46 protein-coding genes and 1 tRNA gene (1 of these 47 running past the window's edge) are annotated in these 57,671 nt (G+C 55.8%); 28 read left to right on the forward strand and 19 right to left on the reverse strand.

All coding sequences use genetic code 11. From position 1 onward, the window contains the following. Nucleotides 1-102 precede the first annotated feature (102 nt). Nucleotides 103-411 carry a type II toxin-antitoxin system VapB family antitoxin gene (locus HMPREF2804_RS00430; protein ID WP_004006550.1) on the forward strand — a complete coding sequence of 103 codons (309 nt, stop codon included), beginning with the start codon at nucleotides 103-105 and terminating at the stop codon, nucleotides 409-411. Between the two features lie 120 nt (nucleotides 412-531). Here the strand turns inward: HMPREF2804_RS00430 and HMPREF2804_RS00435 are convergent, their stop codons facing one another. Next, entirely contained in the window at nucleotides 532-1,218 is a 687-nt protein-coding gene (locus HMPREF2804_RS00435; protein WP_048754552.1) for a TetR/AcrR family transcriptional regulator, read from the reverse strand. 142 nt (nucleotides 1,219-1,360) lie between these two features. After that, a complete protein-coding gene (locus HMPREF2804_RS00440) occupies nucleotides 1,361-2,254 on the reverse strand; it encodes an alpha/beta hydrolase (protein WP_048754553.1) in 894 nt (297 codons plus the stop codon). 199 nt (nucleotides 2,255-2,453) lie between these two features. On the opposite strand from HMPREF2804_RS00440, the gene HMPREF2804_RS00445 reads away from it, so the two are divergent. From HMPREF2804_RS00445 to HMPREF2804_RS00480, 8 genes are all read left to right on the forward strand, one after another. Further along, entirely contained in the window at nucleotides 2,454-3,179 is a 726-nt protein-coding gene (locus HMPREF2804_RS00445; protein ID WP_013398444.1) for a queuosine precursor transporter, read from the forward strand. Between the two features lie 366 nt (nucleotides 3,180-3,545). Beyond that, entirely contained in the window at nucleotides 3,546-5,000 is a 1,455-nt protein-coding gene (locus HMPREF2804_RS00450) for an amino acid permease (RefSeq protein ID WP_070626847.1), read from the forward strand. A gap of 177 nt (nucleotides 5,001-5,177) precedes the next feature. After that, nucleotides 5,178-6,722: an amino acid permease gene (locus tag HMPREF2804_RS00455; protein ID WP_070626848.1), complete on the forward strand. Its 1,545-nt coding sequence runs from the start codon at nucleotides 5,178-5,180 to the stop codon at nucleotides 6,720-6,722. A 495-nt stretch (nucleotides 6,723-7,217) separates the two neighbouring features. Further along, complete coding sequence (locus tag HMPREF2804_RS00460) at nucleotides 7,218-7,718, forward strand: acyl-CoA thioesterase (protein WP_070626856.1); 501 nt, start codon at nucleotides 7,218-7,220, stop codon at nucleotides 7,716-7,718. Between the two features lie 257 nt (nucleotides 7,719-7,975). Next, nucleotides 7,976-9,169, forward strand: coding sequence for an MFS transporter (locus tag HMPREF2804_RS00465; RefSeq protein ID WP_070626858.1), 1,194 nt, complete (start codon nucleotides 7,976-7,978; stop codon nucleotides 9,167-9,169). Nucleotides 9,170-9,571: 402 nt separating this feature from the next. Continuing rightward, a complete protein-coding gene (locus HMPREF2804_RS00470; RefSeq protein ID WP_070626860.1) occupies nucleotides 9,572-10,132 on the forward strand; it encodes a DUF6318 family protein in 561 nt (186 codons plus the stop codon). A 414-nt stretch (nucleotides 10,133-10,546) separates the two neighbouring features. Beyond that, nucleotides 10,547-11,383: a hypothetical protein gene (locus tag HMPREF2804_RS00475; protein WP_070449671.1), complete on the forward strand. Its 837-nt coding sequence runs from the start codon at nucleotides 10,547-10,549 to the stop codon at nucleotides 11,381-11,383. A gap of 287 nt (nucleotides 11,384-11,670) precedes the next feature. Beyond that, nucleotides 11,671-12,381 carry a hypothetical protein gene (locus HMPREF2804_RS00480; RefSeq protein WP_070626862.1) on the forward strand — a complete coding sequence of 237 codons (711 nt, stop codon included), beginning with the start codon at nucleotides 11,671-11,673 and terminating at the stop codon, nucleotides 12,379-12,381. A 146-nt stretch (nucleotides 12,382-12,527) separates the two neighbouring features. Here HMPREF2804_RS00480 and HMPREF2804_RS00485 read toward each other — a convergent pair whose 3' ends face one another. The 4 genes from HMPREF2804_RS00485 to HMPREF2804_RS00500 all read right to left on the reverse strand — a co-directional run bounded on the left by HMPREF2804_RS00485 (nucleotide 12,528) and on the right by HMPREF2804_RS00500 (nucleotide 16,978). After that, nucleotides 12,528-13,028 carry an SRPBCC family protein gene (locus HMPREF2804_RS00485; protein ID WP_070626864.1) on the reverse strand — a complete coding sequence of 167 codons (501 nt, stop codon included), beginning with the start codon at nucleotides 13,026-13,028 and terminating at the stop codon, nucleotides 12,528-12,530. A 25-nt stretch (nucleotides 13,029-13,053) separates the two neighbouring features. After that, nucleotides 13,054-14,355: a tRNA guanosine(34) transglycosylase Tgt gene (tgt, locus tag HMPREF2804_RS00490; RefSeq protein WP_048754561.1), complete on the reverse strand. Its 1,302-nt coding sequence runs from the start codon at nucleotides 14,353-14,355 to the stop codon at nucleotides 13,054-13,056. Between the two features lie 189 nt (nucleotides 14,356-14,544). Beyond that, nucleotides 14,545-15,807 (reverse strand): glycoside hydrolase family 76 protein, encoded by a 1,263-nt coding sequence (locus tag HMPREF2804_RS00495; protein WP_070626866.1) that lies wholly within the window; start codon nucleotides 15,805-15,807, stop codon nucleotides 14,545-14,547. Between the two features lie 76 nt (nucleotides 15,808-15,883). Next, nucleotides 15,884-16,978, reverse strand: a complete 1,095-nt coding sequence (locus tag HMPREF2804_RS00500; protein ID WP_070449661.1) for a pseudouridine synthase — start codon at nucleotides 16,976-16,978, stop codon at nucleotides 15,884-15,886. Nucleotides 16,979-17,346: 368 nt separating this feature from the next. On the opposite strand from HMPREF2804_RS00500, the gene HMPREF2804_RS00505 reads away from it, so the two are divergent. Beyond that, nucleotides 17,347-17,973 carry a TetR/AcrR family transcriptional regulator gene (locus HMPREF2804_RS00505; RefSeq protein ID WP_070554675.1) on the forward strand — a complete coding sequence of 209 codons (627 nt, stop codon included), beginning with the start codon at nucleotides 17,347-17,349 and terminating at the stop codon, nucleotides 17,971-17,973. Nucleotides 17,974-18,070: 97 nt separating this feature from the next. Here the strand turns inward: HMPREF2804_RS00505 and HMPREF2804_RS00510 are convergent, their stop codons facing one another. Beyond that, nucleotides 18,071-23,662 carry an Lhr family helicase gene (locus HMPREF2804_RS00510; RefSeq protein WP_070626867.1) on the reverse strand — a complete coding sequence of 1,864 codons (5,592 nt, stop codon included), beginning with the start codon at nucleotides 23,660-23,662 and terminating at the stop codon, nucleotides 18,071-18,073. A 190-nt stretch (nucleotides 23,663-23,852) separates the two neighbouring features. On the opposite strand from HMPREF2804_RS00510, the gene HMPREF2804_RS00515 reads away from it, so the two are divergent. The 3 genes from HMPREF2804_RS00515 to HMPREF2804_RS00525 all read left to right on the forward strand — a co-directional run bounded on the left by HMPREF2804_RS00515 (nucleotide 23,853) and on the right by HMPREF2804_RS00525 (nucleotide 26,185). After that, the gene (locus tag HMPREF2804_RS00515; RefSeq protein WP_070626869.1) at nucleotides 23,853-24,437 is read left to right on the forward strand and encodes a malonic semialdehyde reductase; all 585 of its coding nucleotides are present in this window, start codon (nucleotides 23,853-23,855) and stop codon (nucleotides 24,435-24,437) included. A gap of 323 nt (nucleotides 24,438-24,760) precedes the next feature. Further along, entirely contained in the window at nucleotides 24,761-25,345 is a 585-nt protein-coding gene (locus HMPREF2804_RS00520) for a malonic semialdehyde reductase (protein WP_070626871.1), read from the forward strand. Between the two features lie 183 nt (nucleotides 25,346-25,528). Beyond that, nucleotides 25,529-26,185 carry a malonic semialdehyde reductase gene (locus HMPREF2804_RS00525; RefSeq protein ID WP_239664711.1) on the forward strand — a complete coding sequence of 219 codons (657 nt, stop codon included), beginning with the start codon at nucleotides 25,529-25,531 and terminating at the stop codon, nucleotides 26,183-26,185. A gap of 291 nt (nucleotides 26,186-26,476) precedes the next feature. Here HMPREF2804_RS00525 and HMPREF2804_RS00530 read toward each other — a convergent pair whose 3' ends face one another. The 5 genes from HMPREF2804_RS00530 to HMPREF2804_RS00550 form a co-directional block, all read right to left on the reverse strand. Continuing rightward, nucleotides 26,477-27,358, reverse strand: a complete 882-nt coding sequence (locus HMPREF2804_RS00530) for a DUF4232 domain-containing protein (RefSeq protein ID WP_013398462.1) — start codon at nucleotides 27,356-27,358, stop codon at nucleotides 26,477-26,479. A gap of 1 nt (nucleotide 27,359) precedes the next feature. Further along, nucleotides 27,360-27,680 carry a 2Fe-2S iron-sulfur cluster-binding protein gene (locus HMPREF2804_RS00535; protein ID WP_004006570.1) on the reverse strand — a complete coding sequence of 107 codons (321 nt, stop codon included), beginning with the start codon at nucleotides 27,678-27,680 and terminating at the stop codon, nucleotides 27,360-27,362. A 216-nt stretch (nucleotides 27,681-27,896) separates the two neighbouring features. Continuing rightward, complete coding sequence (locus HMPREF2804_RS00540) at nucleotides 27,897-29,081, reverse strand: cell wall biosynthesis glycosyltransferase (protein ID WP_070626872.1); 1,185 nt, start codon at nucleotides 29,079-29,081, stop codon at nucleotides 27,897-27,899. Between the two features lie 21 nt (nucleotides 29,082-29,102). Then, nucleotides 29,103-30,437: a hypothetical protein gene (locus tag HMPREF2804_RS00545; protein ID WP_070626873.1), complete on the reverse strand. Its 1,335-nt coding sequence runs from the start codon at nucleotides 30,435-30,437 to the stop codon at nucleotides 29,103-29,105. A 506-nt stretch (nucleotides 30,438-30,943) separates the two neighbouring features. Then, nucleotides 30,944-31,016: transfer RNA gene (locus tag HMPREF2804_RS00550), tRNA-Arg, on the reverse strand. A 482-nt stretch (nucleotides 31,017-31,498) separates the two neighbouring features. Between HMPREF2804_RS00550 and HMPREF2804_RS00555 the strand changes: the two genes are divergently transcribed. The 3 genes from HMPREF2804_RS00555 (at nucleotide 31,499) to HMPREF2804_RS00565 (ending at nucleotide 35,895) form a co-directional block, all read left to right on the forward strand. Further along, entirely contained in the window at nucleotides 31,499-33,349 is a 1,851-nt protein-coding gene (locus tag HMPREF2804_RS00555; protein WP_048754571.1) for a phosphoenolpyruvate carboxykinase (GTP), read from the forward strand. A gap of 360 nt (nucleotides 33,350-33,709) precedes the next feature. Further along, on the forward strand, nucleotides 33,710-34,222 hold the full coding sequence (locus tag HMPREF2804_RS00560; RefSeq protein ID WP_004006574.1) for an RrF2 family transcriptional regulator: 513 nt from the start codon (nucleotides 33,710-33,712) through the stop codon (nucleotides 34,220-34,222). Between the two features lie 503 nt (nucleotides 34,223-34,725). Next, nucleotides 34,726-35,895, forward strand: a complete 1,170-nt coding sequence (locus tag HMPREF2804_RS00565) for an FAD-binding oxidoreductase (protein ID WP_070626875.1) — start codon at nucleotides 34,726-34,728, stop codon at nucleotides 35,893-35,895. Between the two features lie 776 nt (nucleotides 35,896-36,671). Here the strand turns inward: HMPREF2804_RS00565 and HMPREF2804_RS00570 are convergent. After that, nucleotides 36,672-38,075 carry a phosphomannomutase/phosphoglucomutase gene (locus tag HMPREF2804_RS00570; protein ID WP_070626877.1) on the reverse strand — a complete coding sequence of 468 codons (1,404 nt, stop codon included), beginning with the start codon at nucleotides 38,073-38,075 and terminating at the stop codon, nucleotides 36,672-36,674. Nucleotides 38,076-38,225: 150 nt separating this feature from the next. Here HMPREF2804_RS00570 and manA point away from each other — a divergent pair, with 150 nt between their 5' ends. Beyond that, nucleotides 38,226-39,407, forward strand: a complete 1,182-nt coding sequence (manA, locus tag HMPREF2804_RS00575) for a mannose-6-phosphate isomerase, class I (protein ID WP_070626879.1) — start codon at nucleotides 38,226-38,228, stop codon at nucleotides 39,405-39,407. A gap of 113 nt (nucleotides 39,408-39,520) precedes the next feature. Here the strand turns inward: manA and HMPREF2804_RS00580 are convergent, their stop codons facing one another. Genes HMPREF2804_RS00580 through HMPREF2804_RS00590 form a run of 3 tightly spaced genes read right to left on the reverse strand, consistent with a single transcriptional unit; the run spans nucleotide 39,521 to nucleotide 42,448 of the window. Then, nucleotides 39,521-40,624: a DNA cytosine methyltransferase gene (locus HMPREF2804_RS00580; RefSeq protein ID WP_070626880.1), complete on the reverse strand. Its 1,104-nt coding sequence runs from the start codon at nucleotides 40,622-40,624 to the stop codon at nucleotides 39,521-39,523. Then, the gene (locus HMPREF2804_RS00585) at nucleotides 40,624-41,379 is read right to left on the reverse strand and encodes an MAE_28990/MAE_18760 family HEPN-like nuclease (protein WP_083308317.1); all 756 of its coding nucleotides are present in this window, start codon (nucleotides 41,377-41,379) and stop codon (nucleotides 40,624-40,626) included. The genes HMPREF2804_RS00580 and HMPREF2804_RS00585 overlap by 1 nt, the downstream gene beginning before the upstream one ends. Next, nucleotides 41,366-42,448, reverse strand: a complete 1,083-nt coding sequence (locus tag HMPREF2804_RS00590) for a DUF262 domain-containing protein (protein WP_070626882.1) — start codon at nucleotides 42,446-42,448, stop codon at nucleotides 41,366-41,368. The genes HMPREF2804_RS00585 and HMPREF2804_RS00590 overlap by 14 nt, the downstream gene beginning before the upstream one ends. Before the next feature lie 456 nt (nucleotides 42,449-42,904). Between HMPREF2804_RS00590 and HMPREF2804_RS00595 the strand changes: the two genes are divergently transcribed. The 3 genes from HMPREF2804_RS00595 (at nucleotide 42,905) to HMPREF2804_RS00605 (ending at nucleotide 47,159) form a co-directional block, all read left to right on the forward strand. Then, entirely contained in the window at nucleotides 42,905-45,364 is a 2,460-nt protein-coding gene (locus tag HMPREF2804_RS00595; protein WP_070626884.1) for an RNA ligase, read from the forward strand. A gap of 152 nt (nucleotides 45,365-45,516) precedes the next feature. Next, the gene (locus tag HMPREF2804_RS00600; RefSeq protein ID WP_004006581.1) at nucleotides 45,517-45,786 is read left to right on the forward strand and encodes an ACT domain-containing protein; all 270 of its coding nucleotides are present in this window, start codon (nucleotides 45,517-45,519) and stop codon (nucleotides 45,784-45,786) included. Between the two features lie 17 nt (nucleotides 45,787-45,803). After that, nucleotides 45,804-47,159: a PFL family protein gene (locus HMPREF2804_RS00605; protein WP_070626886.1), complete on the forward strand. Its 1,356-nt coding sequence runs from the start codon at nucleotides 45,804-45,806 to the stop codon at nucleotides 47,157-47,159. Nucleotides 47,160-47,276: 117 nt separating this feature from the next. Here HMPREF2804_RS00605 and HMPREF2804_RS00610 read toward each other — a convergent pair whose 3' ends face one another. Beyond that, entirely contained in the window at nucleotides 47,277-48,416 is a 1,140-nt protein-coding gene (locus HMPREF2804_RS00610; RefSeq protein ID WP_070626888.1) for a DNA polymerase III subunit delta', read from the reverse strand. Then, the gene (tmk, locus tag HMPREF2804_RS00615) at nucleotides 48,413-49,174 is read right to left on the reverse strand and encodes a dTMP kinase (protein WP_239664713.1); all 762 of its coding nucleotides are present in this window, start codon (nucleotides 49,172-49,174) and stop codon (nucleotides 48,413-48,415) included. The genes HMPREF2804_RS00610 and tmk overlap by 4 nt, the downstream gene beginning before the upstream one ends. Nucleotides 49,175-49,306: 132 nt before the next feature. Here tmk and HMPREF2804_RS00620 point away from each other — a divergent pair, with 132 nt between their 5' ends. The 5 genes from HMPREF2804_RS00620 to HMPREF2804_RS00640 all read left to right on the forward strand — a co-directional run bounded on the left by HMPREF2804_RS00620 (nucleotide 49,307) and on the right by HMPREF2804_RS00640 (nucleotide 53,838). Next, the gene (locus tag HMPREF2804_RS00620) at nucleotides 49,307-50,500 is read left to right on the forward strand and encodes a trans-sulfuration enzyme family protein (RefSeq protein WP_070449628.1); all 1,194 of its coding nucleotides are present in this window, start codon (nucleotides 49,307-49,309) and stop codon (nucleotides 50,498-50,500) included. A gap of 7 nt (nucleotides 50,501-50,507) precedes the next feature. Continuing rightward, nucleotides 50,508-50,843 carry a DUF2516 family protein gene (locus HMPREF2804_RS00625; RefSeq protein WP_004006586.1) on the forward strand — a complete coding sequence of 112 codons (336 nt, stop codon included), beginning with the start codon at nucleotides 50,508-50,510 and terminating at the stop codon, nucleotides 50,841-50,843. 201 nt (nucleotides 50,844-51,044) lie between these two features. Next, on the forward strand, nucleotides 51,045-51,782 hold the full coding sequence (locus HMPREF2804_RS00630) for a phosphoglyceromutase (protein ID WP_004006587.1): 738 nt from the start codon (nucleotides 51,045-51,047) through the stop codon (nucleotides 51,780-51,782). A gap of 170 nt (nucleotides 51,783-51,952) precedes the next feature. Beyond that, nucleotides 51,953-53,110, forward strand: coding sequence for a sensor histidine kinase (locus HMPREF2804_RS00635; RefSeq protein ID WP_070626893.1), 1,158 nt, complete (start codon nucleotides 51,953-51,955; stop codon nucleotides 53,108-53,110). Nucleotides 53,111-53,151: 41 nt separating this feature from the next. Beyond that, nucleotides 53,152-53,838: a response regulator transcription factor gene (locus HMPREF2804_RS00640; RefSeq protein WP_070626895.1), complete on the forward strand. Its 687-nt coding sequence runs from the start codon at nucleotides 53,152-53,154 to the stop codon at nucleotides 53,836-53,838. An 87-nt stretch (nucleotides 53,839-53,925) separates the two neighbouring features. On the opposite strand, the gene HMPREF2804_RS00645 is transcribed toward HMPREF2804_RS00640, so the two are convergent. Then, on the reverse strand, nucleotides 53,926-54,630 hold the full coding sequence (locus HMPREF2804_RS00645; RefSeq protein WP_070626897.1) for a hypothetical protein: 705 nt from the start codon (nucleotides 54,628-54,630) through the stop codon (nucleotides 53,926-53,928). A gap of 276 nt (nucleotides 54,631-54,906) precedes the next feature. On the opposite strand from HMPREF2804_RS00645, the gene ispD reads away from it, so the two are divergent. From ispD to cysS, 3 genes are all read left to right on the forward strand, one after another. Then, a complete protein-coding gene (ispD, locus tag HMPREF2804_RS00650; RefSeq protein WP_083308318.1) occupies nucleotides 54,907-55,677 on the forward strand; it encodes a 2-C-methyl-D-erythritol 4-phosphate cytidylyltransferase in 771 nt (256 codons plus the stop codon). Nucleotides 55,678-55,712: 35 nt separating this feature from the next. Then, nucleotides 55,713-56,237 (forward strand): 2-C-methyl-D-erythritol 2,4-cyclodiphosphate synthase, encoded by a 525-nt coding sequence (ispF, locus tag HMPREF2804_RS00655; protein ID WP_070626899.1) that lies wholly within the window; start codon nucleotides 55,713-55,715, stop codon nucleotides 56,235-56,237. An 82-nt stretch (nucleotides 56,238-56,319) separates the two neighbouring features. Beyond that, nucleotides 56,320-57,671 carry the 5' portion of a cysteine--tRNA ligase gene (gene cysS / locus HMPREF2804_RS00660; protein ID WP_070626900.1) on the forward strand. Its footprint extends 79 nt past the window's final position, so only the first 1,352 of its 1,431 coding nucleotides appear in the window; its start codon is at nucleotides 56,320-56,322; its stop codon lies off the right edge, out of view.

Genomic DNA, 57,671 nt, shown 5'->3' on the forward strand with positions numbered 1-57,671 from the left:
AATTTACCCCGTTCACGGGGTAGAGGAAGTCAATGTGGCGTTGTGCCGTGTGTTGTGGGCGTGGCTTTTCGGCCTGGGGGAGCGGCATTTTAGAATGTAGATATGATTTTCAAGAAGGTTGGTTCTTCGCGCCCGTATCCTGAGCATCATTTGTCGCATGCTGATTGGGGTAATGTGCCTCCGCAGCAGGTGCGTCTTGATGCGCTGATTACGACGCAGAAGACGCTTGACCTTGAGACGCTGCTTGCGGAGGATTCCACGTTTTATGGGGATTTGTTTCCGCATGTGGTGAAGTGGCGTGATGATTTGTATCTGGAGGATGGGGTGCATCGGGCGTTGCGTAATGCTTTGCATCGGCGTGCGGTGATGTATGCGCGGGTGCTTGATTTGGATCAGGTTCCGGGTTTTTAGCCGGATGCGCGTTCGCTCCTCGTAGCCAACTTGTGGAGATGAAGAAAGCCCCTGACGTAGCGGTCAGGGGTCTTCGAGTTTAATGCTGGTTCGTTTTCTGCCGGACGGGGGCGAGTGTCTTTAGGATGCGACGGTCAGGTTGGTCGTTTTCTCGCTTTTGTTTGCTTGAGTTTCTTCGATTTTGAGGGGATTTCCGTCCGCATCAAACCGGGCGCCCAGCCCCATCTGGATGAACCTGATGGTGCTTTGAATCTGGCGTTCGCGGGTTTGTGCGTCGGGGGCGTCTTCGGCGCGTCCGGCGCTTGAGGAGAGCGAACCGTGTACGAGCATCGCAAGTTCGCGAATGTCGTTTTCGGGGATGTATTTTTCGGTGATGGCGTCGGAGAGGATGTTTGCCAAAACCATTTGCAGTTCGCTTACGTGTTTGCCGAGGCGCGCGTAGGATTCGGGTGAGAGCATGGAGCGCATGGCGGGTCCGGGGGGAAGGTGCCTGCGGGCGAGGTCTTCGATCTGCAAGCGAATATAGACGGCGAGCTGATCGATGGGGTTAGTGACTCCGGTGATCCCTTCATCAAGTTCGTGCAGGAACCGTTCGGTTTCGTCAAGGGCGTAGGCAACCAGGAGTTCGCCCATGTCAGCGAAGTAATTGTAGACTGCTGTGCGCCCAATACCGGCGTTTTTGGCGACGTCGGTCATGGTGAGTCCGGGGAGTCCTCGGGAGTAGAGGAGCTTCCCGAAAGATTCGAGGATGGCACGTTTGGTGTTTTCGCGCTGAGCGGCGTTTGTTGCGGCAGAAATACGAGGCATAGTGACACTTTACCGCAGAACGTCAATAAATTGCGACTGTGGCACAAAAAATTACCGAAAAACTTGAGATATTTCTCAACGAGCGCATCACGCCCTGACTAGGAATGAAAATACTGTGCTCGGAAAATTTAGAAGCCCCGGCTTAGAGGTAGCCCAGCCGTGTGGCGGCACGCAAATCGTCCCGAATCAAAGAGGTCAGCGGATACCCACGATGCCCCTGCTTTGGCAGAATACGCAGCATAGTGCGTGCCTGCCGTCCCCGGTAAAACTCTTCACCCTCATGAGCTGCACGCTGCGCTGACCAGATCTGGCCCGCAGAAGCCGGTGCTTTGCCGTCGCGGTCTCCCACATGCCAGCTGAGCAGCATCCCGTTTAGGGAGCGGCTGGGCCCACGGAAACGCTGCGGAATACCGTCGGAACCGCCTCCGCCGATCATAGATGCGCCCCCGCCCAGCAGCCAGTCGTTGGAATGCGACAGCAGTTCGTAGGTAATAAATTCCGCCCCGCCCGAATACCCGGCAAGCCAAATGCGCGTGCGATCGTATCCGTATCGTTCGGCGAGGTCGGCGGCAAGGGCACGAAAAACACGACCGTTCCTGCGGGCACGCACCCACCAAGTGGTTGTGGGGTCATTGAAAACGGGTGCTTCAAGGGTCCCTGGTGCCAGCACGGGCACGCACAGCATGCGGTGTTCGCGGGCAATATCGGCGAGGTCGCGTCGCAAACTGGAGGTGCGGCTGAGCAGCCTGCTGTTGGAACGAAGCAGGTAATCGCCGTCGAAGAAGAAAAGAATTCCGGGCGGTTCGGCCTGGACAGCCTCAAGATGGTGCACGTTATCGACCCGATAGTGCAGGGTTCGTCCGTAGGCACGATAGGGGAGGTACCCGATGAGTTCGCTGGAGGAAACGAGCAGGGGTTCCAGAACTGAACCGGCGCGGCGGGCACCGCGCATCGCCGCCGAAATGCTTCGGGGCAAACGCGGGATGTGCGCGGTTGTGCGGCGCACGGATGAGCGAGCAGGTTCTTGGTGACCCATATTTCTAGTTTAAGAGGCGGCAGCCTGCACCGTAAAAAGGCTCGTGATGCGAATAAAGCGGCGAAACTACGTTTTATCACCTCAAGAGCCTTTTTAGGTTCTCACTCAAACGGAGTTACTGGGTAAAATAGTGAGTGCTCGGGTGGCAGACGAGCATAATCTCAAAACAACATTCACATCAAACCTTTCAGGGAGAACTATGTCTACACCCGCTAAGGCACCGCAGGATATTACTACCCCGCCGTGGGCGAAGCGCCGCAGCTATTTTGATCTGCTGCTGGGCGCATCCTGCGTGATTCTGATTATTTCGAATATTGCGGCTACGAAAGGTATCGAATTCGGGCCGCTCCCATTTGAGCTTCCGCCGTTCACGAACGGCAACTTTATCCCCAGTGATGGTGGTTTCTTCTTGTACCCGCTGGCCTATGTACTCGGCGATGTGCTCTCTGAGGTGTACGGGTTTAAGCGCGCTCGCCGGGCTATTATCGCCTCGTTTGTGGCGGCGGCGTTCGCTGCCGGATGCTTCCTGCTGACTGTTGCCCTGCCGCCCGCCAGCTACTATGAGAATCAAGAGGCGTTCGCCATTATTCTCGGTCCCGTATGGCAGATTTTTGCCGGGTCGCTGCTGGGGTATTTGACGGGTCAGCTTCTGAACGCATGGGTGATGGTTGCCATGAAGAAGGCCACCTCCGGGCGGTTTATGTGGGCGCGTATGATCGCTTCAACCCTCGTGGGCGAGCTGGCGGATACCATTATTTTCTGTGCGATTGCTTCGCCTATTCTGGGGATTACTAGCTTGGATCAATTCATCAGCTACACCTTGGTCGGGTATGTGTATAAGTGCCTGGTTGAGATTGTGCTCATGCCTATCAGTTACCCGGTGATTGGCTGGTTCAAACGGCACGAGATCGAGTACGACGGTTAGGTTAATACCCCACATCGCCGTGAAAAATTGATGATGTGGCGAGAAGCAGATGGGTTGTCTGCTTCTCGCCATTAATATTTGTGGCGCTGTATCCTTGTGCGGTGGGTGGCGCATCTTATGCACAAATTTGCATTACATCGTGGAACACCCAAAAATAACCAAACTCTGAGAATCATAGGGAAAATCTGTTTCGCCACGCACAAACCCATGCAAAAAGTTGCATAGATGATGCTCGACGCGGGATAGTTATTCGATACGCCTTTGCCACATTTGCTGCAGACCGGGTACCGAGCCGCGCTCGGTTTCGACGCGACATACGAGGGCAGGCGCCCAACCGATGAACGAAAAAATGGAAAGCACCACCTGATGAGTAAAGCACAGGACGCCTCAGCACCTAAGACGGCACCGGCAGAAAACGGCGAACTGAAACGTTCCCTCTCGCACGGTCAAATGACTATGATTGCGATGGGTCTCGCCCTGGGGACCGGCCTCTTTCTGGGCTCTGGTTCCGCCATCAAAATTGCGGGACCCGGTGCTATCATCGCCTACGCTGTTGGCTCCATGATCGCCGCTATTATCGCGGCATGTGCGGGCGAAATGGCGGTTCGCCACCCCGTTCCCGGCGGTTTCGGCACTATCGCAACCAGATACCTCAGCCCCTACGCCGGGTATATTGGCCGTTGGGCGTATTGGGCAACTACCGTGCCGCTGACCGGCGCCGAACTCGTGGCGGTTGGCAAATATTTCTCGTATTGGTTCCCCGCAATTCCGCTGTGGGTGACGGTGGCAGCCTCCGGCATCCTGATTCTCATCCTGAACCTAGTGAGCGTTAAATCCTTCGGCGCCCTCGAATTTTTCCTCTCTTCCATTAAAGTAATTGCGGTTATCGTCTTTATTGTGCTGGGGCTGCTTCTTGTGTTCGTTGGCCTGCCCGGACACACTGCGGTGGGTACCGCAAACCTCGTGAACGACGGCGGGCTGCTTCCTAACGGACTCGGCGCCGTCTGGGTTTCGATGGCAATTGTGATGTTCTCTTTCGGCGGTGTTGAGATGCTTTCCATCTCTGCCGCAGAGGCGCAGAACCCGGCGCGTTCGGTGCGTACCAGTGTCAAGGCCATGATCTGGCGGCTCTCCAGTTTCTACGTGCTCTCGATGCTGATTATTCTGTGCCTGATGCCCTGGCAGCAGGCGGCGCAGACCGGCAAAGACCTCAGCCAATCGCCCTTCGTGATGGTGTTCTCTGAACTGGGCATTCCTTATGCGGCAGATATTACCAACTTCGTGATTCTGATCGCCGCGCTTTCGGGCGCGAACGCCTCGCTGTATGCGGCAACCCGTCTGCTCCACGCGCTTGCGGGCGATAAAATGGCACCCACGTTTGCGGGCACCACGAACCATAACGGTGTGCCCGTCACCGCGCTTCTGCTCTCTTTCCTGGGTGTGGTGGTCGCATCTGTTATGGCGGTGGCAGAAATCAGTAATATTTTCGAGCTGCTAATGGCCCTGGTCACCCTGTGCATTCTGGTGGTATGGATCATGATTCTGCTGACCTACCAGGCATATAAGAAGCATCAGGGGAACTCCTCAGGGTTCACCGTCTGGGGTGGGCGCATTACGGCGGGTGTGGGGCTTGCCGGGGTGCTTGCCACACTGGTCGCTCTTTTCATGCTTCCCGATTCGAGCGCCGTAGTATCCGTGCAGGTGGGCGTGGTGTTCTTCGCCATTATCTCCGTTTTCTACGTGGTGTTGGCGAAAAAACGTGGCGGTTTCCCGCGTGCCGATCTTGACGCGCTTGCCGAACAACAGAAGGAAGACGCATAGTCTGTTGCTATACCGCAAGCAGATAGTATTTTGACGAGAAGATAGCGCTATCTTCTCGTCAAAATACTATCTGCTCGCGGTTAATACGGGCGATGTACTACCCTAGAAACACACTCATTCTTTGACATTTTCACAACATCACAGTCCAGGCACTCAGAACCCGAAGAAGGCTTAAACATGACCGACGGCCACACCCCTCAACCTGCTAAGAGGCATAGAAGCGGCGCTGCGCATCCAGCTGGCGGAGCACCACGCAATAAATCCGCCCGCGCCGAACTCAAACGTTCCCTCTCGCACGGACAGATGACCATGATCGTTATGGGCTCGGCGCTTGGCACCGGCCTATTCCTGGGGTCCGGGCGGGCAATCGCTATGGCCGGGCCAGCCGTTATTCTTGCGTATGCTATCGGCTCGGCGCTCGCCTCCGTCATAGGCGCGGCCACTGGTGAGATGGCGGTGCGTTATCCGGTGCGAGGCGGTTTCGGCGCTATCGCCACCAGGTACCTTGGTCCCTATGCCGGGTTTCTCACACGCTTAGCCTATTGGACCGCAACCGTGGTCATTACCGGCGTGGAACTGGTTTCCGTGGCCACCTACCTGAATTACTGGTGGCCGCAGCTGCCTCTGTGGGCGGGCATCGCGGTATTCGGTGTCGCAATTATTATTCTGAACATCACGAGCGTGAAATCTTTCGGCGCGCTCGAATTTTTCCTCTCGTCCATCAAAGTTATTTCGGTGATCGCTTTTATTCTGGTGGGTCTGTGTTTGGTATTCTTCGGACTGCCCTCACATGCGGCGGTCGGCACCGCTAATCTTGTCAACGACGGCGGGTTCATGCCTCACGGGTTCGGCGCGGTCTGGCTTTCACTGGCGGTCGTGATGTTCTCCTTCGGCGGTATTGAGATGATCTCTATCTCCGCCGCAGAAGCCAAGGATCCCGCCCGATCGGTGCGTTCCAGTGCGAAGGCTATGATGATTCGTTTGGCAACGTTCTATGTGCTGGCGCTGTTTATTGTGGTGTCGATTATTCCGTGGCGTTCGGCGGGCGAGCTGGGCGAGAAGGTTGAAACCTCCCCGTTCGTTCTGGTTTTCGATCAACTAGGCATTACGGGCGCGGCTCATTTCGTGAACTTCGTGGTGCTTATTGCGGCGTTGTCCTCGGCCAACGCTAACCTGTATGCCGGTGCCCGCCTGATGCACTCGCTGGCGACCGACCGTATGGCGCCCCGTGCGTTGGCTGCGGTGAACGCCTCCGGAGTGCCTTCGCGTGCCGTATGGGTTTCCACCAGCGGCGTTGTTATCGCTATTCTACTGGCGCTGTTCAGCCCGCAAGAAGCATTCCTCTCCATGATCTTCCTGATTATGGTGTGTGCGCTCACCGTGTGGGTGCTGATTCTGCTCGCGTACATTGTGTACCGGCGGGTTGAGGGCAAAAGCTCGGCATTCCGCCTGTGGGGCGGGCGCATGACGGCAGGCGTGGGCATTATGGTGCTTTTCGCCGTGTGGGTTGCCCTGTTTATGGTGCGTGGTTCGCTCATTCCCGCGATTGTGGGCGTGGGGTACTTCCTGGTTCTGACGATTGTGTACTTTGCGCGTGTGAAACACACACTCACGGTTGATGAGGATGCGTTTGCCGAGGCACAGCAGGCTTCCACTGAGCACGCCACGGCCTTAGAGGAGGAAGAGGAGGCGTTGAAAACCGCCTCCGAATTCGGTCGCTAGAGCGTTTTGCTGATGCTGCGCATGCTGGGTTTCGTCGCTGAAGTGTGAGGTGATGAGTGCTCTGCCGTAGCCATCACCATAATAATTTGCAGGGGGAACTTCAAGTAATGATGATTTTATCTATCATGTAGCACTTGAAGGTTTTGTGGGTATTCTCAAAAGACCGCGAAATTCACAAAAAGTTTTTCTGTAACAAACCCGCAATAATGCATCATAGGCTTACAAGAGGGTCTATAGTTATTGGTGAACCGTATGATCTTGTATGCGTTCAAATGTCTGTGTGTTGGGTGTTCCCCGGAGGCGGTGATGCTTCCGGGGAACATCATATTTAAGGCTATTTAAGATGTCTTGGTGGTATTAGATAGCGTTCTAGCGAGATTTTCTTGCCGCATACTGTATGAAGTCAGGATGACTGTATGTTGGTGAAGATATGACCATAAAACTTTACCCATATACGTATTTATGCATAAAAATGCACAAGGTAGAGTTAAGAGCATGAACGCACATCAATCCACTGCGAACCCAGCAACTTCGATAACCGGCGAATCCGGTCTGACCGTGCAGGTGCCGCCGCGCTGGGGTGATATGGATGCCTACGGGCACGTCAATAACGTTGCAATACTGAGCCTTCTCGAAGAGGCACGCATCGCCGTCTTCGGGCCGCCGCCGTCTTCGGGGCAGAAACCGCAGAATTTGCCCGCGCCGCCCATACCGCTTTTTGAAACTATGCCCGATGGAGTGCAGGCCCTTATCGCCGAACACGGGGTGCGTTATCTGGGGCAGCTTCCCTATACGGGTGATCCGCTGGAGGTAAATGTGCGCGTCGAAAAGGTGAGTGCCGCCTCAGTGCGAGTGGGCTATAGTATCTATTCCCCGGTGGATCATGCTGAATGCGTGCGCGCCTTTACCGTGCTGGCTTTTTGGGATGCACCTGCCGCCCGCCTCGCGCGCCTCACCCCCGAACAGCGGGAGCTTTTGGCGCAGTATATGCCGTAGCACTTTGACCGCGAGCAGATAGTATTTTGACGAAAAGATAACCGAGCTCCATCTGCTCGCGGTATGTGCGGCTGGGGGAGCGAAGTCCGGTAGTCTCTGGTCGCCCTATTGTATACAATGTGATTTAGAAAACATATCCTGCGGTTTGCTGCGAGGGTGCAAGGCAAATGCCACGTGAGGAGGTGCGTATCGTGCAGCAGATAGTGTTCGGCGGCGCAGAGGCATAGGCAACTATCCCTCTGAACCGAAACGAAAGCATGAAAAAACTAACTCAATACTTCAAAACTCCCCTTCTGCTCATCACCCTGATCGATGGATTCGCGGACGCATCCTTCGGGCTGATCCTCATTGTTTATATCTCGCGCATTGCCGAGCCCTGGTGGCTCACCGTCATGGCTGTCGGCGGGTTCTTCACCGGCATACTCTTCGGTCCTTTCACAGGTTGGGTTGCCGATCGTTTTTCGGGGCGGGCCTGCTGGTCTGGCTCCCTGGCCGTATCCTCGCTCTGCGTGGCAGTCATCGCGTTTTTCCCGCATCCGGTCACCATCGTTGCCATGAGCGTGCTCAATGGAGCCGCCGGAAATCTCACTAACGCCGCCGAATTCAAACTACTGCCGAAGGCGCCGGGTATGACCCCGTCGAGCGCATCCGCCTCTATTGTGGGAATCGGTTCATTCTGCTCGATCGTAGCCCCACCTGTGGGCGCCTTCTTCGCCACCTGGAACATGACCGCCACTATAGTAGGCTCTTCGGCGCTCTTGCTGACTGCGGCAGTCATCGCCTGGTTTAACGTGCCAGCACGGCGCGGTCATGAACTTTCCGATGCGATTAAACGCGATAGTTTGAAAGATATTTTCCTAGGATTCTCGGCTATTTCCAGCGCTCGCGCCCTCGTGATTTTCTTACCTGTGATGGCGGTCGTGGTTGCTTCCACCACGATGGAAGGCATCGCCGGGGTGTTCTACCTGCAATCCATCACGAACACTGCATTCGAGTATTCGCTCGTGTTGGCGATGTGGGCTGTCGGGGCGCTCATCGCTAGCGTTTTCTATGGGCGCGGATGGTACAAGCCGCAGCTGGTGAATGCGATTTTGTGGGGCGGATTCTTTATCGGTGTCGCGATTCTGCTGGAAGGGCTGGTGGCGAATCCTTGGATTGTGGGAGCTGGGTTTCTGGTAGGCGGGTTCTTCAACTCGATCCACAATATGGGTATTCGTGACATGGTGTATATGCAGGTGCCCGAGCATCGTCAGGGGCAGTGCTGGGCTCTTATCGGCTCGCTGTTTAGTTCGATGGTGCTTGTGGGTGACCTACTCGGTACGCCGGGAATACTGGGGGATGCGCGCACTATTGTCATGATCGGCGGCGCGACGGCAACCGGTGCGGCGGTGGTGAACCTGCTGCTGTATGCGCTGGCGCGTAACCGCACAGGGCACATCCATCGCGCTTAGATGCGGCTAGAAGAGGAGCTGGTAGGCAGAGAGCGTTTAGGGTGAGGGCGAGCATAAGAAGTTATTAAAGTCATAGTGCAGAGCCTGAGGTAATCCGACCATATAGTATGTGACCGGTGTACTCTGCACATGTCTCTAGTTTTCGCCGAATACACCATAGAGAGGGGCTAAGCAATGTCATCTTTAGTTGTTAATCGTCGGACCGCACTCCTGTTCCTTGGTTCTGGTACTGGGGCTATCTTGATGAGTGCATGTGGTGGGAATGCGTCAAATACCGAAAGCTCTGCTTCGCCTCTCGCAAGCTCTTCATCTGCGAGCTCCACGTCGTCATCAGAAACTCCATCAAGCGCTTCGCCCAGCGCTAGCCCAAGCAGGCGGAATAGTTTCCAGCGAGGATTTAACGTGGAGCTTAATAATGCGGATATGGAGTATACGGGCGAGGGTTATATGTATTCCACGCGCGAAAAGCAGGGATATGGGTGGTCGCATCCTAAAAGGCCTCAAGAAATGAGTGAGAACTCTGAACTTGGGCTGTACTATAGCTGGGCATATGCATCGGCTGGAATAAGTTATGCCATGAAAACGGGTGACGATACGTATATTAAGCAGTCTGGAATGACTGAGGGTGATCAGAAGCTTTTTAAAAGTATTGCTCTTTTGGAAGAAACGCGTGAGGGTAAGTATTGGGAGGAGTCAGGTAACTTCGTGTATAGGCTAGAATCCGATCACCCCGAGAAAAAGGGTGAAGAATATTCTTGGCCTTATCAATTACAAATGTTTCATGGAGACTTCTACGTGCGTAACGGAGAAGTGCATGAAATTCCTGAGAATACCGATGGTTGGGGAAAGATCGTTTACTCCACTGGGGCTCTTAAAGCGAGGTATCTTGATGGTGCCTGGCAGATGGAAGGGTTCTTTGAAGGTATCGCTACCAATGTTGTTGGAAAACCCTTTGATAAATAGTCGGTTATTTATTTGAGAAAGATGCTGTTTCACGCAGTAGCTTTTCTCTGGCTTGAGACCGCAGAAAAAGGTTCTTGGTGTGAACACAACACTAGATATTCCGCATTGTTCACACTAAGAACCTTTTTAGTATATATGAATAATATTTTATAGTTTTCTCAAAGCATAAAAGAATAGCAGGGTATGCAGATTTTGAGAATAGTATATGGCTTAGTGCGAACGCTAGAATATCCAGAAAGCACTTAGAGAACCATGTGTACGGCTCGTGAAAGAAAATAAGGCTAATTATATTTCATATCACTATAAAAACTTTAATGATAGTGTTCCTCATATGCACTCTGTATCAAAAGACGGAAAGCATTATATTCATCACACACTATGAAAAACTATCGTTATAAAAATTGAGGAGTACTTATGTCTACGAAAAAGATGCGTACTGCTGCCCTAACTGCGCTCGCAGTTCCCGCCCTGATTGGATCGGTCATGGCAGCCCCCGCCCAGGCAGAGGTGCAATCGGGAACTAACCTGACCTATACCTCACCCCAAAATGTGAGTTCGCAGTACCACGTTTACGCCGATAATATCGACTGGTCACAGCCCGTGGGTGTGGTGTTTTACTTCGATGGCGACTATAACCAGGATGACGTAGATAGCTCTTTCTTCTACAACCCTAAAGGTGACACCATGCAAGGTATGGCGAATGCAGCTCAGAAACACAACAAGGTTTTTGTCTCTGTGGATACGCCCGATGAATTCGACCCAAATAAAGCAAATGATTACGCCACTTGGTGGGAAAACGCTGATGGGAACGGCGACTACTTCCGCAGCTTTGCCCAGGAGTTTATCGCCGATTCAGATATAGATGAGTCGCAAGTGTGGCTTATGGGATACTCCGGCGGCGCCGAATTCATCACCTATGAGCTTGATGCCGATCAGCAGGGAACCTGGCGTTCCGGTGGTGGTTCCATCATGGTTGGCGGCGGCGGCGGAAAGAATGGGCGCATGGAGACTCAGGCGCCGCAGAACATTAAATCGCAGCCCATGTTCTGGTGGGTAAACGAAAAAGATACTCGCGGCGCTACTACACCGGAATGGTGGGACGCTCTCAACACGGCTACAGCCGGTCACGACTGGTATGCGAGGGAAGGGTTTAACACCCAGCCGATGAAAATCGACAAGAAAGAGACGACCTTTAATAACGCTCATACAGATTATGACCTTCCGGGCATCCTCGATCAGCTGTTGTCATAGTCAGAGGGATAACTCTCCGAACCTCTCTGGATAATTGCCCGGGGTACGCCATTAAAAGGCTCTTGATACGAATGGAGCGGGATTTTCAACGCTTTATTCGCATCAAGAGCCTTTTTACGTGGAATAAATCATGATGCTGATGCAAGAAGGCATGAAGCCGAAGGATGGAACGGCAAGCGCGGCATAGCAGGGCCGCTGCGGGGAAGTGGCGCAACCTTCATGAAGATCTTGAGAATTCCTGCACGGTTGTACAATAAAACTATGTCCCCACTGTTGAGGAGATCTCTATGAAAACTCGTTCTTTCGTGACTCTTGGTGCCGCCTGCCTGCTGGCGCTGACCGCATGCTCGGGCGGCGGCGATACGAACGCGCAGAACACTGCCAGCGCCTCCTCCCCGCATCAAAACAGCTCTGCGAGCCGCAGCGCATCGGCAACCCCGAGTACAAGCGTGAAACCTGTTATGCCTGAGCGCACTCCGGTGGTCAATGATGACTCCACCCTGCAGCCTTCCGCAAGTGCAAGCAGCGCCCCGAACCCCTCGAATTCCGCCCAGGTGTGGACTTCCCCGGGAGCGGTCAAGACGGGTACGGTCACCACCGCATCGGCTGACCCGAACGCGGGTAATCCCACGAATGTGCGCCGTGCAGGGGAGAGCTGCGGATCAATTCATCAGCAGGGTCACCTGCGGGGCAGCAACGCACAGTTACGTGTGGTTGATGGCGTGGTGGATTGCGATTATGCCATGTCGATCATGACCCAGTACATCAACAGCACCCCCACGCCCGATAACCAGACCCAGCACTGGGTTATGCGCATTCAGGATGCCACCTGCTACTGGCGTCCGTTCTTGGACTATACCCCTGATCGCGGTGCACCCGAGTGCGTTGTGGAAGGGCATAATATCAAGATCACGGCGCGTCTGGACGACCCAGAAGCTGCCATGCGTGCCTATAAAGAACTTGACCCAAAGAACCCGGAATATCAGTCCAAAGATTAATACTTCGCCAATATTCATAAAATACGGGTGGGGATCGGACAGTTTCTTATAACAGAACTGTCCGCTCCCCACCCGTATTGTGCGTGGTCATTTGATGACCGGTTACGGTGTTTTTCCTGCTGCAAAAGTCTCAAGACCGCTTGAGCCTATGCCGTATCCTCTTTGAGTAGAGCATCCAACCGCGCGAAAGTAGACCGCCAGCTGGCGCGTACCTCCTCGTGTACCGAGACCGGCATGGGGCCGATCTCCACGGTGATGCGCGTACCCTCACCCACGCCATCGGGAGTAATAACCGTCTCGGGAAAAAAGCGGAACCGCTGATAGACAACCACGCCTCCGGGGTTCCCTAAATGGTCCGGAAGCTGTTCGGCATATTCGAGCTCCTTGAGCGGATCAATAGCGAGAAACCGACTCTGCAGAACGCATGATACCGAGGCATCAAGCTCGTTAATCATCGATAGCCGCTGCATGCCGCCGACATAAGGTTCCAGCACAATATCTTCGGCACGGGTACGCCACCCCGTCGGACCATACCAACGATGCAGCAGATTCGGGTTCAGAAACGCCCCGAAAACCTGCTCGACGGGGGCGGCAATCTCATGGTCGAAGATGAGAAGTTCTTCGTCGGGAACCTTAGTGATGCTCATCGTACACTCCGTGACGGTCGTTGATTTAGGGCTTTTTACCAGAGTAATAGTTACCGAGGAATTCGTCACGGTACTCAAAGTAGGTGCCGTCGGCGATCGCGGCACGCGCATCATCGACCATGCGCACAATAAACCGCTCATTATGAATGGAAGCGAGGGTTGCCGCCAGCCGCTCATCCGCTTTGAACAGGTGCCGCAGATAGGCACGCGTATAGTGTGCGCACGTATAGCAGTCGCACCCCTCATAGATGGGCGAGAAATCTGCCTTGAACCGGGCATTCGTCACGTTAAAACGCCCGGTGGGGGAGTAGAGCGCCGCGTTACGCGCCACGCGGGTGGGCGAGACGCAGTCGAAGGTATCCACGCCGTTTTCCAGTCCCACAAAAATATCGTCCGGTTCCGAAATACCCAGCAGGTGGCGGGGCTTAGCCTCCGGGAGTTCTTCGGCGCACCAGCGCACAATGGTGCCCAGGTTCTCCTTTTCGAGGGCACCCCCGATACCGAACCCGTCGAACGGCATATCACCTAAATCGCGGCAGGCTTTGCGGCGTAAATCCTCATACTGCGCGCCCTGAATCACCCCAAAAAGCGCCTGGTAGGGTTTGCCCGTGCGCTCATCCGTGAGCCGTTCATGCTCCGCAATGCAGCGCAGCGCCCACAGGCGGGTGCGTTCCAGCGCCTCTTCCTGGTACCCGCGGGAATTGTACAGAGTTGTCAGCTCGTCGAAGGCAAACATGATATCTGCCCCGATCTGATGCTGCACCTGCATTGAAACTTCGGGAGTGAAACGGTGAATAGACCCGTTGATATGGGACTTAAAATTCACGCCGTCATCATCAATATGCGCCAGGCGCTCCTTGCCGTGAGCCACATCGTCGTCGCCAATCGGGCGCCCGTCGGCACCCTTCGCATCGGCAACGGTTCCCATGTCAATCACCTTTTTGAACCCCGAACCCAGGCTCATCACCTGGAACCCGCCGGAGTCGGTGAAGGTTGGCCCGTCCCAGTTCATAAACCGCCCCAGCCCGCCAGCGGCATCTAGAATCTCGGGACCAGGCTGCAGATACAGATGGTAGGCGTTCGCCAAAAGCGCCTGCGCCCCGAGTTCCTTCATCGCTTCGGGAAGCACCGCTTTGACGGTCGCCTTCGTACCCACGGGCGTAAAGGCGGGAGTCTCAATATCGCCGTGCGGGGTGCGGATCACACCTGTGCGCCCCAAAAACTGCCCGCCATTAGCCTCAACACGCTCGGCAGACGGGGATGCGGTCTCGGCAAGGCGGCTCGTGACGGTAAAACCGAAGTCGGGGTGGGGAAACTCGTTGTTCATCTGTGCCTTTGAAATATACGGGTACGACCAGGGGAAATGCGTCTATTCCGGGGAGGATGCGCACGGCTATTATACAGGCGCGGCACGCCAGAGCATCTGCAGACCTGCGCCGCCTCACCTTGTGTGTAAGGGGCATTGCGAGACGACCCTGATAAGCGGCGCACCCCCCACCAAGACCTGGAAAAGACCTTAGTCCTCCGCGCTCAGACGGGCGGCGGCCTCCAAAGTCATCCACGCCTGAAGCTGACCGGATAGTTCCACGGGCTTACCTGCGGCGAGCGCATCGCGCGCGGATACGGTGAACTTCGGCGAGAAAATGGCGACCGCCCGGTCACGAATTTCGTTCGGATCAATACCCGGTTCATTCAGCGGCAGGGTGGGGTCGAATTCGCGGCGCCCCTCCCACACAGCGCGGGCGCTGCCGTATACAAGGGCGCTCGCCAGGGATCGTGCCTCCGTGCTGAGCATGGTGGACATTGCGGCCTGTGCCAGGTAACGTACCAGAATACCGGTGAAGAGCGCACCATCGCCGTTGTCGCCGGAGTGAAGTACGAGGTGGTGCGAACCGTCCGAGAACTCGAAATCTTCGCTGAGGTTTTTGACGATTCCGACGATCAAGCGTTCGGCGCGCAGCAGGTATTCTTCACGGCGGTCGTCTGAAATCTCCGAGGACTCCGCAAGCGCCAGAAGCACCGCTAGGGTTGTGCCCTGATTGTAGGTGTAGATATTGCGTTCTACGTCGAGGGGAACATCGCGGCGACCGGTAATGTCATCAACCATCACATCCTGCGGGCGCAGGTTAGCACCGTCGAGGTAGAGCATACGGTCGCCGTCCCAGAGAACGTCGTTGAGCCAGGACATAAGATTCTGCGCGGTTTTTATCTGCCCGATACGCGCAAAAGCAAGGGCCGCAGGAGCGGTTGCCGGGGTATTGCAGAAGTCTCGTTTGCCTTTGGACCAGCTCATGCCGCCACAGGAATGAAGGCCGGTGTTAAGCCTTTCAAAGAGTACCGATCCTGCATCCTGCGCCGTAACGTCCGAGGCGCCGGTTATTGTTTTACTAAGCCTATTGAGCCGCCCCACGGCGAGCGCCAACCATGCCATATCGTCATAGAAGTCGTTTGCAAATCCCAGGTTGCGGGTATGGATGCCGCGTACCACGCTCCTGGCGGTGGCGAGCATGTTCTGGGCTTGTTCGGTGTCGCCTTCACGGACGGCACGTTCGCCCGCATCTATAATGCAGTCGAGTAAGTGCGCCTGCCACCAGTAATGCCATTCGGCAAACCGTGCTCCTAGACCACGCGATTCGGGCATCTGCACTGCCCCGAGCAGGGTTCCGGGTACGCCAAAAACGCGGCGGGTGTATCGACTAAGGATAGAGTCGGCGGCACGCGAGGCGCGTTGCGCATGCTCGGTGCTGGGGACTGATTCAGAAGGGTGGTTGGAGGTCACGTTCTTTCTTCCTTGCTTATGAAAGCTACCTACGATACTGCCACGAGAGGCGAGGTGCTACCACATTATCGCATTATTAGTACTGGGGTCGTGCCACATTTCGCGGTGCGAGAGAAAGCGTGCGTGCGCTGTACAGGGTGAGCGGTTTGCCCGTGAAGGGATGTACACAGTCAAGACGATGCGCTAGAAGCTGTAGCGGCACAGATGCATCGTTTGGTGCTGTTGGCAGAACCTGCGGGTAGAGAACGTCGCCGAAGATCGGGGTTCCGAGCAGGTTCAGGTGCGCCCGCAGCTGGTGCATTTTGCCGGTGTGCGGAGTGAGTTCGTAGAGGGCGAGTTCTTCGCCGGGCACCGGATAGGACAGATACGGGTTTTGTTCGCCAGATTTGAGAGGAACACTTTGTGGCGCTTGATAGATTTCTCGGATGCGCACCAGAGTTTCCGCGTTCACGCTAAGGCCTGCGCGCTCGCATTCGCGTGCCGAGTACTGCCGCACCTGTAGAATATTGCGATCCTTGTCGATGCGGCTGCGCACCTGCACGCCTTCGCCCAGCATGCTCTCACGCAGGTCTTCACCTGGTGCCGGGGCGATAGCAAGGTAGGTTTTGGTGACCTGCCGGTTCTGAAACATCATCTGGAAGGGGCCGCGTGCGTCTCGAGTTTTGGCGAAGAGTAAAATCCCCGCGGTGGGGCGGTCCAGCCGGTGAACGGGCGTGAGCAGAGGATTATTCTCGCGTACCCGCAGTTTGGTGAGTGCGGTCTGCACGACATAGGCGCCGCGCGGGGTGACGGGCAGATAGTGCGGCTTATCTACGGCGAGCAGGTGCTCGTCTTCATAGAGGATCGGAAGGTCATCCGGTAGCGGCGGTTCTTCGGGAAGTGGGCGGTAGTACCAGATTCTCAGACCGGGCAGATATGGGGTTTGATCGGTGAGGATCGCGCCGTCATCGGTGCGCACCTCGTGCCGGGCGAAACAGTCGAGGATTGTTGCGGGGTCTTCGGGCGAGAATCGACTGATGAGGTACTGAGCCACCGTGCTGGGGTGTGCATCCGGCCCCTGGGTCGTCTCATGCAGTACTGGATGCGCGGGCAGAGTCAGCGATACGGGGTCTATGCCCGCGCGCTGGGGCAGGGGTGGTGTGAAGAGGTGGCGATTGACTCGTCGCGGCATAGGTTGATTGTAGCGTGCTTTGTGAGTTGGCCTCTTCGGAGGAAACCTCTAGCCTCCTGCGTGAAAGTATAAGGACCGCGTCTTGATGACAGCACATACTTAGGCCATCATGGCACGACCCTCTCATGTTTTGGGTGGTATGTGAACAGTGTGAAGTTAATGCGAAATATTCCTCGCGAAAGTGTCTAATAAATAAATAAAATCATAAAATTTATTTCACTACCATGAAGCATGGAACGGCTTAATAGAGCGGCAAAATCAGTGTATAAGCATTAAACTTCATATTAAGTTTTATAGGTAGCGGCTTAGGGTTAGCGCGTTACTATTAAAAAAAGAGGTTCGATGAAATCGAACGATTAGAGGGATATATGGAACACAACGCACGCAACGAAGCTAAGCACACCGAACCCGCACAAAAAGCCTCTGAAAAAGCAGCTAAGAAGACGCGGCAGAGCGGTCAGCGTCTGACTCCGGCGCAACGGGAAGAACAAATCCTGCAGGTCGCGGCGGCTCATTTTGCGCAGCACGGTGTTGTGGCAGCCTGCATGAGCAGCATCGCTCGTGAGGCCGGCATTACTCGGGCACTGCTGTACCATTACTTCCCCGGCAAAGAGTCTTTGGCGGCGGCGGTAACCCGGCGCGAAGCACGGGCTGTTCTTGAAGCGCTCAGCGAGCATCACCCTAACCCGGTGGAGGCTCTTCGTGTTGAGCTGCGCTCCAATTTCGCCCATGTTGCTGAGGGTGGCAGTGAAAGCGATGCTCCCAGTACTCCTGACGAGTACTTGGAATGGATGCTCGAACGCACTGAAATGCCCGTTAATGACCGCACCCGCATGATTTTAGGCGGATGGCTGCATCTAGTCGATTACTTCGCCCGGCATGTGGTGCAGGGCAGCCCGCGCGGTAACACTCCGGCGGGTGCACGCGCCATGCGCGTCGATGAGGCTATCGACATATGCGTTGGCGTGGCAGATACCATGACCGGCGGGTACTAAGCTAGAGCTTCTCAACGAGACCCCACATCGGGAGTTACCGAAAATATTTCGGTTCTCCTCGATGCAGGGGCTTTCTGCACTTAAAGACCTCGGCATTTTAGAGGGAGCGGCGCATCCGCAGACCGCGCGGAGTTGTGTAAAAGCCCTGCGCAAGCAGCGTGCGCCGTAACGCCACCACCGGATGCTCGGGCAGCCGGCCAGAATCGGTCTTCGACGCTCCCCGGTGAGTCGGCGGTTCCGGGGTTGCCAGAATATCACAATCGTTGAGTTTTTCCACCACGATTTTCTCAGCAATACCCGCCTGCACGATGCGCGCCAGCAGCGGGGCCGCAGCCTCAAGTTTGAGCGGATCAGCCGTGAAAGACAGCAGGGTTTTGCCGCCGCGTTCCAGATAGAGGACCGCTTCACCATCGAGCAGGATGAGGCAGGCACCCGCCTTACGCCCCGGACGATGCCGCACGGACTGGGCGGTCTCTGTGCCTTCGCGCGCAGCCTCTTCCGCACCGCCGAATGTAGAAGAGACCGAGAGCAAGCTGGGGACGGAAGGCCACGTGAGCGCCGCACCATAAGGATTCGCCGGATCTGTAGCCGCCAGCAGAACACCCTCAAATAAACCGAATACTTCCTCGTTTTTTATTCGTTTTACCCCGGTATTTTGCGGATTATCAGCGCCAATATTAGCGTAGGAACGCACCGCATCCACTGTTGCTGGGGAGGCGAACTGAGCCGCACCCAGCCCCTCAATGAAGTATCCGCGCCGCACCAGGGCACGTTCCTCGGCAGCCGCATAGACGCGGTACAAGGCCGCAAAGCCGCCGGGAACATCCTCAGAGGCGAGCGCGCCGCGGGTGAGCACACCGTACCTGTCTAAGAGAAGTTCCGCGCGTGCATAGGCGGTAACGGTGGCATCTGCCTCTTGCGAGGACTCGGTGCCTGGTGGCTGGGGAAGGCTAATATGGCTGAACCGCCCAGAATCCCGGGCCGAAACCTGCGGATCAGAAGAGCCGGAACGAGTGCCGCCCAAGCCGCTATACCTGCGCGGATAAGCACCCGAAGAAGTACGTGCCGCAGACAGTCGCGCGGCACCGCGCCTGCGCACCGGGCGCGCCAAGGGAGCGGCGGGCCGCACCGGATGCGCGCTCGACCCGCCCGCCAGCATGGCACGTACCGGGGCGAAAGTATCGTTCGTGACCAACCCAGCCCACACCAGGCGCCACAGTGCGGCAGACACCTCCGAAGCCTCCGGAAAATGCACAACCTCGCCCGAGGCGGCGCGAGAGGTCAAGATGTCGTTCACGCGCTCACGAAGCGGCATAAAGAACAGCCCGCCGCCAGAAAGCGCCTCAAAGACGGCGTGCTCCACCGAGCCCAGCTCATCCAAGGCCTGCGTGCGGGAAGAATCGGGCAGGGTCAGCTCGGCGGATTCGGTAAGATGCAGGCTCACCCAGCCGTCATTGCCGGAGATTTCGCCCTCACCGCGCCAAAGCACCTCTCCGCTGGCCAGCAGACCATCTAACAGCTGCGGCGAATAATCACGCACCCGAGCTGGCAAGACGAGGGTCTCCAGGGCAGAGGCGGGCACACGCACCCCGGCCAGCTGATCGATGACCGTCAGCAAGCCCTCGCGACCCTCTAATGCCTCGGTGGATGAACCTTTGCTCTCGACAAGAACCTGAACCGTGCGTTCGGGCTCGTAATACGCACCGTACTCGGTGGTTTCCGCGAGCCTGCGCGAAACCTTGACCGTCTGCGCACGCACTCCCTGCCAGGCGGGCAGGAACGCGCCATAAGCACGCTGCGGTACCGGCTCAATCTCGCGGCGCAGCGCCGCCAACGACCGGGCACGAAGCAGGCGAAGTACCTCGGCATCCACCCATTCCAGGCTTGCCGTGGGCGCGGGGGAGAGCGGTATCGTATCGGCTGCCTCCGCGCGAGATACACGCAGTTCCTCGGGCAGGTATTCGCCCGAGAACAGTCGATTTTGCGTCTCTAAAGCGCGTAAAACCGGCAGAATAGCACCCGAACCCGTCGGCGTGATGCGGCTGAAATGGGCGCTCGCCTCGGCTGCGGTAAAGGGGATGTGCGTGCGCGCATACCGCGAGATTAGGTCTTCGAGCGGCGCGGCGACTGGCATGAGGTACGCCTGAGCAATCCCGACCGGAAGCGGCAGCCCTAGCCCGTCGCGCAGCCGGGCGGCATCTTCCACGGCGGCATAGATCGGTTCCGTGCTACCCGCTATATTTGAGTGCGGATTGATAACGAATGCCCTGCGGGATGCGACCAGCTCTTCGGCAAGCGTGCGCGCCTCTTCGGCGGTGGCGTGCGGGGTAGTTTCAAGGTCTTCTTCCGGTAGACCCTCGGCGGTATTTTCGGCTGAATCCCCGGTTTCATGTGAAATATCAGCCTTTTTAGATCGACTTTCGCTGCCTTTTGGAGTGCTCCAAGAGACCTCGGGCACGGCCTCAACCCCGGACCCCTCATTCCCGCGCAGCCGTAGCGCCAGCTCCCTCGCCGTGAGCGGACCGAGTTGGCGCAGAAGATCCGCCACGCCCTCAACCCCGCGTGCCCGATACTTCGCCCCGGTGCGCTGAAGACGCTCCTGAACCTCAAGAATCACCTGTGGATCCAGCAGATCGCGCAGCTGAGCGGTACCCAGCAGCTCCGCCAAAAGCGCCGGATCCAGTGCCAAGGCGGCAGCGCGGCGTTCGGCGGCGGGCGCATCCGTATCGTAAATATGTTCCGCCACGTACTCGAAAAGCATGGTGCGGGCAAAAGGCGAAGGCCCCTCGGTCTGCACCTGCGACAGGCTGATGCGCCGCGCGGCAATATCCCGATGCAGCTGAAGAAGCGCAGGAACATCATATACATCCTGCAAGCATTCGCGGGCGGTTTCCAGCAGGATTGGGAACTCGGGGTATTTGCGCGCAACATCCAACAGCTGCGCCGAACGCTGGCGCTGCTGCCATAGGGGAGTGCGCCTGCCCGGATCGCGGCGCGGCAGAAGCAGGGCACGGGCGGCGCTCTCTCGAAAACGAGATGCGAAAAGCGCCGATTCGCCCACACGATCCTTGACAATCTCCTCTAGTTCATCGGGCTCGAAGAGAAAAAGCTCAGCACCCGGCGGGGTATCTTCCACCGCGGGAATACGCAGCACAATACCGTCATCTGCCGCAAGTGCGCTGGCGTCGATACCGTACCGTTCCTGCACGCGGGTGCCCACCGCCACAGCCCAAGGTGCGTGCACCGGATACCCGTACGGCGAATGCAAAATAACACGCCAATCTCCCAGCTCATCGCGGCAGCGCTCCACCACAAACCGCTTATCTGTGGGGACCACGCCGGTAGCCTCGCGCTGCTCCCGAATATAAGCGAGCAGATTATCGCTCGCCCAAGAGTCCAGCCCTAACCGGGTCAGCTCGGCGCGTATCGCAGCCGTCGCTGAGGTGTCTTCGCTAGCGGACTCAGCACCCGCAGACTTCGCTAACTCGCGGGTAAACTGCCCCAACCGACGGCCCAGAGCCACCGGGCGGCCCACCCGCTCGCCATGCCAAAACGGCAGACGTGAAGGCTCACCGGGTGCGGGGCTCACGCGCACTGCATCGTGCGAAATGTCCTCGATGCGCCAACTGCTCGCGCCCAAGGCGATAACATCGCCCGCCCGCGATTCGTAGACCATCTCCTCGTCCAGCTCGCCCACCCGTTTAGGTGCTTTGGAATCCTCAGAACCGGCCAGGTAGACAGGAAAAAGCCCACGATCGGGAATCGTCCCGCCCGAAGTTACTGCAAGCCGCTGCGCACCGGGCCGCCCCTCAATTGTGCCGCTTGGCGCATCAGCGGTGGCGGTGCGATCCCAAATAATGCGCGGGCGAAGCTCCGCAAACTCATCGGAAGGGTACCTGCCCGCCAGCATCTCTAAAGTACTGTCAAAGAGCGCGCGCGAAAGGTTCGCGAAAGGGGCGGTGCGGCGCAGCGCCTCGTACCAGGCATCCACCCCGATAGGTCCCAGAGCGCAGGCGGCGACGGTCTGCTGGGCAAGCACATCCAGCGGGTTTGCGGGAACGGTAAGCGGTTCTAAAGACCCGGCGAGCATACCGGACAGAGCCACGGCAGAGCCCAACAAATCCCCGCGATGCTTCGGATAAAAAAGCCCGCGCGAAACCTCGCCCACGCGGTGCCCGGCACGACCCACCCGCTGTAGACCGGAAGCCACCGACGGCGGAGACGCCACCTGAATAACCTCATCCACATGCCCCATATCGATGCCGAGCTCCAGGGAACTTGTGGCGACCACACACCGCAGCGAACCATTCTTGAGGGATTCTTCGATAAGCGTGCGCTGATCCTTCGCCACCGAACCGTGATGCGCCCGCGCCAGCGGCGCAATGTCTGGTTCCTCACCAATGTCAGGCAGGGGCTCACCCGCGAGCTCGCGCCGTGAGAGCTCGCGGCGCACATGAATATCGTTGAGAGCCGCGGTAAGTTTTTCGGCGAGCCCACGCGAGTTCACGAACACGATTGTAGAACGATTATTCTCGATATCGTCCACGATGCGTTCCTGAACATAAGGCCAAATCGAGGCACGATACCCGGATGCGCGCTCGCCCTCACCGCCCGGCTTCCGTGCCCCTGCACTTGCTGCCGCGCTCGCAGTACCGTCTTGTTCGGCGGAGCTGTTCGGCAGTTCAAGAGATAATCCTTCTTCGCCGGGGAAGGTGCCGATAGCATCCGCAAGAGTATAGGATGGCGCATCATCAGCTGCCTGAACCGGCAACTCTAGTGCGTCCGGGGCTGAACCGGGCGAATCCTGTCCGCGTGGTGCCCGCTGCTCCCCGGGCGCATAGCTGCCCTGCCCGTAATCGTTTGCCCCGCCGAGTGCCGCCATATCCGGCACGGGTACCGAGAGCCGCAGATCCCAACGTTTGGGCACCTGCCGCGCCACGATTGTCACCGGGTGCACTCCGCCTAAAAATGTGGCGACGGCTTCGGGCGGGTTCACGGTTGCCGACAGTCCGATGCGCTGCACCGGCCGCTCCACCAGCTGATCGAGCCTCTCAAGGGACACAGCCAGATGCGCCCCGCGCTTGGTTCCCGCCAGGGCGTGTACCTCGTCTACAATCACAGTTGTCACACCGGTGAGTGTCGAACGTGCCGCAGAGGTCAGCATAAGGTAGAGCGATTCGGGGGTGGTTAGCAGAATATCGGGCGGGTTGCTGATCAGCTGCCGCCTCTCGCGCGCCGGGGTGTCACCGCTCCGAATACCCACGGTAATATCGGGTGGGGTTTGCCCGGATTCCTTCGCTGTATGCGCAATCCCCGCAAGCGGCGCGCGCAGGTTGCGCTCCACATCCGCCCCGAGAGCTTTCAGGGGCGAAACATACAGGATGCGCGTACCGCCCGCACGCTGTTTCTTGGTCTTTTGTGTTTCCCGAGCGTCCCCGTTTTTCCGTGCCTGAGTCGATGTCGTGAGCTCGCGCTGGTCCGGTTCTGTGCTTTTGTCGCGGTAGAGCGCATCGAGTGCCCATAGGAAAGCGGCAAGGGTTTTGCCGGAGCCCGTGGGGGCGATAATAAGCGCGTTTTCGCCCTTGCTGATACTCTCCCAGGCGCCTTCCTGCGCGGCGGTCGGAGTGCCAAAAGCGTTGCGGAACCATTGCTGAGTGGCGGGTGAGAAAGGTCCTAGAGCGTCGGGCATGGTCCCATTATCTCGTATATGCCCCGGATTCTCCTTGAAAGTTTTTTGAGCGTGGCACATATTACAGGGGCAATTGTGCGCGAACACAAGACTTTTCCGTGTGATGGGGCCATAATAATTGAATATGTACATTACGTACATCATAAAATTTTACAGGTAAAGTAATTTATTTCACTGAAAGGACACAGGTATGACCCGCTTGACCGAAGACCAGATCACCGCTCTCTTTCGCGAACCTCGCACCGTGAGTGCATTCACTGATCAGCCCGTCACCGATGAGCAGCTGCAGAAGATCCATGAGATCGCCTACCTGGGGCCCACGGCCTTCAACAGCCAGCCCCTGCGCATCACCTGGGTAAAGAGCCCCGAAGCTCGCGAGCGCCTTGTCAAGCACATGATGGACGGAAATAAGGAGAAGACCCTCAAGGCTCCTGTAACCGCTGTGCTGGCCTTCGATAAAAACTGGCAGAAACGCTTTGGGGAATTCGCACCCCAGGCCGCTGCCTTTGAATCCTACTACGAGGCTGAAGAGGCACGTATTCCCGCGGGCGCGCTGAGCTCTGCACTTCAGGCTGGCTACTTCCTGACCGCCGTGCGCGCTCTTGGCCTGGATGCGGGCCCCATGACTGGCGCGGATTTCGATGGTATCGCCGCTGAATTCTTTGAAGGTACCGACCAGCGGCCCTTCCTCGTCGTAAACCTGGGTTATGGTGTGGCTCCCGAGTATCCGCGCGGTACCCGTTTTGAGTTTGATGACGTAACCCGCAGCATCTAAAAGCCGTGTTTCGCGCTCGCTGAGCCGCCGAGGTGCGCCTTCGGTCCCCAGCGAGAGTAAACCGCAGGAATCCGGTAGCTAGGTATATGTGTCCGGAGGCCTGCGAATATGTGGTGTACCGGTGGCTGCCGTATCTGATGATGCTGCAGCCACCGATTTTTGCTGGGCTTTGAGGGAATGGGGAACTGCCGTGGCGTGAATTCTGGGGGTAGCTTTATGGTGCGAACCGGTGCATGATGGAAAGAACGGCGCGGTAGCCTTGCGGGGGACGAATAGATTCACCGTGTCGAGAGAACCTGAGGTTATAGGAAAGGATATGAGAGATGACCCGTTTATCTGAGGACCAAATCACCGCTCTTTTCCGTGAGCCCCGAACTATGCGTAAATTTACCGATCGGCCCGTCACTGATGATCAGCTTCGGGAGATTCAGGAGCTCACCTATCTGGGGCCCACGGCCTTCAATAGTCAGCCTTTGCGCATCACCTGGATCAAGAGTCCCGAGGCCCGTGAGCGCCTTGTCAAGCACCTGATTGAGGCTAATCAAGAAAAGGCTCGTCAGGCACCTGTCAATGCCATACTCTCATACGATAAGGCGTGGATAGACCGTGCAGATGTGTTTAACCCCCGCGCGGCAGAGACTATCAGGAACTACTGTACGACCGAGGAAGTTATTACCTTTGCCGCTCAGCAGAGCGCCAACCTGCAGGCAGGTTACTTTATTACCGCTGTGCGCGCCCTTGGTCTAGACGCCGGTCCCTTATGGGCCGATTTTGAGGGGCTGTACGAAGAATTTTTTGCGGGGACCGACGAGCATCCCATTCTTGTGGTGAACTTAGGGTACGGCGTTCCAACCCAGTACCCGCGCGATACCCGGTTCGGATTCGATGATGTAACCCGCAGCCTCTAGCAGCTCGTGCATCTGCACCAGGATGCACCGCCTACCGGTTTTGTGACGAAGTTTGACGGAATCTATCGGGAAAACCCCTGTGGCTATGCGTTGAAGCTGAGGCGGGTGCACTATGGAAAAGGGGAGTGGTGCGTAACGTGCCTCTTGCTCCATATGCCGCATACTTGCCGAAAGGGAAAGAACGTGAGCTCACGCAGTGCTGCCGACCGGGGCATCGAACCGGAACCCTATCTCGCGAATCCGAGCCGCCAGTCACGCCTGTCCCGTGAACAGCGTGAGGCGCTATATGAACTGCCCCGCACCTCGTATCAGTTCAGCGATGATCCGGTGACTGAAGAGCAGCTTCGTGAGATTTATCGGCTTACCGCGCTCGGGCCTACCGCCTACAACAATCAGCCTTTGCGCATTACGTGGGTGCGGTCGAAGAGTGCGAAAGAACGCCTTTTGGGATATCTTCACGAAAGTAATCGCGATGCTGCTGCCAGCGCGCCCGTGAATGCGGTTCTTGGGTACGACAAGAATTGGCAGAAACGGTTCGCCGAGTTCGCTCCGCACGCCGTGGCAGCGCAGGAGTTCTTCGAGGCTGAAGAAGAGCGCATTCCGCTGGGCAGGCTAAACGCACAGGTACAGGCGGGGTACTTTATTACCGTGGTGCGTGCGCTAGGTTTAGATGCCGGGCCTATCACCGGCGTAGATTTTGAGGCTCTTGCCGCCGACCCCGTTCTGCTCGGCGGCGCAGATCAACAGCCTTTCCTCGTGGTGAATCTCGGCTATGGTTTGGGCCCCTATCGGGCACGCGGGCTGCGCTTTGACTTTGAGGATGTCACGCGCACTGTTTAATTTCCGTGCTTCGCGTCCCGCCACGAGATTTTCCTGCGCTTACGGCAGCCCTGAAACGCGGCGGCGTATACCACGTGCGAGCGAGTTCCTAGCGTTTTCCTTTCATCGGGTGGTCTATCTCATAGATAGGTAAGAAATATTTCTGTACCAGGGTGATGAGGTGGAAAACTTAGGTAAACCTCGTGTATAAATAAAGCATTGTGTAGATGCTGAAGAGGCGGTTCCCGTATGAGGAACCGCCTCTTGCTGTTATCGCTTCTTCTCGGAGCGCATCATTCGTGTGCTGAGTGGTTACGAACCGAACTGTCCCACGGACAGCTGCTGGACCTTGCCGGTGCACGCCTCAGAGGAAGCAGAGACCGTCGTCCAGTTGCCGTCACCGGGAACCTGAACTAAGAATCCGTGCGCCATTGTCGGTGAACAGTTCTTACCCAGAGGACCAGCGTTGACCGAGGTCACTGGGGCGTTTGTAGATTCACCTGTGTGCAGAAGCGTGCCGGTAGGGTTCGTTGAACCTGCCGCCGGGCGTGCCGGTGAGCCAATCTGACTGAAATTAGAATCTGCGTAGACAACCGTCGGGTTACCCTTGAGCACGCAGGGCTCCTCAGAAACGTTCGTGAACGTCAGAATGAATTTCCGGGCTCCGGGTGTGCCTTTATCTTCGGAAACAGAAACCGAGAGATCGGTGATCTGGCAGGCTGACGCTAGGAGTGAACCTGAAGAACCGGTTGCTGAACGCCCTGGCTGTTTAGCTTCTGGGCTGGATGATTCTTCAGTGCCGTTATCTCCATCGTTATTCGATGAAGAGCCATCCGCATCTTTGCTTTCCTCGCCGGATGAACTCTTTTTATCGTGAGAATCCTTAGAATTGGAGTCTTTTTTCTTAGCTCCATCCTCGGAATGTTCATCGTTTGAGTGAGAGTCGTTATTATCTGTGGGGTTATCCTCAGGGCTTTGAGAGCTATCCCCGCCCGCGGTACTGATAGAACCGGGGGACACAGAATGCGCCGGGTCGGAAGCACGGGTAATTTTACCCTGAGCAACGCTGGCGGATGCGCTCGGTGAAGCGTCAGTCTGCGCAGAATGATCGGCATCGGAAACGCCGCAACCTGCCAGCGTAAGGGCGCAAAGAAGTGCGGTTGCGGAGTAGAGTATCTTAGCCGAACTCGTCATATTACATCGCCGCCTGCAATTGTATAGAGGCGCCATCCATGCCGGGTGCATATTCCACCTGGCAGCAGAGGCGCGAGTATTCGTTAGCTACGTCGTCTACCATGTCGAGGAGATCCTCCTCAGCGTCGGTACGATCGCCTGAAGCCGCGTAGTGTTCTGGATCAATAAAGGTATGGCACGTGGCACAGGATGCGTTGCCACCGCATGTTGCGAGCACGGGGAACCCGTTCGCCTGTACAGCTTCTAATAGAGTTTGGTGATCCTCCCATTCGATCTCTCGGCTGTCACCGTCTTCTCCGGTTACATTGATCTTCACGCTCACGCGCGTGTCCTCCTCACATTGTGTAGATGCACCTCTATTGTAAACTCAGAGCTTACCCCGTAAAACTTTGCGACGGGGGTATGACAGAGGTGCGCCCGCGAGAAGAGTACCAAGGTTAACCCTATGATGCAGTGGTGCCGTGCACAGCGCATCCGTGACCCGTGCGCCCTAGGGAACGAGTCGAAAATGGTGAATGAGAGTGCCCTGTTCTGGAGGTTATTCCTCGAAATCTTCCTCTGTTTCCAGGGCATGCACGATACCGCGGCAGGTATCTTTGGGATTGGCGTATCGCAGGTCCACACCAAAAATCTCGCGGATCTGACGGGCCGAATTCAGATGCCAACGTTGGCTGTCGGAGGGGGTCACAGATGTGGTAGCTTTCATACCCGGCGCCAATTTTTCGTGACGAATATCGTAGTGCTTGCCACCCATCGTAATCGTAAAACCGTGACTTTCCAGAAGATTCTTAAAAGCGTGAATATCGTGCGGAATCTTAACGCCGCGCTGCGACTTGGTGCCGCGCATCCTGGGCTGCGATTCGAAGGGGTTGCGTGTTTTCACCACACCCTTGCGCACACTGACAATCTTATGGTTGGTGTTTGAGAACTCTACCGAATAGCCGTGCAGGGAGTATACGGTACGGTTCGTGCCCGGAATCGGTCGGCGATCATTCGCCTCTTCGAGGATGCGCTCCACAAGTTCTGCTGTGAGTCCCAGGGCGCTTAGTTGCTTCTCGGCATCAGGGGTGAGCTCGTAGTGTCCGCTGGGGGCGCTGAGCGTAGAGCCATCAAAAGGATGTACCGAGATAACCTCGGAGGTATTCGCGTTCAGAACGGCGGTGTACCCGAGGCGCCGGTTTGAGTAATGCTGAACCTCACGTCCGAAACGGTTTTCCTGGGCGGATTCGTCGCGGCGTTCGCTGTCTGGGGCCGTAATGAGCTCAAGGACGAGCGCGTACCCCAGGTTGTTGCGCATCATATGATCGATGACACCCGGCAGTACCGGGTAGATGCGGTCGCCCGGCGGAACATCGCCGTAGAAATCATTCTCAATCTGTTCGGCAATGCGTTGGTTCTCGTGCGGAACCTCAAGCAGGGGAATAAGCTGCTGACCTGAGGGTTTAATCGTGGGCTTGACCGCCGCAGGCTTGGGTGCGTTGCGATAGGCGGTTACCAGCGCCTCGTTTTGGGCAATAAATTCTGAGGCAAGAAGCGGCATGATGGTGAAATAAAGCTCCGCAGCCTCCGGGGAGATTGTGCGCCGCGCATCCAGCAGACTTTCACCCTTGGGGTTCTGTATAGTCCAGGTGCCCTCCTGCTCGGTGTATTCGTATCGCGCTAGGTGGGAGAGCTCCTGCAGGCGGGCATAAAGCTCGACGGGAATGTCTATTTTCTTGTTCATAAGGTGCTTTCCTCCTAACCCCTATGAGGCTGTGGCGTTTGATTCTAGAGAATTTTCCGGGGTATCTTCAGCACCGTTGGCGTCGGTATCTGTGACGGATTGTCGAATACTCATGACGATGCGGTTATCGGGCGATATCGTAACCTGTATACCGCTTCCGTGATATTCGCGCGTCCAATCGAGGTTTACCCGTACTTTTTCGGGGGAGCTGATGGCGGAGACCATCGCATCGAAGGCCTCGCCGCCGTGGGTTTTAAGATAATTCTGCGCTCCGGAGGTGAAATCGCAGGCGGTGATATCGGGGACGCCAAGAAGCTCGCGAGCGGCTTCGGGGCTGTATTCTGTGCCGCTTCGTCCATCAAAATCATCAAACTCGTCAAGGGCGGTGATAACGGTCATAGACGCGGTATTGACATCGACTCGGTAATCGTTGTGGCGGAACCGAATAATCCAACCGTTAATGCGTTCGGCGCGGCCCAGTGTGATAACTTCGCGGATAGTCACCAGATCGATATTGTCTTTTTTGAAGGTGTCCAACCGTCCCGGATCTACACGATAGTTGGCGGTGCGTTCGGCCTTGGTGATGGGATCATTCAAAGAAGGCAGCGCGGTCTTCCGTGTGTGTCCGTATACCTGTGCGGGAGGCTGCGCACCGGATGCTGAAGTCTGTGAACCCGCTGGCTTTGGTGTTTGTGAAGAAGCCGTCTCGGGTTGTGGGGTTGTATTTTCCGCTGAGGACTGTGCTGCTTGGTTCGTGCGCAGCTGTTGCAGGTATTCTTCAATGCGCGGAGGAGTATAGGTGAGCGTGCTCTTCTTCTTGAACATCGCGGGAGAAGGCATGCGGGCGATGCCGGGCGTGGGAACTTGCGGCTGTTCATGGGAAGGTACCGGCTGGGCCTGCTCTAGGGGAGTGGGCACCTTAGGAACGGGTATAGGGCCAGTCTGGGTCGTATCTGCGCTATCATCACTCGCAGGTTCCTCCATCATGTCGGCGGGAGCATCCACCGCGGCGCTAATCGTGGTTTCGGGAACCAGCGGCAGAGAACCGGTGACGACCTCGTCGGCCTGAGCTGCACTAACATCTTCGTGCTCTTGAGTTGAGAAAGAAACAATATCGTCGGCGTTTTCAATACGGTGTCGAAAATTCTTATACAGTATCTCGGATGCGGCGCTGAACAGCTTCTCGACGGATGCAGATTCGGCGGGTGCACAAGGACACAGAAGCTCGGTCTGATCTTCGCTATAGACTGCCCAGTGGGCGCATCGGTGATTTGCCGGATAGTATGTAATATCTTTTAGCTGAGCAATATCTATGAGGGAACCCACTAGGGATTGCGGTATCGTGAGCTGAACCATGATGTTGACGCTCCTTCGCTGTTGAAATACTTTCCCTGGAAAATTGGGGTGTATCCAGATTACCGGTATTTTTGAAGCCTGTCTTGGGATGACGGTGTTTTTAATCCCCTAGCAGATAAAAGCGGTGTTAGAGCTGGTGGCACACCGGAAACTGAGGGGCAGGCCAAGTATTTACGCGATGCGTCTGGTTGCACTGATCGTATGGATAGCCGAAATTTCATAGGCTGGTTTTGCGTTGAGACCCCCGATAGTCACCGCTTCTGAAGGCATGGGTATAGTGCCTGAGGTGAAGCTGTTTGTAGATGTGAATGCCTGCATGTTGTGACTCAGAAGGATCGGATCGTGGTTCTCTATACTCGTCAATTATACGCTATTCAATAGTTGTTTTAGGGTATAGAAACGGCGAAATCCCCGGCGATTACTCGCCGAGGACTTTCAAACTGCCACGTCTGCAGGCTTTGATAGACAGCAAAAAAGCCCTTCCTTGACAGGAAAGGCTTCGTTCGTACGCCTGAAGGGATTCGAACCCCCAACCTTCTGATCCGTAGTCAGACGCTCTATCCGTTGAGCTACAGGCGCATGCTCCTCGCGACCGGGCTTATAACTACCCGTCGCAGCAACAAACAATACTATACGGGCACCCTTGATAGCGCGCAAGTCGAAAAAGAGTGTTAGTTCTAACAAAAACCCTCAACTATTACTCGCAAAGTTCCTAAAAATGGCATAAAAACCGCGTAATTTCAATGTTTTTGCGGGGTGGGAAAATTTTTCAAAAAATTTTGGAATTCGTGGGAACGCTCGGGATTATTCGGTGAAGCTGCGCCGCATCCACAGGCAAACCAACTTAAGGACAAGAGCGCTGCAGTGGGTCAAATATAAAATACTCGACTCATCAGCTAAATGCGCTATTCTAGATGAACACGAGGATGTGGAAAATTCCACGGGCGTGTATTTTAAGGAAGCTACACGCCCTCGTTAGTTTAAAACATCCTCACAACACACTGCCTGCCGTGCCAGTGAGGTGCCCGGCAATTCTCAAGACTCAAAGGGGAAATAGGTCAATGACTGACATCTCAACCGGTACTCTTTCTGCAGAACTTGAAAAGAGCCTGCAGAACGCTCCCACAACCCACCCCGAGCTCTTAGCCTGGGTGCGCGATGTTGCAGCACTTACCGAGCCCGACCGTATCTACTGGGTTGATGGTTCCGAAGAGGAGTACAACCGACTCGCCCAAGAACTGGTCGATGCAGGTACCTTCGTACGGCTAAGCGATCATGAGTTCCCCAACTCGTATGCAGCGTTCTCTGACCCCGACGACGTGGCACGTGTGGAAGAGCGCACCTTTATCTGCTCACAGACCGAAGAAGGCGCTGGTCCTACCAACAACTGGCGTGACCCCGTGGAGATGAAGCAGACTCTCACCGGCCTTTTCAAAGGTTCGATGCGCGGGCGTACCATGTACATCATTCCCTTCGTCATGGGCTCTTTGAAAGCAAAGAACCCCAAGATGGCGGTCGAAATTACCGACTCCGCCTATGTGGTGTGCTCAATGCGCATTATGGCAACTATCGGCAAGGATGTGCTCGCGAAACTGGACGAAACTCAGGGCTTCTTCGTGAAGGCGCTTCACTCCGTAGGCGCTCCGCTTGAGCCCGGGCAGGCAGACGTGTCCTGGCCCTGCAACCCCGAGAAGTACATTGTGCAGTTCCCCGAAACCCGCGAAATCTGGTCCTTCGGGTCGGGTTATGGCGGCAATGCACTGCTGGGCAAGAAATGTTATGCACTGCGTATCGCCTCGGTTATCGGTCATGATGAGGGCTGGATGGCTGAGCACATGCTCATCCTCAAGGTCACCAACCCTGAGGGCGTTACCCGCTACATCTCCGCTGCGTTCCCCTCTGCCTGCGGTAAAACCAACTTCGCGATGATGGACCCCACCATCGACGGCTGGAAAGCCGAAATGGTCGGCGACGATATCGCGTGGATCGAATTTGACGAGAATCACCAGGCTCGCGTCGTTAACCCCGAGGCGGGTCTTTTCGGCGTGGCGCCCGGCACCGGTTACTCCACTAATCCCAACGCCATGAAGGCAATCTCTAAGGGCAATACTATCTTTACCAACGTGGCGCTCACCGATGACGGCTCCGTATGGTGGGAAGGTAAGACCGACGAGGCACCCGCGCACCTGACCGACTGGACCGGCAAGGACTGGACTCCTGAATCGGGGCGTCCCGCAGCGCACCCCAACTCGCGTTTCTGCACCCCCGCATCCCAGGTGGATATGCTCGCCCCCGAGTACTACGACCCCGAGGGTGTGCCGCTGAGCGCCATCGTGCTGGGCGGTCGCCGCAAGACTACCGTGCCGTTGGTCTCCGAATCCGATAGCTGGGAACAAGGTGTCTTCCGCGCGGTCACCCTCTCCTCTGAGACCACAGCAGCTGCAAAGGGCGCCGTCGGCGTGGTTCGCCGCGATCCCATGGCAATGCTTCCCTTCATCGGGTACAACGCGGGCGACTACTTCCAGCACTGGATCGACCTGGGTAAGAAGCACGGTGCCGAGAACATGCCGAAGGTCTACTACGTGAACTGGTTCCGCCGCACCCCCGACGGTGGCTTCGCATGGCCCGGCTTTGGTGAAAACTCCCGCGTGGTCAAGTGGATCTTCGACCGCCTCGACGGCAAGGGCGGCGGCACGCAGACTTTCCTGGGCACCGTACCCACGAAGGAAGATCTCGACCTAACCGGTCTGAGCATCAGCGATGAAGAACTTAACGCAGCACTCGCCGTTTCAAAGGACGAGTGGGTGGCCGAGTTGCCCGGCATTGACGAATGGTTAGCGAAGTTCGGCGATAAGCTCCCCGCAGAGGTCAAAGCTGAGCGTGACGCCTTGGCAAAGTCTCTTGAAGACTAAGGAACATTCGGCAATATGACACCATGGTGGGGTGGGATGCGCTGACAATGCGTATCCCACCCCACCGTTTGTGAAAGCCTGCTCTTACATTGTTGTAAAGCACATCCCACCGATCGGGTGTGCAGCGCGTACAGCGTGATATGGCATACTCGGGTGTGTGGGATGGTGCACAGTTTATGCAGAAAAGGTGTAAATATCCACCAATGCCTTAAAATATTGCTATACAGACTCCGCATTTTGTGTGCAGTAAAGCCATACCTAATTTTCGTGCGGGTGGTACGAAGACTAGAATTTTCCGGTAGAACGGACAAGCCCTATATTATTTAGCCCTCAATAAACTGTTGAAAGGAGATACGAAGCATGCGCCTGACGGCTTTTTCAGACGTATCACTACGTATTATGATGCTTCTTTCTTCCTTGCAGGAAGGGGAAAAACTCTCGACTCAGAGGATCTCGGAGGGAGTCGGAACCCCTTATAATCACGTCGCAAAATCTGTGGCGTTCCTCGTCAATCAAGGGTTGCTTGAATCTACCCGTGGGCGATCCGGTGGCGTCCTGCTGTCGGAGACGGGGCGCAAAGCGACCGTGGGGCAGGTACTTCGTAGTACCGAGGGTGATATTCCTATGATCGAATGCGAAGATGAAAACGGCAACTGTCCCCTAGATAGTTTTTGTCGTCTGCGAACGGTTTTAGCCCGCGCTCGTGAAGCTTTCTATGCTTCTGTTGATGATGTTGTTATCTCTGAACTTCCCGCCGGAGCGCGGCCTGCTGGGCCCGTTTTTGTGGAACTGGGGTTGGGGCCGCTCGTGCACGAGCCTACGGAACGAGAGCTGCCGCCCGTACCTCCCCGGCCTGCAGTAGCATCGCATTAAAGATTAAAGTCTCAGGGTGACAAATGTTTGTTGCTCAGAGAGTAGATGCACTATGCGAGAGAAAGTAGCGGATAAACCGTGAAAGCGTGGAGTTTTCTCTTTTGATAGCTTGCCTCTGTCAAGGGTTGGCACCGTAAGAATATACATTGACCGTATGTGCCCGGTGTCCGTTTAAGAAGGCAGGTATGTGACCTGAGTCCGCCTCCGTAAGAGGGGCAGGTGACTGGTATGCCAGTTTATACGTTGTAGAACAACACTGTTGTTCACCCTGCGTGAAACCTAGCGTCAAGGTACAAAATTATTTTTATTCACATCACGGTATATCGCGGTGAAAATAATCACATAAACACTACTATGCAAAACACACTATCTGATACAAAGGCATTCTAAATATTTCACGCCGCAAGAAAACACTATCTTAGCAAACAATAAAAGGTGATAACCTAAAAAGGTTTACAAGCAAAATATCACTAAAATCTAAGAAAGAAAGGCGCACATCCCTCATGCTTTCCGAAAAATCACGCCCGGTTATCGAGGCAACCCTGCCGATTATTGCAGAGCGTATCGGGCACATTACACCAGACTTCTACGAGCGTATGTTTGCCGCCCGTCCCGACCTGATGGACGGGCTCTTCTCTCGGTCGTCTCAGCTCGAAGGCACCCAACCGAAGGCGCTTGCTGGGTCCATCGCGGTCTTCGCTTCCTACATTATGGAGCACCCCGATTCCTACCCTGACGAGGTGCTTTCCCGTGTGGCGCATAAGCACGCGTCCTTAGGGCTTCAAGAGAATGAATACCCGACCGTCTACAAGTATCTTTTTGAGGCGATTGCCGCAGACCTGGGCGAAGCAGCAACTGAAGAGGTCGTGGATGCCTGGAGTGAAGTGTACTGGCTCATGGCGAACGCCCTGATCAAGATCGAAAAGGGACTCTATGCATCCCAGGCAAATAATGTTACCCACGCGCCCTTCAAAGTTGTTGATCGCCAAGAAACCGGCGATAACGTGGTCGTGCTGACCTTTGAACCTGCCGATAACACCCCCATGACTGAGGCGAAAGCAGGACAGTACATTTCCATTATTACGAAGGCACGCGATGGTCTGCGCCAGCCCCGCCAATACACCCTGCTTCCGTCCGATAAAAACCAGCGTCGTATCGGCGTGAAGCTCGATCCGAACGGCGAAATGACTTCGATCATTCACGGGCTCAAGATTGGCGATGTCGTCGAGATTTCCAACCCTTATGGTGACCTCACCCTGGAAGGCTTCGGCTCTGCGGATGCACCCCTCTACCTTTTCTCAGCGGGTATCGGCGTAACCCCTATGATTAGCTTCCTCAATGAGCTGATTGAGTCCGGTTCTCAGCGTCAGGTAACCGTGGTTCACGCTGACCGTCGCCTTGATACATGGCCGCTGCGTGAGGAAATGACCGAGCTGATCGAAAAACTTCCTCACGGTAAGCTCATCTCGTTCATAGAAGACGAAGAAACTGGCGATTACCGTGGCCGTGTGGACATCGCAAAGCTGGGCGTACCTGCGGAGGCAAACGTATACCTGTGCGGTCCGCTGCCGTTCATGAAGGGCGTGCGTTCCGCTCTCGTGGATGCAGGTGTACCGGCGCAGAATATCAATTATGAGATCTTTGGACCGGATCAGTGGATGCTGCGCTCGTAAAGGCTACTTTGGCGTAGCCCGTGCTGGGGTATTTAGAGGCGGCTGGGTGAGCTGATAGTCGCCTTCTTCAGGATGCCTCTGCGCAACTCCGTCTCTCGGTGCCAGGGGCGCCTCGTTCCTCTTTTATCGCGCATCTGCATCCTGAAGAAGGCTCTTGGAGAACACCCTGAAGCCGTTTGGGAGACCCGTCTGACGCTGCACCGAATATCCCATATTCAGGAGGAGAGATAAATAATATTGGGGGCGTTGAGCCCCCAATATTTTTATTTAAGTATTTCTAAATGTCCAAAGGTAAACTAAAGAAGCCCCCGTCGCGGCTACACCCCACGGAACACTTCTGACCTAATCAGCCGTGGAGGGTCGTAGTTCCGAAAGGGGGTGAGACGGAATGCCGAAAAAAGGTAAAAGCAAAATCGCTTTGGCGGCTGCGCGAATTATCAAAGCCCTCGCGCAACTCGTCAAAGCGATTGCTGACCTAATCGACGTCATCGGCTAAGCCGATGTGACGTTTCAGCGGGTTCCCCTAGCTTCGCGGTTTAGGGGTGCCCGCTATCTAACATTATACCTAAATATCAGTGGGTATATCCCTGTTAAAACTACAAAGCCCTCGCGCTGGCGTTCACGCCCGGCGCGCCTACCGGGGCGAAGCGGCTCAAATGCGCTCGTGCCAGGGCTATAAGGCGATCGTATAACTATAACCCAGCACCAATAATGCTTAGAATAAGGGCGGATACCGATAATAATCGGCATCCGCCCAAAATATGGAGTTCAAAGAACTACTGGCGCACCAGAGCCAGAATCTCGTCGCGCACGCGCTCCATCGTGGGGGTATCCGGTGCTTCAAGGTTCAGACGCAGGAACGGCTCAGTATTGGAAGGCCGCAGATTCGCCCACCAGCCTTCTTCGGTGTTGGTGAAGGTGGTACCGTCGGAGTCTTCGACCTCTACAGGCGCGCCAGCGTAGTGCGCGCGTACACGGTCTACCGCGGCTGCCTTGTCCTCAATCTCGGAGTTGATCTCACCGGACGCGACATAGGGGGAGTAGCTGGCGCTGATCTCGGAGAGCGCCTGGTTACCGCCGCCGAGGGCCGCGAGCACGTGCATCGCGGCGAGCATGCCGGTGTCTGCGTTGAAGAAGTCCTTGAAATAGTAGTGCGCGGAGTGCTCACCGCCGAAAATACCGGATTCTTCAGCCATGACTGCCTTAATGAAGGAGTGACCCACACGGGTTTTCACAGCGCGTCCACCGAGCTTTTCGACGAGCTCGGGTACGGCCTTGGACGTGATGAGGTTATAGATAATAACAGGCTGTTCGTTGCCTTCCGCCTTAGCGCGGGCGATTTCACGCTCTGCCACGAGCGCGGTAATGGCAGAGGGGGTGACCGCGTTACCCTTCTCATCAATCACGAAGCAACGGTCGGCATCGCCGTCAAAGGCAAGACCGATGTCTGCGCCGTGCTCAACAACCGCTTTCTGCAGATCGACAAGGTTGGCGGGTTCAAGCGGGTTAGCCGGGTGGTTCGGGAAAGTTCCGTCGAGCTCAAAGTAAAGGGGCACAATCTCAAGCGGAAGCGCAGGCAGAAGAGCATCCCCCAAGACGGCGGGTGTGGTCTTACCGCCCATGCCGTTACCCGCATCCACAACAACCTTGAGGGGACGGATATTGGAGAGGTCTACGAGCTTACGCAAGTACTCGGCGTAGGCTTTGAGAACGTCCTTTTCGGTGACGACGCCGGGATTCTCAACGGTAGGAATAGAGCCTTCGTCGAGGTACTTCTGGGCAAGATCACGAATATCGAAAAGACCGGTTTCGGAAGATACAGGAACCGCCCCGGCCTTAGCCATTTTCATGCCATTGTATTCGGCGGGGTTGTGGCTTGCAGTGAAAGTAACGCCCGCAGCGTTCTCAATACCGCATGCAAAGTAGAGCACGTCGGTTGAAATGAGACCGATTTTTTGGACGTTTGCGCCGCGTGCGGTGGCACCTTCAGCGAATGCATCCATGAATTCGGGGGAGGAGGGGCGCATGTCACCGCCCACCAAAACGGTCTGACCAGCCAGACCGAGCACATCAACAAAAGCGGCGCCGGTTGCACGCACAGTTTCGTGGGTAATAGTTTCGCCGACGATACCGCGAACGTCGTACGCCTTAAATGAGTCTTTGAGGTTAATAGTAGTCACTCGTTTATTTTAGCGGGTATATCTTCGAAATGTACCTCTATAATTGGTGGGAGTATCCAGAGAATTCCCTGAATTTTATGGGTTTTATATCACGTATGCCGTAGTTTTGGTGATGTTGCGTGTAAAAGTTCCTAGAAAGGCCAAGGCGACATGGGCGAAATTTTTCCGTTGAAGAATAAGATTCAGAATTATGCGTGGGGTTCGCACGAAGTTCTGGGTCGCATGCGCGGTGTGCCCGTACCCACAGAAAAGCCGGAGGCTGAGGTTTGGGTGGGGGCGCATCCTGCGGCTCCGTCTGAGGCCACGGTCGATGGATCTGTGTCGCCGTTGAACGAGCTGGTGGCGGCGCATCCGGACCGTTTTTTGCGCCCTGACCGCGCGAGCGACTGGTTCCCGTTCCTGTTTAAGATTTTGGCTATCGATGCTCCGCTGTCGATTCAGGTTCACCCTACACCGCAGCAGGCCGTCGCCGGGTTCGAGGATGAACAGGCGCGCGGAATTCCGGCTGATGCGCCGCATCGTAACTATAAAGACCGGTACTCTAAACCTGAGAACGTAATTGCCTTAACCCCCATGAAGGTACTGACGGGCGTGCGCCCGCAGAGCGAGCTGCGAGAGCTGGCTGAAGCTTTTGGCACCGATTGGCTGAGTTCTCGTGTGCAGCTGAGCCCGAAACAATTGCTGACCGAGATTATTCGTCTTCCGCAGGATGCTGCTGACCGCGCCATAGCGGGTTTGGTAAATGCGGCGCAAAAGCTGATGACACAGGATGGTGTCTCTGCAACGGTGTCGGATGCAGCCAACCTGGTGAACCTGGTGGGGCAGAAGTATCCGGGTGATAAGGGGCTACTCGTCGCGTTTGTGATGAACCTGATGAATCTTGCGCCGGGGGACTCTGCTTTTACCCCGGATGGTCAGGTGCATGCATATGTTTCTGGTACGGCGATTGAGCTCATGAATCCCTCGGATAATGTGCTGCGCGCAGGTCTTACCCCAAAGCATATTGATGCGGAAGAACTTATTAAGGTGCTCGGTGAGCGTCAGGATGCGCCGGTACTACAGCGCCCGGCGGCGAACGGTTCGGGCGTGGAACAATACGCCATGTGGGATGAACGCATGAGCGTGCAGCATATACGGGTGCTCGCTGACGAATCAGTTGAATACACCTTTGAAGGCACTTCTGCCGCGCTGGTGGTGGATGGTTCGGTCACGATTTCTGCGGGCGAACAGAACATAACGCTGTGTGGCACCGAGTCGGTGCTGCATGCTGGGGATTCTACTTCCGTTACCATCACGGGGGAGGGCGAACTGTATATCGCCCGGTATGTGTAGAGACTGGAAGGAATCAGCAGTACATAACTTCGAAATTTCATGATTTTCCGCCGTTGGTCAAGACAAGGTATTGTTTTGGCCAACGGCGGATTTATGCTAGACCGAAGCATGAGTTAACTTGCTAAAGGGCGAGTATGTAGATGGTTCTCTTCATAGGATTTTGAAATTTGAGATTGAGTAACATGTTTTACGACAGTTTCTCCGATCACCTTACCAAGTTGAACTGGAACCGCATTTCCAATTAGGCGCCCAAGTACGTTGAATCGTACAGATTCGCCAGGGGGTACAAACTTGTACGTAGGGGGAAAAGTTTGCAAAATTGCAGCTTCTCGCAAAGAGATTGCTCGATCCTGTTCTGGATGACCAAACCTCCCATTCCCATATCCGAAAGACTGGGTAGTGATTGTCGGGCTAGCCTTATCCCAGGACATACGACCGTACACGCTTGGGTAAGTCGCGCCACTACTTTTCCTATGGCAGGCGGCTTGAAGTTCTTCAGGCCAATCGCGCCATGATCCCCCCTGTTTTGAGTGTTGTATGCGCTCCATATTTTTCATACTCAACCGGGGCGCAACGTGTAGGGGATCTTTGGGATCAGATTCTCCCGCTTGAATGGGACGCAAACGACCGATAGCTTCACGTACGGTTTTCACTTCTTGATTACTTTGAGGCACTGTGAGTCCGTCAGTCCCTAATTTTGAAGCAATAAGAACAAGCCGTTTCCGAGTCTGTGGGATACCAATTTTAACAGCTTGAACTACAGACCACTCAATGGAGTATCCTTTTAGATTTTCTAGAAAATACTCAAATACTGGGTGGTTAAGTAACTGAGGTACATTTTCCATTGTGACAAGGTCGGGTTGCACTTGCTTCACTAATTTTCCAAAAGTCTCAACAAGCTGCCAGTCGTTCCCCCGTTTTTTGCTACGGCCCGATCGGCTGTATGTTGAGAATGGCTGACATGGTGCACAACCAGCAAGCAGGCTGAGATCAGCACCATGGAACATTTCTATAAGGGTTTTAGCTGAGAAACTATTAACGTCACTCTCTATAAATTTTGCATTATTATTGGACTCATAAGGGTATTTGCAAACGGGATCAATATCAATACCTGCGATAACATCAATCCCCGCTTGAGAAAGACCATGAGTCAAACCGCCCGCTCCGCAAAAGAGATCGATCGCACGAATTACAGGTTTATTAGTACTCGTCCCCACTAAGCAACCACCTCTCCTTGTCCTATCTTAGGCTTACTCCTAGATATATTTGAATCAATAAAACTAATAAAACATGTAATTGCTTCCCTCAAGTATTTTCCAACCACTGTGGTAATATCTTGGAGCTCAGATACGGTCACATCGTTGCCGCATTCGGCAAACGATAGTGAGCCATGCGCAAGATCGTTGCGAAGAGTCTTGACAATTCCTAGAGCACCCATATCATCACGTCTGTGACGCTTTACTTCTTTACGAATATCAGAGGAAATAGTTAGACGGCAGCCTAGTCGCTTACACATTTCCTCAATTGAAGAATCATCCCAGTTGCCTCCTCCACCGCGCTCAATTGTAAAATCTGCAATTGGAGATTCCTGCAATAACTGTTCACACATTTTAAGTGCAGCCTCAAGACGCTTTTCAGCGCCTAGGTCGTCGTGGTGCGTACGTGCAATAGAACGTACCCACTCCCTCCTCAGTTCTTCGCCTAGATCGCCAGGGGCGCGTTCCGCTTTCTTAATTTCGTTGACAACCATCTCAAGGAATTTAGAAACTGTGGATTCAACTAAATTGTATAGTTGTAGATAAAGGCTTGCATTAAGAATCTTCTGCTGGTCTGGTGTTATTTGTGTATCAACGTTACTAAGTTTAGGTGAACCTCCTTGGACTGACTTCTCAATGTCCTGTAAAAATGATAAATATGATTCTATTTCTTGGTATCGTTCATCAAAGAACTGGGAAATTTCAGTTATTGCCATTATTCACCAGCTTATTCTTGACAAAGTTTATACGACCTTGTAGTCGAGATTTTGCATTTGCTCCGTCCGCTCTGACGATACTCTTAAACTCGTCCCCTGAGATCCATGAATTGACGTTAGTTTTTTCAGGAGTAAGATTGTTGAGGCTAGGATTTTCTTTTAATGCATTATAGACGCCGAGAGAAATAGCTTCAAATCGAGTACGGGGTGTTGCATTTCCTTTAATAGACCTTTTAAAGCCAAATGGAAAATGTTTTGATACAAAATCTAGAACATCAACAAAACGTTGACGGTATGTCTCGGCTAGAGAAGAATCGTTATTAAATACATTATTCATCTTCTTGGAATAGTCAAAAAGAAAGTCTGAAGGGCGATCACGGTAGCTTTCCAGTCCATCACTATATGCAAAAAAACGGGTTATGAGCTCCTCGTAACCACGTTCTTTTTTAACCTTTGCGGATATAGGAGCAAGCGTATGTAGAAGAGGAAAATTAGAGAGTTCCACTACTAAGTCAAGGAATGGACCAGACAAGGCACCTCGGCGGATCTCAGCCATATTCGCGTTTTTACTTCCGGTATTGATTCGTTCGAACATGTCGAGCCGCGCTGCTTCATCGGCATTTTCGTTCATAACAATACCTCGAACTGAACGGTTTTTGATTTTTCGCTGTCTGGATTCCGGAAGGTCTTCAAAGCGAAATCCTGTGAGATGAGTTAGCGAGTCAAGCTCATCTAATTTAAATCCTTTGTAGATAAACTCCTCGATTGTGCGAAGCCGTTGGGAGCCATCAACTATTTCAAGCTTTCCATCTGACATTTCCCAAAAGAAAAAGAAGGGAATTGGTAAACCCATAATTAGAGACTCTATGAAACGTGATTTTCGCTTATTCTCCCAAGTAAATTCTCGTTGATAAGAAGGTATTATGTATTCATTATCATGTACTTTCTTGGCTAGTATTTCGACAGAATATTCAGTTATGTAGAAACCTATCCGTTTTGATTGTTCAATAATTTGTTCGTCTGCGAGGCGGATCTGCTCGTCAGTTGGATGTTTACTTGAGTGTGTCATTATTGTCTAGTCCTCTCTTTTTGGCAATTCATCTCGTCGCTGGGCTATGAATTTTGCGGTAACCATGAGCTTGAGGTTCAATTATGTTCTTACGATTTTAAAAGACAGTATAGATGATGGCCTTCCAGATGTAAGATACTCCAAGGTCGGCATGGAACCTTCTCTAGTCTATCTTAGCTTTGTTCTAGGAACGACTAAGCTGGCTTGTAGGTATGCTGAATACTGAGTACGCAGTGCTGTGGATGGGGGCTAGATTATGGTGTTTAGTAGCTTCTGGGTATGATTTCGCCGTATGGTATTTTTGAGATTTTAGAGTTGAGCTGTTGAAGGCAACGCGTGGCGTCTATCTCTGGAGATGTCATTATTTTTATTTTGGACAGATTAAGGTCGATGATGTCTTAAATACACTGTAAATTACCCAACCACAACCTCCGACGACGACGAAAGACAGCACCGATGGCACGTAAAATCTTCCTCTTAGCCGGTGCGGCGGGTGCCGGTAAGAGCACCTGGATCACCGCGCATCCCGAACTTGCAGACCTCACGCATTCTTGGGATGCCGAGCGCCGCAAATGCGGATACATCACCTACACGCTCGATAATCAGCCCGCACTAGCCTTATCACAAAACACCAGTGCCGAATCGAAGGCTATCCGCCGGGTGAACGACTGTGTGGAAGAGAATATGCGGCACGGCAACACCGTATTTATCGACAATATGAACGTGCTGCTGCGCAACATGAAAACCTTCCTCGAATTTGCGCGCAAATACTGCTACACCGCATACCTCGTCGATTTTCAAGGCGAACTCACCCTCGACGAGCTGTATACGCGCAACATAGCCCGTGAATACATCAAGCGCGTACCCGAAGAGGTTATCGAGACCGCCTACAACAACCACCGCGAGCTGCGCGAGAACTGGCGCAGCATCCTCAAAAACTACCGGGATGTGGTCGCCGGGTACATCGCCCCCGACCAGGTTTTTACCGAACTCTTCACCCCGGTGCGCGTGCTCGATAACTACCATAAAGTAGTCGTGGTCGGCGATATTCAGGGCATGGGTGGTGAACTCGAAAAGCTTATCAGCGCCCTCTCACCCGAAACCGGGCTGAGTGATGAAAACATCTGCTGGATATTCGCCGGCGACCTTTTCGACCGCGGACAGAACCCCGAAAAAGTCTTTGACATCCTTGAACCCGCCCTCAGCACCCTGCCCAACGTGCACCTGGTGATGGGCAACCACGAACGCTCCATCATGCACACTATCCGGGGTGTGCGCCGCTACCGTGATGCCCGCGAAACCCTGGATGCGCTCGCCGCCCACGGCGTGTACAACAGCCGAGTGATCGCCATGCTCAACACCGCCGTGAATATGATGCCCTTTACTCTTGGGCAGGAGCGTTATTTTGTAACCCACGCCGGGGTTGCACCGCAGCTCTTCGCGGATTCCCATCGCACGCTGGAAGGCGTAGGGGAGGGATACCTCACGGGGCTGTATGCAGATGAAACGTTCTATTTGGGTTCTAATCCGTATCCGCAGGCGCGGGCGGGTAAAACCCAGTACGCAGGCTACGAAGACACGCTCAACGACCTAAGCCGGGCCGCCGGTATCACCCAAATTTACGGTCACCGCCCGGCGGCACTCGGTTCGGCAGGATACAGTAATCTCATTCCGTTAGAAAGCAGCGTCGAATTTACCGGCGGCGAGCTGAGCGCCGTGGTGTTCAGCCGCGAGGATAGCGCATCCGGTGCACCCGAAAAAGCCGTATGGAAGCGCGAAATCGTGAAAATTCCATCGAGCTCCCTCGTCCCCGATCCTTACGCCTCGGGGAGCAGAGCGGCGGGGGCCTCGAACAATGCTGCAAACGGTTCCGCAGAACAACTCAACGACGGGCATCGCCTGCTAGAGGAGATGCGCGCCAACCCCAATGTGAACGTGCGCGCAACCGAACCTGCCGGCGTGCTCGCGTGCAATTTCACGCGTAAAGCCTTCTACAAAGGCGCCTGGGATAAGACCACCGCCAAAGCGCGCGGGCTCTTTATCCACGCCGAAACCGGCAAAATTGTGGGGCGCGGGTACGAAAAATTCTTCAATATGGACGAGCCCGGGCATGAGAGTGAGGCACACGTTCGCGAACGCCTCACCTACCCGGCCGTTGCACGCGCCAAAGAAAACGGATATCTAGCGATTATCACGGTCTTCGAAGGTATGCTCACCGTCTACAGCAAGAGCGGGGTAACCGCCTACAGCCGCCACGCCGAAGGCATCCTGCGCGCCGCCCTCACCCAGAAAGAACGCGCTCGGCTCACCGAAGCGCTCACCCGCATGGATTCATCACTAACAGTTGAGGTGGTCGATCCGTTCCGCGACCCGCACATCGTGCCCTACGAACACGTCACGCTCTATCTGCTCGATATGATCGCAAACACCGCGCAGTTCAGGGTGAAACCGGCCCGCTTTGAAGACCTGTGGCTCTCACCAAAAGCCTTCGCGCAGCCGCGCCCCACCAAGGAATACGGCCCCGTGCGCATCTCTACGGTCGAAGAAATTCCCCTCAAGGACGACGCCGATTTCACCCGCCTGCTTCAGGATGCGCGTACAAGCGACGCTGAAGGCTGGGTTATCCGTGACTCTACGGGCTATATGGTCAAAATCAAGGCGCCCGGGTACTCCGCCACGAAACGAGCCCGCGCGATTCCCGCGCTGGTGGACTACCTGTGCGAGCCATCCGAACAGCGCAGGGGCACCCAGGCCGACCGTGAGAAGCTGGAACGCAACGCCGAACGCCTGGGGCTGAACCTCAGCGACTATATTGTCTCCACCATCAGCAGGCACCATGCATGGGATTTACCGCGGCTGGCACCGCATCTGAAAGACCTGCTGCACGGCGTTAACACGCACGGACGGCTGGACTAGCCCACAAGCTGAGGTGGCGCCCGCGAGAACGTGAGCGCCGCCTCAAGCATGTTGCGCGGGTCTGCATAGCTATACGTGCGTTACAATTCCTAAACAAGCATTCGTGCCAGCAAACGTGCGAATACCGGGCTTACACGAGTAAAGGAATCACCGTGAAAATTATTCTGACCGTAACCGGAATCGATCACGAAGGCATTATCGCCGCCGTCACCACCAAGCTCACGGAACGCCACGTGAATGTGCTTGACGTTTCTCAAACCATTATGGGCGAGTACTTCACCATGATTATGCACTGCTCCTTTGACGACACCGAACAGAATCTCATCGACCTACAGGAGTCTATGACAGCCGTAGAACACGCCCAAAAGGTGCAAATCCGTATTCAAGCGGAAACCATCTTCAAAGCGATGCACAGCATCTAAGGCGCGGGATAACCTCAATGATGAACGACCAAATACTCGAAACCATCCGCATGATCGAGGAAGAAAAACTCGATATCCGCACCGTTACCATGGGCATCTCGCTCCTGGACTGCGCCGACTCTGACGGCGATGTGGCACGCAGCAAAATCTACGACAAAATCACCTCTCGCGCTAAAAACCTGGTGAGCGTATGTGAAGGTATCGAAGTTGAGCTGGGCATACCGATCGTAAATAAGCGCATTGCCGTAACCCCAATTTCCGTGGTCGCGGCAGCTAGCGGAGAAAGCGAATATCTTGAGTATGCTCGCACTCTCGATGCCGCAGCAAAAGCCGTGGGCGTGAACTTTATTGGCGGATTCAGCGCGCTGATCGACAAAGGCGCTACCCCTTCCGATAACGTGCTCATGGATTCTATTCCCGCTGCGCTCGCTGAGACCGATGTCGTGTGTTCGTCGGTGAATATTGGTTCGTCCCGCGCCGGTATTAACATGAGCGGCGTTAAACGCATGGGCGAAATCATTCGTGAAACCGCTGACCTCACCGCAGATACCAACGGCTTCGGGTGCGCCAAACTTGTGGTCTTCGCCAACGCCGTGAGCGACAACCCCTTCATGGCGGGCGCTTTCCACGGAGTACAGGAGGCAGACACCACTATTTCGGTGGGCGTTTCCGGCCCCGGTGTGGTGCAGCGTGCCCTACAGCAAGTGCGTGGCGAGCGTTTTGATGCGTGCGCCGAGGCTATCAAACGCGCCGCCTTCAAGATTACCCGCGTGGGCCAGCTGGTCGGTCATTTAGCCGCCGAACGCTTGGGCGTGTACTTCAATATTGTGGACCTTTCACTGGCGCCTACCGCTGAGATCGGCGATTCAGTAGCGCATATCCTTGAAGAAATGGGTCTGGAAACTGTGGGAACTCACGGTACCGTGGCGGCGCTTGCCCTGCTCAACGATGCGGTCAAGAAGGGCGGGCTCATGGCCTGTTCGCATGTGGGTGGGCTCTCTGGGTCGTTCATCCCGATCTCCGAGGATGCTGGCATGATCGATTCTGCCGCCGCCGGGCATATTACGCTCGATAAGCTGGAGGCGATGACCGCGATCTGCTCGGTCGGGCTGGATATGGTTGCGGTGCCGGGCGATACCTCCGCCGCGACGCTTGCCGCCATGATTGCCGATGAGGCTGCGATCGGTGTGATGAACCACAAGACCACCGCCGTGCGCGTGATTCCAGCCGTCGGTCTGGGCGTGGGCGATACCGTCGAATTCGGCGGGCTGCTGGGGCGCTCCCCGATTATGCCGGTGCATACCCCATCTTCGGAGGCGTTCATCGCCCGCTGCGGCAGGATACCCTCGCCGGTGCACGGGTTTAGGAACTAGGAGCATCTGCGGCTTCGTTTTCTCGGTACTAAAAGAGCCTTGACGTGAATAAAGCGTTAGAAAATTCGCTTTTTTCACGATCAAGGCTCTTGCTATGAGGGGACGGGACGCGGCTAGCTAGTGCACAAACCTACCCATAAATCCTTCAATGAGCAGGCGTGCGTTCGCATTAGTACGCAGCCTGCCGAGCACAACCTCAAGCGCCTGCACATGTTCCAAGGTCTGTGCGGCACTCGTACGTGCGGCAAACTCGGCGAGCGCATCCCGGGCGTGCTCATTCATGAGGGTAGACCCGGAGTTTAGCTGCAGGGTGAGCACATCGCGTAGCACCGTCTGAATCTCCGTCATCGATCGCAGCAGTGTATCCGATTGGATGCGCTTCGCACGCCGTTTCTGCTCGTCCTCCAGTCGCCGCACCTGCGAGCGCAGACTGGGGGAGATGCGCGCCCCTTCGGTGATGCCCAGGATCGCCAATAGTTCGGAGCGTTCCTTCTCGTCGCGTGCCGCAGCGGCTTCGGCGGCGTCCTGTTCCGCGAGCGTGATAAGCCTGTCCGCTGCCGCATACGCCGAAGAAATAGAACGAATGTTCATGATGAGAAGCGGTAGAGTTTCGCGCCGCTGCAGGGCTGTGGGGTCGTGTGCCAGTCGGGCGGCAATCTCGGCATCACCCTGCGCGAGTGTTGCCGCGTGGCGTGCCAGCGCATCCTCAACCCCGTCGGCAGCGAGCTTGGCGGCAACATCGGCGATAGCAGGAACCGGCAGCTGTACGGGGCGGCAGCGCGAACGAATCGTCACGAGCACATCGGTGGGGGAGGGAGCCGTCAGCAGCCAAATCGTGTGCGGCGGCGGTTCCTCGATAGCCTTCAAGAGCACGTTAGAGGTGCGCTCGGGCATGCGTTCGGTGTCTTCCATAAGGATCACGCGCCACCGCCCGACCGACGGCCTATCCTGCGCCTTCATCACAAGGTCGCGGGCATCGTCAATGCTGATGCTGACCGCCTCGGTGCGAAAATGTGTAAAGTCCGAGTGCGAACCGTTCAGCACGGTCACACAGCCCTTGCAGGTGCCGCACCCGCGATCGGCAGGATCGGGCTGTTCACACAGCAGCGCCGCCGCGAAAATAAGAGCAGCTCGCCGATGCGGTGCCCCCGCCGCCCCGGTAAAAAGCCAGGCATGCGTGGGGCGTTCGGCGGATGCGTCGCGGCGCAGTTGGTCAAGCGTGCCCGCGGGCAGAATCAGCTCATCCCACAGGCTCATAGGGCGTCCTCCCCGAAACCACCGGGGGTAAGATTCTCATCGGTATCACCGTTATCGCGGGCTAACTCTCGGGATTTCAAGAGCGGGCGAACAACCTCAAGCACCCGTTCGTGCACCGCATCCACACTTCCACAACCATCCACTACATAATGCGCACCGTCGGCGTTCTGCTGCGCAATATCAGCGAAAGCAGCATGCACGCGGGCTTTGAAATCAGCGCCTTCCGCCTCAATCCGGTCTACGGTGCCGCGGTCGCTCATGCGCTGGGACTCATCGGTGAGGGGAACATCCAGCAGAATTGTGGCGTGCGGTATCAGATCTTCGGTTGCCCAGCGACTTAAATCCGTGATGGTATCTTTGCCCAGATTACGCCCAATGCCCTGGTAGGCTGCGGAAGAATCGAGATAACGGTCGCTGAGTACTACCGTCCCGGTAGCGAGCGCGGGACGAATCTTCTGCGCCGCATGCGCCGCACGGGATGCAGCAAAAATCAGTGCCTCGGCACGAGCATCGACCTCGCTGGAACCGTGTTTAAGAACGAGGTCCCGCAGAGCCTCGCCAAGGGGTGTTCCGCCTGGTTCTCGGGTAGCAATCACGGTGTAGCCTTGAGCCTCTAGAGCGGTTTGAAGCCGGGCAAGCTGGGTAGTTTTGCCCGCACCGTCACCGCCTTCGAAGACGATAAAAAGCCCGCGGCGATCGGGCGCTGAACCCGGCTGCGCGGGCGTACTCTGTGGCGTGTAGTGCAGGGAATCGTTCACCCTACTAAGGGTACCGTGCCTGCCGAACGCGATAAAGGAAGGCGAACGTTTTCACGGCGTTGCCGAGCCAGAACATGACTTTCTGCGGCGTTCGGCGTGCATGTGAGCCTTCGCTGTGCCACTCTTAAAAGCATGAGTGAAGAGAAGATGTCAGCAGAGACCTATGTGGTGAGCGGTGGCCGTCCCGCGCATGAGCATGATGCGCCGGTGAACCCACCGATTATTTTGTCCTCAACCTACCGTGGAGCCGGTACCGTTGATACCGTCTCCGATAAAGTGTATGCGCGGTTCGCCAACCCCACCTGGGAAGCTATGGAAGAGGTTGTCGCCGGGTTGGAAGGTGGCACACACGGTCTCTTATTCCCTTCGGGCATGGCAGCGATTGCCTCGATTCTGGATTTGGTACCGGTCGGGTCGGTTATTCTCATTCCTAAACATGCCTACATGGCCTCTATCACTATGAGCAAGGATTTGCAGAAACGCGGTATTGCTGAGGTCGTGCGCATCGATCTGGAAGATACCGCTTCGGTGATCGCCGCCTTCGAAGATGCTGCTGCCCGCACCGGTGTAACCCCCGAAACCGTGGATTATGCAGCTCCGAAGGTACTCGCCTGGCTGGAGAGCCCCACGAACCCCATGCTTGAGGTAGCCGACCTGCCTACTATTTGCGCTGCGGCGAAACGTCTGGGCGTGGTGACCGCTGTCGATAACACCTTCGCCACCCCGATTTTGCAGAAGCCTCTCTCCTTCGGTGCTGACGTGGTGGTTCACTCTGCGACCAAGTTCCTGGCAGGGCATTCGGATGTGCTCCTGGGCATTACGGTCACCTCGAACGAGGACCTCTATCAGGCAATGCTGCACCATCGCATCACCAACGGGGCTATTCCCGGACCCGTGGAGGCGTGGCTCGGCTTACGCGGTCTGCGAACCCTGGCGCTTCGCGTTGAGCGTTCGGTGCACAACGCGCAGAGGCTGGCTGAGCGCTTGAGTGAGCATCCGGCGGTAGAAGAGGTACGGTACCCCGGTTTGCCCGGCAGTAATGGGCATGAGCTGGCTAAGAAGCAGATGCACGGCGGGTTCGGCGCGGTGCTGTGCGTGGTCTTGCGTGCCAGCGATGAACAAACGCAGCGTGTGGTAGAGGCTTTGCGCGTGTGGACTCCGGCAACGAGCCTTGGTGGTGTAGAATCCCTGATTGAACGCCGTCGTCGGCACGGGAGCGAACCCGACTCCATTCCGCCGTCGCTGCTGCGTCTATCGGTCGGCATTGAGAATGTCGATGATCTCTACCAGGATTTGGTGACCGCCATCGAGCAGGTCATCCAGTAAGGAAAATATGACTGCTCCTCAGCTTTTGTTTTACGCCACCCTGATTATTGACGGGTTACTTGCCCTCGTGGTGGCGTGGATTTGTATTCTCGCCTTTGTGCGGTCCGTCATGGCACCCGCGAATATGTACACGTTCAACGGCAAACGCTCCAAGAATTTCTGGATGGCTATGACCGGCGGTTCCGCCGCGGTTGGTCTGCTGGGGGTTTGGAGCGCCTTGAGCTTTACATATAACCCCAGCGCTACAAGCAGCGTGGTACTTTTCCAGCTGGTCGCCGCCACTATTTCGAGTGTTTTCCTAGCGGGAGTCTGGCCTGCCGTGGGCGGTAACCGCCGCTACTAGGCGCTCGTTTCGTCAAGGCGTGCAGCCCGTATCTTTCACCCGGGTTATAGGGTGACTTTGACCTTTTCGGCGCGTGGCGCATCCGTACAGGGTGCGCTACGCGCCGATTCGTCTTCTGCCGCGAGATATAGGGCAAGATGGCGGTGTGGTGTTGCTGGCATAAGCATGACAAACCGCCGCCCGCATGAAAAAATAGAAGCTATGACATATAAACTAGTACTCCTGCGTCACGGCCAGTCGGAGTGGAACGAAAAGAACCTGTTCACCGGCTGGGTCGATGTGAATCTGACTGATAAGGGTCGTGCTGAGGCTCAGCGCGGCGGCGAACTGCTGAAAGAACGCGGCATCCTTCCCGATATTGTGCACACCTCACTGCAGCGCCGCGCTATCAACACCGCAAATATTGCCCTGGATGCGGCCGACCGCCTCTGGATTCCGGTCAAGCGTACCTGGCGTCTGAACGAGCGTCACTACGGCGCTCTGCAGGGTAAGAACAAGTCTGAGATCCGTGAAGAATATGGTGACGAGAAGTTCATGACTTGGCGTCGTTCCTACGATGTGCCGCCTCCGCCGCTGGACGATAGTGACCCCTACTCGCAGGCAAACGATCCCCGCTACGCAGACGTTGAGAACGCACCCCGCACTGAGTGCCTCAAGGACGTTCTCGGTCGTATGCTTCCATACTGGGAATCCGATATTAAGCCCGACCTTGCCGACGGTAAGACTGTTCTGGTCGCGGCGCACGGTAACTCCCTGCGCTCGCTCGTGAAGCATTTGGAGAACATCTCCGATGAGGATATCGCTGGTTTGAACATTCCGACCGGCATTCCGCTGTACTACGAGCTGGACGAGAACTTTAAGCCTCTCAAGCCGGGCGAGTACCTTGACCCTGAAGCTGCGAAGGATGCTATCGCGGCTGTCGCAAACCAGGGTAAGTAATTATTTAACGCGCATGGTAGGAGAACCCATCGTTCCGGTAGTGTTGAACTGACCGGGGCGGTGGGTTCTCACCGTTTTCAGAGCACCTCGGCACCGCGGCGGTCAGGTTTTCGCTTCAGATACAATGCACACCGCACATCAGATAGGCACTTTCAGGAAGGAATCGCCCGTTGAACGCAGGTCTTATCGCTTTTTCCTCCGGCGTTCTCGGACTGGCTCTAGGTCTTTTGAGCATGGGTATTCTGAGGCGGTTCGAGCGTGAACGACATCGCACGACCGTTGCCGAACCTGCCTTGAGCGACGGCGCGGCGCAGGTGCTCGCGGTTATTGGGCGTGCCTATGTGGTGGTAGACGAGGTCGGAGGGGTCGTGCAGGCTTCGCCGGGCGCCTACGCCATGGGGCTGGTGCGCGGGCACACCGTGCTTTCGATTGAGCTTGCCGAGATGATCCGCACCGTGCGGCACCGCGGTATTTTCGTGGAAAAAGAACTTGAGATAGCCCGGGGCGAGGACGAATCCCTGGTGATCGATTTGCGCGTGGCTCCTGTGGGAAACGAATATATTCTGGTGCTCGCCGATGACCGCACCGAAATCTCGCGTGTGCAGCGGGTACGCAACGACTTCGTGGCGAACGTTTCGCATGAGCTGAAAACTCCGGTAGGGGCAATTAGCCTGCTCGCAGAAGCCATTGAAGAAGCCCGCGATGACCCGGAATCTATCGACTATTTCACGAGTCGTCTGCACAAAGAAACAAAGCGTCTGACCGCGCTGGTCCGCGATATTATCGAACTTTCCCGCCTGCAGTCCGCCGATGTGATCGGCAGCGGAAAATTAGTATCAATCAACAGCCTGGTGGGGGAGGCTGTTGATCGTTCCAATCTCGCCGCCGAAGCCAAGAACATCACCATCCACACGGATGCCCACGCCGACCGTGAGGTTTATGCAGACCCCGAACTGCTTGGGATCGCGGTGCACAACCTCATTGAGAACGCGGTGCGGTATTCCCCCGAAGATACCCGCGTTGATGTCACGGTCGAAACCTCGCACGAAAACTTGCTGATTTCGGTGACAGATCAGGGCTCCGGAATCTCTGAAGAAGACCAGAAACGTATTTTTGAGCGTTTTTATCGTGTAGACCCGGCCCGTTCACGGCAAACCGGCGGTACCGGTCTGGGTCTGAGCATCGTCAAGCACGTGATGGCGCAGCACGGTGGCATGGTCACCGTGGACTCGACCCTGGGGGAGGGCTCCACATTTACGCTGAGTCTGCCGCTTGCCGAGGCAGACCATTCGACCCCTGAAATCCTGGAATCCGCCGATAACTCGTGAGCTGAGCTACACTAGCTACAGGACATAAAACAGAGGTAACGATGACGAAAATTCTGCTTGTTGAGGATGAAGAGGCGCTCTATGACCCGCTGTCTTTCCTGCTCGGGCGCGAAGGTTTTACGCCCGTTGTAGTCGACAATGGTCTGGATGCGGTGCCTGCCTTTGAGAGAGAAGACCCAGACTTAGTACTCCTTGACGTGATGCTTCCCGGAATGTCCGGTATGGAGGTGTGCAAGAAAATTCGCGCATCCTCCTCGGTTCCGATCATCATGCTGACCGCTAAGGATTCCGAGATTGACAAGGTACTCGGGCTTGAACTTGGGGCTGACGACTATGTGACTAAGCCGTACTCTTCGCGGGAGCTGATGGCGCGCATCCGGGCGGTGCTGCGGAGGCAGAGCCCAGACCACGGCGATGAACAGGATCAGAAAGCTTTGGCGGCTGGTCCGGTGCGTATGGATGTGGAGCGTCACGTCGTCACCGTGGACGGTGAGGAAGTTTCCATGCCCCTGAAAGAGTTTGAACTTTTAGAGATTTTGCTTCGCAACACCGGTCGCGTGATGACGCGAGCCCAGCTGATTGAGCGGGTCTGGGGCGCAGATTATGTGGGCGATACGAAGACATTAGATGTGCATATTAAGCGCCTGCGCGCTAAGATCGAGCCGAAAGCATCCTCCCCGCGCTATGTGATTACGGTGCGTGGGCTGGGCTATAAATTTGAGGCGTAGAGACTCACCATATCCATACTGAAAAAGGCTCTTTATCCAACATAAAGAGCCTTTTTCTGCACCTTGAGAGGCGAATCCTTACCAGAGTTACTGTACGTTCTCGTAGACGGGTACGCTCGCCGTAGGAGCCGGGGTGGGGACTTCCTCAGATTCGTCGTATGAAGGAGTCTCTGCCGGTTCAGGAGCCGTAGGCACAGCGGTCGCCGTATTCGTGGGAACGGCAGTTGCCGATGCGCTCGGCGTTGGGGTTTTCGCAGGCGTGCTGGCACTGGGAGTTGCCGCATGAGAGGACTGCGAGGATGCACGCGAGCTCGCCGCATTCGGCATGTAGGAAGCGTACTCCTTGAGAGTTCCGTCTAAGACCGGAATATTTAGGGTCGTGGATTGATCGTTCGAAGAAACCTGAGTATTCGCCAGGGTCTCACCGGGAGTCTGCGAAATCTTCGGCACGATCACCTGAGAATCATTACTTTCTAAACGTACCTGCTGGCCCTTGGCAACCTTGACGGATTTCTCGCCGCTGGGGAACGCGAAGGTAACGGTAATATCGTGGTCGCTCTTATTCAGGATAGTGCCGAGCAGACGACCATCCGCACCTTTGCCGGATGAAACCATCATGATATTGCGAAGCTCAACGCCGTTAAGATCGGCCTTAACCCCGTCGGACGCAGCATACTGCAGGGTTGTCGGCTGGGTATAGATATAACCGCAGCCAGTTGCTGATATGAGCGCGGCTGCAATAGCCACACCCGCACCGGCGCGCTTAAGAGAGTGGGAAACGGCGAACTTCACGGCGCGTCCTCCTAGATTCTGATGAGCCCTGCGACTCTGTGTGCGTGCATATAAAGCCGCCTTGCACGCGAGCGCACAGAAGCGACACAAGATTTGACTCTCGCACTCTAGTTTAGCAATGTGATGACAAATCGTCAGTATGAGACCTGTACATGACGCCGGTTTTATGCCGTCCTCGGGAAAACACCGTGGAATTTTGCGAGTCTCGCTCAGCGTCATAAACCTGCGCAAACATCTCAAAACCTCAGAAGCACACTATCGGGTACCCTCTTAGATGTGACTGAAAACTATCCAGAGGCTCTAGCCACGAATGCTTCCCCGACAGCTCGCACCGCCATCGTCGTGCTCGGCGCGGGTTCCGGCCCCCGCCTCAAAGAAAAGATGCCTAAAGCTGCCGTCGATGTACACGGAAAAACCCTGCTGTACTGGGCACTTGAGCGCGCGCGTGCCTCGGGTATTGCGGAACGTCTCGTCGTAACGGTTCCACCTGACTGCGCGCACCGGTGCCCGCAATTACTGACCGATGCCGCCGAATTTGATGCTCTCGTTACGGAAGGCGGCAACACCCGCACCGCATCGGTCATCGCCGCCCTCGATGCGCTCGCCGCCGAAAACCCGTCCATCGATCGGGTGCTTATTCACGATTGCGCCCGCGCGTTTACGCCTCCCCAGGTTTTCCGCACGGTCGCCCAAGCGCTGACTGCCGGGCATCGGGCCGTTATCCCCGTCGTTCCCGTGATCGACACCATTAAAACCGTGGATGCGCACGGCACCGTCACCGGCACGCCCTCCCGTGCGCTTATGCGTGCCGTACAAACCCCGCAAGGCTTCAGGATCGACACTCTGCGTGCCGCGCATGAGCACAGCCGCACGCTTGAGGCTTCAGTCGCCGAGCAGATTACCGATGATGCGATGGCGGTCGAGGCATACGGAGAACAGGTACATACCGTGACTGGGCATACCGACGCTTTCAAAATCACGACCCCGCTCGACCTTCGCATAGCGCGCGCACTTTACCCAACCGCCCCGGAATCCGCCGGCTCCTAAAGGCTAAACACAAAACCGCGATGAAAGGCACCTTCATGACAGATATTCCCAGCACGCAGAACCGCCCCGGTTCCCAAGAGCCGGTCATACCCCGCGTAGGAACCGGCGTAGACGTACATGCCTTTGGCGAGGAAAACACCGAGCTGTGGATCGCGGGGCTGTACTGGCCGGACGAACGCGGGCTCAGCGGGCATTCCGACGGCGATGTCGTTGCGCACGCGGCCGCCGATGCGCTCTTTGCCGCCTCCGGTACCGGAGACTTGGGCAGTAATTTCGGGGTGGATCGTCCAGATATGGCGGGCGCATCCGGGGTGCGTATTCTCTCGGAGGCGGCGGCAATCGTGCGAGCGGCAGGTTTCGAGGTCGGCAACATCAGCGTGCAGCTGATCGGTAACCGCCCCAAATTTTCGCCGCGCCGCGCAGAAGCCAATCGTGTTCTGAGTGAAGCGGCTGGGGCTTCGGTGACTGTTATAGCGACCACGACCGACGGTTTGGGTCTGACCGGACGCGGCGAAGGCGTTGCAGCCGTTGCCACCGCACTCCTTTACCCGGTGGTGTAGTTCCCACCCTCGACGGAAGATTATTAAATGAGAATCCGGCGGTACCCGCCGCTCGGGTGCTATACCCCGTAAACTAGGTACTGTGACTATGCGTTTTTATGATTCAGCAACATCAAGCATCCGAGATTTTGAACCGGTAGTCCCCGGCGAGGCACGCATCTACTACTGCGGTGCCACCGTGCAGGGCGAACCGCATGTGGGGCATATCCGTTCCGCCCTGGTCTTCGACCAGCTTGCGCGGTGGATGCGCTACCGCGGGTTCAAAGTCACCACCGTGCGCAATGTTACGGATATTGACGATAAAATTTTGGCGAAGTCCGTTGAATCTGCACAGCCTATCTACACTGGGGAACACCCCAACGAGCAGTGGTGGGCGCTCGCGTATCGATACGAGAAAGTTTTTGCGCGCGCATATGCGACGTTGGGTATTGACCCGCCAACCTATGAGCCGCGCGCGACCGGTCACATTCCTGAGATGTTTGAGCTTATTCAGCGTCTTATCGACCGCGGGCACGCATACCCGGCGCTTGATGATTCTGGGGATGTCTACTTCGATGTGCGTTCTTGGGAACAGTATGGCGCGCTCACCCGCCAGAGTGTAGACGATATGCAGGATTCCGCCGACGCGGACCCGCGTGGCAAGCGTGATCCCCGCGATTTTGCCCTGTGGAAGGGGTATAAGGAAGGCGAACCGCTGACCGCAGCGTGGGACTCGCCGTGGGGCCGCGGTCGTCCCGGCTGGCATCTGGAATGCTCCGCGATGGCGGGTAAATATCTGGGGAAGCGGTTCGACATCCACGGCGGCGGGCTGGATCTGCGTTTTCCGCATCACGAGAATGAACTGGCGCAGTCCACGGCTGCGGGCGATGATTTCGCTAACTTCTGGATGCACAACGGTATGGTCACTTACGAGGGCGAGAAAATGTCGAAGTCAATCGGCAACACCATTTCGCCCGTGCAAATGCTGCAGCAGGCTCGCCCCTTGGTGGTGCGCTATTACTTGGGTTCGGCACATTATCGTTCGGTGCTGGATTACCGCCCCACTTCATTAGAAGAGGCACGGGTTGCTATCGAGCGTGTGGAGGCATTCCTCGCCGCCACCTTGGAGCTTATGGTCCCGAATCCGCAGGAACGTCGCGTACCGCAGGACTTTGCGGATGCGCTCGATGACGATATGAATATTCCGCGTGCGCTTGCGGTGCTTCACGAGCAGACTCGCGCCGGTAACGCCGCGCTTGCCGCCGGTTCGGATGCCTCCGAATGTGCAAACGCCGTGTGGGCGATGGCGAACGTGCTGGGGCTGATTTCGCTCATGAATCTTGACGGTTCGGGAGCATCTGGCGCGGAGCATCAGGCATTAGACGCGCTTATTCACACTATTTTGGAGCAGCGCGCGAGTGCCCGTGCCGAGAAGGACTGGGCAACCGCCGATAG

Origin of the sequence: Rothia sp. HMSC065G12 (genome assembly GCF_001811455.1) — a bacterium.
Lineage (GTDB): Bacteria > Actinomycetota > Actinomycetes > Actinomycetales > Micrococcaceae > Rothia > Rothia dentocariosa.

What these genes read in the sequence shown, in the direction of transcription:
- HMPREF2804_RS00430 (WP_004006550.1), top strand. Translation starts at nt 103, where the DNA reads ATGATTTTCAAGAAGGTTGGTTCTTCGCGCCCGTATCCTGAGCATCAT.
- HMPREF2804_RS00435 (WP_048754552.1), bottom strand. Translation starts at nt 1,218, where the DNA reads ATGCCTCGTATTTCTGCCGCAACAAACGCCGCTCAGCGCGAAAACACC.
- HMPREF2804_RS00440 (WP_048754553.1), bottom strand. Translation starts at nt 2,254, where the DNA reads ATGGGTCACCAAGAACCTGCTCGCTCATCCGTGCGCCGCACAACCGCG.
- HMPREF2804_RS00445 (WP_013398444.1), top strand. Translation starts at nt 2,454, where the DNA reads ATGTCTACACCCGCTAAGGCACCGCAGGATATTACTACCCCGCCGTGG.
- HMPREF2804_RS00450 (WP_070626847.1), top strand. Translation starts at nt 3,546, where the DNA reads ATGAGTAAAGCACAGGACGCCTCAGCACCTAAGACGGCACCGGCAGAA.
- HMPREF2804_RS00455 (WP_070626848.1), top strand. Translation starts at nt 5,178, where the DNA reads ATGACCGACGGCCACACCCCTCAACCTGCTAAGAGGCATAGAAGCGGC.
- HMPREF2804_RS00460 (WP_070626856.1), top strand. Translation starts at nt 7,218, where the DNA reads ATGAACGCACATCAATCCACTGCGAACCCAGCAACTTCGATAACCGGC.
- HMPREF2804_RS00465 (WP_070626858.1), top strand. Translation starts at nt 7,976, where the DNA reads ATGAAAAAACTAACTCAATACTTCAAAACTCCCCTTCTGCTCATCACC.
- HMPREF2804_RS00475 (WP_070449671.1), top strand. Translation starts at nt 10,547, where the DNA reads ATGTCTACGAAAAAGATGCGTACTGCTGCCCTAACTGCGCTCGCAGTT.
- HMPREF2804_RS00480 (WP_070626862.1), top strand. Translation starts at nt 11,671, where the DNA reads ATGAAAACTCGTTCTTTCGTGACTCTTGGTGCCGCCTGCCTGCTGGCG.
- HMPREF2804_RS00485 (WP_070626864.1), bottom strand. Translation starts at nt 13,028, where the DNA reads ATGAGCATCACTAAGGTTCCCGACGAAGAACTTCTCATCTTCGACCAT.
- tgt (WP_048754561.1), bottom strand. Translation starts at nt 14,355, where the DNA reads ATGAACAACGAGTTTCCCCACCCCGACTTCGGTTTTACCGTCACGAGC.
- HMPREF2804_RS00500 (WP_070449661.1), bottom strand. Translation starts at nt 16,978, where the DNA reads ATGCCGCGACGAGTCAATCGCCACCTCTTCACACCACCCCTGCCCCAG.
- HMPREF2804_RS00505 (WP_070554675.1), top strand. Translation starts at nt 17,347, where the DNA reads ATGGAACACAACGCACGCAACGAAGCTAAGCACACCGAACCCGCACAA.
- HMPREF2804_RS00510 (WP_070626867.1), bottom strand. Translation starts at nt 23,662, where the DNA reads ATGCCCGACGCTCTAGGACCTTTCTCACCCGCCACTCAGCAATGGTTC.
- HMPREF2804_RS00515 (WP_070626869.1), top strand. Translation starts at nt 23,853, where the DNA reads ATGACCCGCTTGACCGAAGACCAGATCACCGCTCTCTTTCGCGAACCT.
- HMPREF2804_RS00520 (WP_070626871.1), top strand. Translation starts at nt 24,761, where the DNA reads ATGACCCGTTTATCTGAGGACCAAATCACCGCTCTTTTCCGTGAGCCC.
- HMPREF2804_RS00530 (WP_013398462.1), bottom strand. Translation starts at nt 27,358, where the DNA reads ATGACGAGTTCGGCTAAGATACTCTACTCCGCAACCGCACTTCTTTGC.
- HMPREF2804_RS00540 (WP_070626872.1), bottom strand. Translation starts at nt 29,081, where the DNA reads ATGAACAAGAAAATAGACATTCCCGTCGAGCTTTATGCCCGCCTGCAG.
- HMPREF2804_RS00545 (WP_070626873.1), bottom strand. Translation starts at nt 30,437, where the DNA reads ATGGTTCAGCTCACGATACCGCAATCCCTAGTGGGTTCCCTCATAGAT.
- HMPREF2804_RS00555 (WP_048754571.1), top strand. Translation starts at nt 31,499, where the DNA reads ATGACTGACATCTCAACCGGTACTCTTTCTGCAGAACTTGAAAAGAGC.
- HMPREF2804_RS00560 (WP_004006574.1), top strand. Translation starts at nt 33,710, where the DNA reads ATGCGCCTGACGGCTTTTTCAGACGTATCACTACGTATTATGATGCTT.
- HMPREF2804_RS00565 (WP_070626875.1), top strand. Translation starts at nt 34,726, where the DNA reads ATGCTTTCCGAAAAATCACGCCCGGTTATCGAGGCAACCCTGCCGATT.
- manA (WP_070626879.1), top strand. Translation starts at nt 38,226, where the DNA reads ATGGGCGAAATTTTTCCGTTGAAGAATAAGATTCAGAATTATGCGTGG.
- HMPREF2804_RS00585 (WP_083308317.1), bottom strand. Translation starts at nt 41,379, where the DNA reads ATGGCAATAACTGAAATTTCCCAGTTCTTTGATGAACGATACCAAGAA.
- HMPREF2804_RS00590 (WP_070626882.1), bottom strand. Translation starts at nt 42,448, where the DNA reads ATGACACACTCAAGTAAACATCCAACTGACGAGCAGATCCGCCTCGCA.
- HMPREF2804_RS00595 (WP_070626884.1), top strand. Translation starts at nt 42,905, where the DNA reads ATGGCACGTAAAATCTTCCTCTTAGCCGGTGCGGCGGGTGCCGGTAAG.
- HMPREF2804_RS00605 (WP_070626886.1), top strand. Translation starts at nt 45,804, where the DNA reads ATGATGAACGACCAAATACTCGAAACCATCCGCATGATCGAGGAAGAA.
- HMPREF2804_RS00610 (WP_070626888.1), bottom strand. Translation starts at nt 48,416, where the DNA reads ATGAGCCTGTGGGATGAGCTGATTCTGCCCGCGGGCACGCTTGACCAA.
- HMPREF2804_RS00620 (WP_070449628.1), top strand. Translation starts at nt 49,307, where the DNA reads ATGAGTGAAGAGAAGATGTCAGCAGAGACCTATGTGGTGAGCGGTGGC.
- HMPREF2804_RS00625 (WP_004006586.1), top strand. Translation starts at nt 50,508, where the DNA reads ATGACTGCTCCTCAGCTTTTGTTTTACGCCACCCTGATTATTGACGGG.
- HMPREF2804_RS00630 (WP_004006587.1), top strand. Translation starts at nt 51,045, where the DNA reads ATGACATATAAACTAGTACTCCTGCGTCACGGCCAGTCGGAGTGGAAC.
- HMPREF2804_RS00640 (WP_070626895.1), top strand. Translation starts at nt 53,152, where the DNA reads ATGACGAAAATTCTGCTTGTTGAGGATGAAGAGGCGCTCTATGACCCG.
- ispF (WP_070626899.1), top strand. Translation starts at nt 55,713, where the DNA reads ATGACAGATATTCCCAGCACGCAGAACCGCCCCGGTTCCCAAGAGCCG.